Annotated in this window: 43 protein-coding genes, 4 tRNA genes, 3 rRNA genes and 1 other annotated feature (2 of these 51 running past the window's edge); of the genes, 6 read left to right on the top strand and 44 right to left on the bottom strand. The window is 33.2% G+C overall.

Annotated elements, in window-relative coordinates:
* Positions 1 to 235, bottom strand: partial view of a transcriptional regulator MntR gene (gene mntR, locus BEE63_RS12595; protein WP_066021716.1) — the 5' portion only. 239 nt of this gene lie to the left of the window's left edge; only the first 235 of its 474 coding nucleotides appear in the window; the start codon lies at positions 233 to 235; the stop codon falls past the left edge of the window.
* Positions 236 to 520: 285 nt separating this feature from the next.
* Here mntR and BEE63_RS12590 point away from each other — a divergent pair, with 285 nt between their 5' ends.
* The gene (locus BEE63_RS12590) at positions 521 to 1,753 is read left to right on the top strand and encodes an Nramp family divalent metal transporter (protein ID WP_066023229.1); all 1,233 of its coding nucleotides are present in this window, start codon (positions 521 to 523) and stop codon (positions 1,751 to 1,753) included.
* A 206-nt stretch (positions 1,754 to 1,959) separates the two neighbouring features.
* Here BEE63_RS12590 and larB read toward each other — a convergent pair whose 3' ends face one another.
* From larB to cbiM, 5 genes are read right to left on the bottom strand one after another with little or no spacing between them, the layout of a single operon-like run.
* Positions 1,960 to 2,706: a nickel pincer cofactor biosynthesis protein LarB gene (larB, locus tag BEE63_RS12585; protein ID WP_066021715.1), complete on the bottom strand. Its 747-nt coding sequence runs from the start codon at positions 2,704 to 2,706 to the stop codon at positions 1,960 to 1,962.
* Positions 2,707 to 2,739: 33 nt separating this feature from the next.
* On the bottom strand, positions 2,740 to 3,948 hold the full coding sequence (gene larC / locus BEE63_RS12580; RefSeq protein WP_066021714.1) for a nickel pincer cofactor biosynthesis protein LarC: 1,209 nt from the start codon (positions 3,946 to 3,948) through the stop codon (positions 2,740 to 2,742).
* A 24-nt stretch (positions 3,949 to 3,972) separates the two neighbouring features.
* A complete protein-coding gene (locus BEE63_RS12575; RefSeq protein WP_066021713.1) occupies positions 3,973 to 4,701 on the bottom strand; it encodes an energy-coupling factor ABC transporter ATP-binding protein in 729 nt (242 codons plus the stop codon).
* A gap of 4 nt (positions 4,702 to 4,705) precedes the next feature.
* Positions 4,706 to 5,509 (bottom strand): energy-coupling factor transporter transmembrane component T family protein, encoded by an 804-nt coding sequence (locus BEE63_RS12570; protein WP_242874925.1) that lies wholly within the window; start codon positions 5,507 to 5,509, stop codon positions 4,706 to 4,708.
* A complete protein-coding gene (gene cbiM, locus BEE63_RS12565; RefSeq protein ID WP_066021712.1) occupies positions 5,496 to 6,485 on the bottom strand; it encodes a cobalt transporter CbiM in 990 nt (329 codons plus the stop codon). Before cbiM ends, BEE63_RS12570 begins: the two co-directional genes overlap by 14 nt.
* A 409-nt stretch (positions 6,486 to 6,894) precedes the next feature.
* Here cbiM and larE point away from each other — a divergent pair, with 409 nt between their 5' ends.
* Complete coding sequence (gene larE / locus BEE63_RS12560) at positions 6,895 to 7,707, top strand: ATP-dependent sacrificial sulfur transferase LarE (protein WP_066021711.1); 813 nt, start codon at positions 6,895 to 6,897, stop codon at positions 7,705 to 7,707.
* 18 nt (positions 7,708 to 7,725) lie between these two features.
* Positions 7,726 to 8,145, top strand: coding sequence for a DUF3842 family protein (locus tag BEE63_RS12555; RefSeq protein WP_066021710.1), 420 nt, complete (start codon positions 7,726 to 7,728; stop codon positions 8,143 to 8,145).
* A gap of 107 nt (positions 8,146 to 8,252) precedes the next feature.
* Here the strand turns inward: BEE63_RS12555 and BEE63_RS12550 are convergent, their stop codons facing one another.
* Positions 8,253 to 8,909: a Crp/Fnr family transcriptional regulator gene (locus BEE63_RS12550; protein WP_066021709.1), complete on the bottom strand. Its 657-nt coding sequence runs from the start codon at positions 8,907 to 8,909 to the stop codon at positions 8,253 to 8,255.
* Between the two features lie 148 nt (positions 8,910 to 9,057).
* On the opposite strand from BEE63_RS12550, the gene larA reads away from it, so the two are divergent.
* Positions 9,058 to 10,332: a nickel-dependent lactate racemase gene (gene larA / locus BEE63_RS12545; RefSeq protein ID WP_066021708.1), complete on the top strand. Its 1,275-nt coding sequence runs from the start codon at positions 9,058 to 9,060 to the stop codon at positions 10,330 to 10,332.
* Positions 10,333 to 10,390: 58 nt separating this feature from the next.
* Positions 10,391 to 11,101, top strand: coding sequence for a D/L-lactic acid transporter LarD (gene larD / locus BEE63_RS12540; protein ID WP_066021707.1), 711 nt, complete (start codon positions 10,391 to 10,393; stop codon positions 11,099 to 11,101).
* Positions 11,102 to 11,193: 92 nt separating this feature from the next.
* On the opposite strand, the gene ilvB is transcribed toward larD, so the two are convergent.
* The 11 genes from ilvB to BEE63_RS12485 all read right to left on the bottom strand — a co-directional run bounded on the left by ilvB (position 11,194) and on the right by BEE63_RS12485 (position 26,219).
* Positions 11,194 to 12,858: a biosynthetic-type acetolactate synthase large subunit gene (gene ilvB / locus BEE63_RS12535; protein WP_066021706.1), complete on the bottom strand. Its 1,665-nt coding sequence runs from the start codon at positions 12,856 to 12,858 to the stop codon at positions 11,194 to 11,196.
* 5 nt (positions 12,859 to 12,863) lie between these two features.
* Positions 12,864 to 14,522, bottom strand: a complete 1,659-nt coding sequence (ilvD, locus tag BEE63_RS12530; RefSeq protein WP_066021705.1) for a dihydroxy-acid dehydratase — start codon at positions 14,520 to 14,522, stop codon at positions 12,864 to 12,866.
* A gap of 29 nt (positions 14,523 to 14,551) precedes the next feature.
* Entirely contained in the window at positions 14,552 to 15,625 is a 1,074-nt protein-coding gene (gene leuB / locus BEE63_RS12525; RefSeq protein WP_066021704.1) for a 3-isopropylmalate dehydrogenase, read from the bottom strand.
* A gap of 86 nt (positions 15,626 to 15,711) precedes the next feature.
* Positions 15,712 to 16,203 (bottom strand): 3-isopropylmalate dehydratase small subunit, encoded by a 492-nt coding sequence (gene leuD / locus BEE63_RS12520; protein WP_066021703.1) that lies wholly within the window; start codon positions 16,201 to 16,203, stop codon positions 15,712 to 15,714.
* Between the two features lies 1 nt (position 16,204).
* Positions 16,205 to 17,473, bottom strand: a complete 1,269-nt coding sequence (gene leuC, locus BEE63_RS12515; protein WP_100369884.1) for a 3-isopropylmalate dehydratase large subunit — start codon at positions 17,471 to 17,473, stop codon at positions 16,205 to 16,207.
* Positions 17,473 to 19,062 carry a citramalate synthase gene (cimA, locus tag BEE63_RS12510; RefSeq protein ID WP_066021702.1) on the bottom strand — a complete coding sequence of 530 codons (1,590 nt, stop codon included), beginning with the start codon at positions 19,060 to 19,062 and terminating at the stop codon, positions 17,473 to 17,475. Before cimA ends, leuC begins: the two co-directional genes overlap by 1 nt.
* Positions 19,063 to 19,625: 563 nt before the next feature.
* Positions 19,626 to 19,836 (top strand) — a binding site (T-box leader).
* Positions 19,837 to 19,996: 160 nt separating this feature from the next.
* Positions 19,997 to 20,494, bottom strand: coding sequence for an acetolactate synthase small subunit (gene ilvN / locus BEE63_RS12505; protein ID WP_066021701.1), 498 nt, complete (start codon positions 20,492 to 20,494; stop codon positions 19,997 to 19,999).
* Positions 20,495 to 20,788: 294 nt separating this feature from the next.
* Positions 20,789 to 22,180, bottom strand: a complete 1,392-nt coding sequence (gene cysS, locus BEE63_RS12500; RefSeq protein ID WP_066021700.1) for a cysteine--tRNA ligase — start codon at positions 22,178 to 22,180, stop codon at positions 20,789 to 20,791.
* Between the two features lie 34 nt (positions 22,181 to 22,214).
* Positions 22,215 to 23,927, bottom strand: coding sequence for a proline--tRNA ligase (locus BEE63_RS12495; RefSeq protein ID WP_066021699.1), 1,713 nt, complete (start codon positions 23,925 to 23,927; stop codon positions 22,215 to 22,217).
* Between the two features lie 480 nt (positions 23,928 to 24,407).
* Positions 24,408 to 25,091, bottom strand: a complete 684-nt coding sequence (ispD, locus tag BEE63_RS12490; protein WP_066021698.1) for a 2-C-methyl-D-erythritol 4-phosphate cytidylyltransferase — start codon at positions 25,089 to 25,091, stop codon at positions 24,408 to 24,410.
* A 24-nt stretch (positions 25,092 to 25,115) separates the two neighbouring features.
* Positions 25,116 to 26,219: a PIN/TRAM domain-containing protein gene (locus tag BEE63_RS12485; protein ID WP_066021697.1), complete on the bottom strand. Its 1,104-nt coding sequence runs from the start codon at positions 26,217 to 26,219 to the stop codon at positions 25,116 to 25,118.
* A gap of 385 nt (positions 26,220 to 26,604) precedes the next feature.
* Between BEE63_RS12485 and BEE63_RS12480 the strand changes: the two genes are divergently transcribed.
* Positions 26,605 to 27,000: a DUF1573 domain-containing protein gene (locus BEE63_RS12480; RefSeq protein WP_066021696.1), complete on the top strand. Its 396-nt coding sequence runs from the start codon at positions 26,605 to 26,607 to the stop codon at positions 26,998 to 27,000.
* Positions 27,001 to 27,211: 211 nt separating this feature from the next.
* Here BEE63_RS12480 and disA read toward each other — a convergent pair whose 3' ends face one another.
* From disA to spoIIE, 26 genes are all read right to left on the bottom strand, one after another.
* On the bottom strand, positions 27,212 to 28,285 hold the full coding sequence (disA, locus tag BEE63_RS12475; RefSeq protein ID WP_066021695.1) for a DNA integrity scanning diadenylate cyclase DisA: 1,074 nt from the start codon (positions 28,283 to 28,285) through the stop codon (positions 27,212 to 27,214).
* An 11-nt stretch (positions 28,286 to 28,296) separates the two neighbouring features.
* A complete protein-coding gene (gene radA, locus BEE63_RS12470) occupies positions 28,297 to 29,646 on the bottom strand; it encodes a DNA repair protein RadA (RefSeq protein ID WP_066021694.1) in 1,350 nt (449 codons plus the stop codon).
* Positions 29,647 to 29,888: 242 nt separating this feature from the next.
* Positions 29,889 to 32,333, bottom strand: coding sequence for an ATP-dependent Clp protease ATP-binding subunit (locus tag BEE63_RS12465; protein ID WP_066021693.1), 2,445 nt, complete (start codon positions 32,331 to 32,333; stop codon positions 29,889 to 29,891).
* Between the two features lie 10 nt (positions 32,334 to 32,343).
* A complete protein-coding gene (locus tag BEE63_RS12460) occupies positions 32,344 to 33,360 on the bottom strand; it encodes a protein arginine kinase (RefSeq protein ID WP_066021692.1) in 1,017 nt (338 codons plus the stop codon).
* 1 nt (position 33,361) lies between these two features.
* On the bottom strand, positions 33,362 to 33,889 hold the full coding sequence (locus tag BEE63_RS12455) for a UvrB/UvrC motif-containing protein (RefSeq protein ID WP_066021691.1): 528 nt from the start codon (positions 33,887 to 33,889) through the stop codon (positions 33,362 to 33,364).
* 24 nt (positions 33,890 to 33,913) lie between these two features.
* Positions 33,914 to 34,369 carry a CtsR family transcriptional regulator gene (locus BEE63_RS12450; RefSeq protein ID WP_066021690.1) on the bottom strand — a complete coding sequence of 152 codons (456 nt, stop codon included), beginning with the start codon at positions 34,367 to 34,369 and terminating at the stop codon, positions 33,914 to 33,916.
* A 165-nt stretch (positions 34,370 to 34,534) separates the two neighbouring features.
* Positions 34,535 to 35,485, bottom strand: a complete 951-nt coding sequence (locus BEE63_RS12445; protein ID WP_066021689.1) for an ROK family protein — start codon at positions 35,483 to 35,485, stop codon at positions 34,535 to 34,537.
* Positions 35,486 to 35,540: 55 nt separating this feature from the next.
* On the bottom strand, positions 35,541 to 35,780 hold the full coding sequence (locus tag BEE63_RS12440) for a hypothetical protein (protein ID WP_066021688.1): 240 nt from the start codon (positions 35,778 to 35,780) through the stop codon (positions 35,541 to 35,543).
* 251 nt (positions 35,781 to 36,031) lie between these two features.
* A tRNA-Asn gene (locus BEE63_RS12435) sits at positions 36,032 to 36,106 on the bottom strand.
* Positions 36,107 to 36,115: 9 nt separating this feature from the next.
* Positions 36,116 to 36,232, bottom strand: a 5S ribosomal RNA gene (gene rrf / locus BEE63_RS12430).
* A gap of 164 nt (positions 36,233 to 36,396) precedes the next feature.
* Positions 36,397 to 39,303, bottom strand: a 23S ribosomal RNA gene (locus tag BEE63_RS12425).
* A 176-nt stretch (positions 39,304 to 39,479) separates the two neighbouring features.
* Positions 39,480 to 40,984, bottom strand: a 16S ribosomal RNA gene (locus tag BEE63_RS12420).
* The 16S, 23S and 5S rRNA genes sit together here with 1 tRNA gene alongside, the layout of an rRNA operon.
* A 628-nt stretch (positions 40,985 to 41,612) precedes the next feature.
* Positions 41,613 to 41,688 (bottom strand) — tRNA-Ala (locus BEE63_RS12415).
* A gap of 3 nt (positions 41,689 to 41,691) precedes the next feature.
* Positions 41,692 to 41,768 (bottom strand) — tRNA-Ile (locus BEE63_RS12410).
* 136 nt (positions 41,769 to 41,904) lie between these two features.
* Complete coding sequence (murD, locus tag BEE63_RS12405) at positions 41,905 to 43,293, bottom strand: UDP-N-acetylmuramoyl-L-alanine--D-glutamate ligase (protein ID WP_066021687.1); 1,389 nt, start codon at positions 43,291 to 43,293, stop codon at positions 41,905 to 41,907.
* Between the two features lie 450 nt (positions 43,294 to 43,743).
* Positions 43,744 to 45,132, bottom strand: a complete 1,389-nt coding sequence (locus tag BEE63_RS12400; RefSeq protein ID WP_066021686.1) for a glycine--tRNA ligase — start codon at positions 45,130 to 45,132, stop codon at positions 43,744 to 43,746.
* 391 nt (positions 45,133 to 45,523) lie between these two features.
* A tRNA-Asn gene (locus BEE63_RS12395) sits at positions 45,524 to 45,598 on the bottom strand.
* 186 nt (positions 45,599 to 45,784) lie between these two features.
* Positions 45,785 to 47,332: a lysine--tRNA ligase gene (gene lysS, locus BEE63_RS12390; protein WP_066021685.1), complete on the bottom strand. Its 1,548-nt coding sequence runs from the start codon at positions 47,330 to 47,332 to the stop codon at positions 45,785 to 45,787.
* 15 nt (positions 47,333 to 47,347) lie between these two features.
* Positions 47,348 to 47,824: a transcription elongation factor GreA gene (gene greA / locus BEE63_RS12385; protein ID WP_066021684.1), complete on the bottom strand. Its 477-nt coding sequence runs from the start codon at positions 47,822 to 47,824 to the stop codon at positions 47,348 to 47,350.
* Positions 47,825 to 47,971: 147 nt separating this feature from the next.
* On the bottom strand, positions 47,972 to 48,937 hold the full coding sequence (gene dusB, locus BEE63_RS12380; protein WP_066021683.1) for a tRNA dihydrouridine synthase DusB: 966 nt from the start codon (positions 48,935 to 48,937) through the stop codon (positions 47,972 to 47,974).
* Complete coding sequence (locus BEE63_RS12375) at positions 48,937 to 49,725, bottom strand: type III pantothenate kinase (RefSeq protein ID WP_066021682.1); 789 nt, start codon at positions 49,723 to 49,725, stop codon at positions 48,937 to 48,939. Before BEE63_RS12375 ends, dusB begins: the two co-directional genes overlap by 1 nt.
* A gap of 201 nt (positions 49,726 to 49,926) precedes the next feature.
* Complete coding sequence (locus tag BEE63_RS12370; protein WP_066021681.1) at positions 49,927 to 51,597, bottom strand: formate--tetrahydrofolate ligase; 1,671 nt, start codon at positions 51,595 to 51,597, stop codon at positions 49,927 to 49,929.
* A 603-nt stretch (positions 51,598 to 52,200) separates the two neighbouring features.
* Positions 52,201 to 54,012, bottom strand: a complete 1,812-nt coding sequence (gene ftsH / locus BEE63_RS12365; RefSeq protein WP_066021680.1) for an ATP-dependent zinc metalloprotease FtsH — start codon at positions 54,010 to 54,012, stop codon at positions 52,201 to 52,203.
* An 86-nt stretch (positions 54,013 to 54,098) separates the two neighbouring features.
* Complete coding sequence (gene hpt / locus BEE63_RS12360; protein WP_066021679.1) at positions 54,099 to 54,635, bottom strand: hypoxanthine phosphoribosyltransferase; 537 nt, start codon at positions 54,633 to 54,635, stop codon at positions 54,099 to 54,101.
* Positions 54,636 to 54,637: 2 nt separating this feature from the next.
* A complete protein-coding gene (tilS, locus tag BEE63_RS12355) occupies positions 54,638 to 56,023 on the bottom strand; it encodes a tRNA lysidine(34) synthetase TilS (RefSeq protein ID WP_066021678.1) in 1,386 nt (461 codons plus the stop codon).
* Between the two features lie 76 nt (positions 56,024 to 56,099).
* Positions 56,100 to 57,671, bottom strand: partial view of a stage II sporulation protein E gene (spoIIE, locus tag BEE63_RS12350; RefSeq protein ID WP_066021677.1) — the 3' portion only. 816 nt of this gene lie beyond the right edge of the window; the window shows 1,572 of its 2,388 coding nt (coding positions 817-2,388); its start codon lies beyond the right edge, outside the window; it ends in the stop codon at positions 56,100 to 56,102.

Raw genomic sequence — 57,671 nt, 5'->3', positions numbered from 1 at the left:
TAACTACTCCATACTTTTCATATAATAAAAGACCCATCTCACCTAATCTTTGTACCATTCTAGTGGCAGAGGGTGGATGCACATTTAGCGCTTCAGCTAATTCATGAACCCTTGTAAAACCTTTATCTATTGACAGCCTATATATCATTTCAAGATAATCCTCCATAGATGCTGTTAAGGTATTATCTTCTTTTTTCATATATTCACTAAAAGTACGAAAATCGGTATTTTTCATATTTTTTCACCTTCTTTTAAGGTTTATAACCCTTTAGTAAATTATATGATTAATAAATTTTAAAATTACATATCGTAACATTTTTATAACGACATTCATATTTTATATTAGCTATAAAAATTAGTCTAACCTAAATATATTAATCTAAGATAATTTTTTAATTCACAGCCAACTATATATAATTCAATGTTAGAAATTTAATGCATTATATATAGATTAACAAAGAAGGTGAACTGTAAATTGGATAAAGGAAGTGTATTAACAAATACTCATGACATAAAGTCTATGAACACCAGCATAAATTCTATTTCAAAAAAATTTAAATATGTATTAAAGTTTTTAGGGCCAGCATTTATTATCAGTGTAGCATATGTTGATCCTGGTAACTTTGCCACCAATATTAGTGCTGGATCAATATTTAATTATAATCTTGTATGGGTTATTTTCTGGAGCAATTTAATGGCTATATTTCTTCAAATACTGTCGGCGAAATTAGGTATTGCAACGGACAAAAACCTAACCCAAGTATGCAGAGAAGTATTTTCAAAAAAAATGAATTGGTTCTTTTATATAACATGTACTCTTGCAGCTATGGCCACAACAATGGCAGAGTTTTTAGGAGGAGTACTTGGATTTTATTTACTATTTGGTATGCCATTATTATATTCAGCTGCTTTAACTGCAGTAGTTACATTCATAATCAGTTATCTTCAAAAATATGGTCAAAGAGTTGTTGAGCTTATTATAACTGTTTTCATTGCTATAATATGTGTTTCATATACCTTAGAATTGTTTCTTTCAAATCCTAAATGGGGAGAAGTTGCCACTCATACCTTAATACCATCTATCCCCAATAATGAAGCAATTTTAATTGCGGTAGGAATGCTTGGAGCTACAGTTATGCCTCATGTTATTTATCTTCATTCAGAACTTGTTCAAGCACGTAATACCGGTAAGACTATAGAGGAAAAGAAACGACATTTACACATGGAAAAAATAGATATATTCCTAGCAATGAATATTGCTTTTATTGTAAATGCTGCTATGGTAATAGTGTCCGCAGCAGTTTTTCATAGTAAAGGCATAAATATACAATCAATAGAAGGAGCACATAAATCATTGGAACCACTTTTAGGTGGTCTATCAAGCGGTGCATTTGGAATAGCTTTACTTGCCTCTGGTTTTTCGTCATCTTCTGTGGGTACAATGGCAGGTGAAACAATTATGGATGGTTTTGTGGATATAAAAATTCCTGCGAATCTTAGAAGAATAATCACCATGGCTCCAGGAATACTTATTATCATTGCAGGAATAAATACAACAAAAGCACTTTTAATGAGTCAAGTATGCTTAAGTTTTGTACTTCCTGTTGCTGTCATATCGCTGCTTACAGTAACCAATAGAAAAGATTTAATGGGTGCTTTTGTCAACAAACCCTTTACCAAATTTCTTGGTTTTGTAATTTCAACAGTGATAATAGTTATGAATGCAGCCTTACTATTCCTAACATTTAAATAAAACGAAGTAACAATGATTTGGAACATTAAAAAAGTTCTATAATAATATATTAGCATTTGAAAATTCTGTAGGTACGGAGGAATTTTTTTCTTAAACTCATGAATCATGTGAAATAATAATATTGCAGAACGATTTAAATAAATATCAATTAACTTCTTAGATTTATGATGTTTATTTAATGTTCTGCAATATTATTATTTCACAAATTATAGTTTGTTTATCATACTTGCAAGATAGCCTGCTCCAAAACCATTATCTATATTAACTACACTTACTCCACTGGCACAACTATTGAGCATTGAAAGAAGTGCTGAAAGTCCTCCAAAATTAGCTCCATATCCTACACTTGTCGGAACGGCAATAACAGGTTTATCAACAAGTCCACCTACTACACTTGCTAGGGCTCCTTCCATGCCTGCTATCACAATAACAACTTTAGCCTTCCTAATAACATCTATCTTGTTAAAAAGTCTATGTATTCCCGCAACTCCAACATCTACAACCCTCTCTACTCTATTTCCATACACCTCAGCCGTTTCAGCTGCTTCTTCAGCTACTGGCAAATCAGAAGTTCCCGCAGTAACTACTGCTATATAGCTGTCACTTATATCTTCTTTATTTCTCTTGACACTAATAACCCTAGCAAGTTCATTGTATTCAGCATCCTTGCAAATTTTCTTGACCTCTTCATACATTTCCTTTGATGCCCTCGTTGCAAGTATATTGCTATTACCTTTCATCATATACTGAACAATGCCCTTAACCTGCTCTATTGTCTTTCCTGCACAATATATAACTTCAGCATATCCAGTTCTATTTTCTCTACTGTTATCAATAGCAGCATATCCAAGATCTTTATATGAGAGTTCCTTTATTTTACTAACAGCTTCTTCAGTACTTATATTACCTTGTTTTATACCTTTAACCATACTTATAATTTCATCTTCACCCATGTGTACATTCCTCCATTAACAATAACTCCTATCTTATCTATCACCTTTCAGTGTTTCTTTTACAGCATCATATACTTCTTTTATACTCACATTATTTTTTTTAGCCAATCCTTTGCAATCATCATATTCAGGTTTTGATTTTATTATTTTTCCATTAAGATAAGCACTTTTTACAGCAACCTGTCCTAAAGTCGTATTTATTTTTCTAAACTCCCTTTTAAGCATGGTTTTAGTGACTGTATAGCTTCTGCATCCAAGACTTGTAGTTTCCTTAAAAATAATATATTTTATCTTTTGGATATTGCCTTTACTGCACAATACACTTAATTTATTTCCCGGTCTCCCTTTTTTCATTATTATTGGAGTTATGTATACATCCTTTGCTCCAGCTTCAAATAATTTATCCATTACATATTCATAAATTTCAGGATTCATATCATCTATATTGCTCTCTAAAACCGTTTCTTCAACATTTTCCATTTCGCTTTGGGTATTTTCATCACTCACTTCACCTATCATCACTCTCAAAACATTCGGTATATCTATATCTGCATGTCCTATTCCGTAAGAAACTTTATTTACCTTGAAACTTACTTTATCAGTATACTCTGAAACTTGAGATTTTAATATTGCCGCTCCTGTAGGTGTTGTAGTTTCAATATTAACTCTCCCTAAACTAACTTTAACATCTTTTAATATTTCACTTGTAGCAGGAGCAGGTATTGGAATAATTCCATGAGCACATTTAGCAAATCCTCCACCAAGCTCAATTGTAGAGCACATTATCTTATCTACTTTTAAATAATCAAAACATATTGCTGCCCCAACTATATCAACAATAGAATCAACAGCCCCAACCTCATGGAATTGAACTTCATCCATAGACTTACCGTGAACTTTTGCCTCCGCCCTTGCAACTTCATAAAAAATATCCAGACTTATTTTTTTTACATTATGATTTAGGCTACTTGAATTTATTATTTTCTCTACATCCTTCATTGTTCTGTGATGATGGTTGCGATGGTTATGTTGCTCACATACAGGTTCATCTAAAATAACATCAACCCGTGTACCGGTTATACCATTTTTTTGATCCTTTTTTACCTTAATACCATAACCATGAATCCCTAATTTACTTAATTCTCTTAAAATATAATCTTTATCAACACCTAGATCTATCATAGCCGCTAGATTCATATCTCCACTTATTCCCGAAAAACAATTATAGTATAAAATTTTCATCCACAGTACATCTCTTTTCTTATCTTAAATAATGTTATTTTTATATAAAAAATTTGTATCATTAATAATTTCATCATATGAGCCATCTCTAATAATCGTGTGATCTTCTGAAAAAACTATGGCCCTTTTAAAAACATCTTTTACATATTCAAAATCATGAACCGAGCACAATATAGTCTTGCCTGCGTTATTTAAGCTAATTATAAATTCTCTCAGGAATCTCTTAGTTTTAGGGTCAAGTCCGCTCATAGGTTCATCTAATACATAAACTTCAGGATTTAGAATAGCCGTGGCTGCAATTGCTACTCTTTTTTTCTCTCCTCCGCTTAAATGATATGGTTGTCTATCTTTTAAGTTCTCTATATTTAAAAATTTTAATGTATCCATTACTCTATGCTTAACTTCAGTTTCATTTATCCCCATCTGCCTCGGTCCAAACGCAATTTCATCATATACATTAGAACAAAAAAGCTGGACATCAGAATTTTGAAAAACAAAGCCTATTTTTTTGTGAAACATCTTCGCAAAAGCTTCATCTCTAAGTTTTTTTTCTGTTATTTCATTGCCTTCGAAAAAATATTGACCTTTTTGAGGGAAAATCAATCCGTTTATAATTTTCATTATGGTAGATTTCCCACTTCCATTAACTCCAATTAGAGCAACGGCTTCCCCTTTATCAATATGTAAATTTATATCTTTAACTGCAATTTCATCTTTATCATAATAATATGCTGCATTTTTAATATCGATCATCTAATCACAACCTATCAAAATAAAAGTATGTAAGTATAAATAATATATCAAGTATAAAACATATATAATCCATAATCTCGAAATCAATTTTTGATTTAGTTTTATATACTCCGGAAAATCCTCTACACTTCATGGCACTATACATCTCTTCGGAGCTCTCTTTTGACTTTATAAATACAGTACCAAGAATTCCACCTGCAACTTCATTTTTATTTCTACTTTTTCCTATAGATCTAAGTCTAATTGCATAAAGCATACTCAAGCATAAGTTTCCTAAAAGAATTATATATTTTATCATAATATCAAAAATAAAAATAAAAATGTCAGGCACATGAAATATTTTAAAAGTTCCTACAAGCTCATCTAAGTCACTTGCAACTGCAAACATATTAGCTATAGAAACTGAAAACAAAACCTTAAGGAAAATCATCAAAATATTATTTCCATATCCTAAAAAAAGAGCTGGCAACAGCATTATTGCTGTAAAAATTCCAATTCCTAAATCATTTTTTAAAACACGGCGCATTTGATTTGTCGAAAGAAGGTTTATTAGAACCGTTACGAGTACAATACATATTAAAATAAATGCAAATGATTTTGATAAAGATACAAATACAATCAAAACAAATGCAGATATAAGTTTAGTTAATTCATTTATTATGGCAGATTTTTCTTTATCTTTTCTGCAAAATTTAAGTATAATGCAGAGCATTGTTATTATATTTTTTTCTAAGAATCTCTCTCTACCCTTCTGCGGCCTGTAATCATCTTCTACTAAAAGCCATTCTGGCATCTTAACCTTTTGCATTATTTTCACCTTTTTTTGTACTGCTAATCAATCTAAATATTATTATGATTAGTGATACTCCCAGTACTGCTGACAAAATATATCCTACTATGTCAGAAATTCCCTTTATAGAATATCCATTCATGAAAGCATTATATTTAATTCCTTTTAACATTCCACTCGGTACATAACCAAGGGTCTTTCCGCCACTTACAACAGTTTTTATTTCGCTCGGAGACCATTCTCCCCAGGCTGAACCCGATGCAATAAGTCCAATCGGAGTAAGTATTATTAGAATTGCAATTAAAGCATAAATAGCTTTAAATTTTGCCTTTTTACCTTCATAAATAGTTCCTTTTGAAACTCTTTTAACAAATCCCAATACCCCAATTGTTATAATTACTTCTAAAATACCAACAACAGCGAGATGAGGAATAAGCATAGAAGGTATTGTTATTTTTAAGGGGTATGGACAGTATAGTGGCATCCCAAATTTATCTTTAAAAAGTAGTGGTTGTATTCCAAGCTCAATTGAAGCACAGAGCGCTGCTGCATTTATACCTACATACGAACCAAGAGCAGCTGCAATTTTTTCATTTTTTAATTTATCCTTAAAAAAACTATAAATACCATATCCCACAAACGGAATAACAAATGCCATATTAAAACAATTTGCTCCATAAGCTAAAATACCACCATCACCAAAAAGTAATGCCTGTACTAAAAGTGTGATTGAAATACACAATGTTGCAGCCTCTGGTCCAAGCCAAATAGCTAAAAGTGTTCCCCCTACAGCATGGGCTGTCGTACCTCCTGGAACAGGAACATTAAACATCATAGTCAAAAATGAAAGTGATGCACCTACCCCCATAAGAGGCATTTTTTTTATATCTATTCTCTCTTTTACTTTTTTAGATACTGTTACCCATATTGGCAGCATTACTGTTCCCATTGCAGCACAAGTTGCAGGGCTTAAATAATTGTCTGGTATATGCATTATATTAAACCTCCTTAAAAACAAAAAAAGTCATAAAAATTGATAGTTAAAACAATATCAACCTTCGTGGCTTACATTAATGACTTAAAATATTAAATTTGCAAATAATTATATGCTCTCGTAGCACACGCTTATACTAGCATACAATTTTTCTTTTGTAAATATGCATTTTTTTATTAATTTTAATTCACAATATATAAAAATTAAATTTGATAAAAATTTATAAATTATAAAATTGACATTATCACAATATTGATTTATATTAAATTGCAAATCAACTATAGAGTTTTTATATCAAGTTTTTAACTTATATTTATTTTAAAATATCGACTTAAAAGCATGTAATATGCCACATGTAAGTTAAGACTAGAGTTAAAAATCCTAAACCAATGAAAATGGAGGATTACATATGGAACTTCAAGAGAAATACGAAAATCTAAAAAATATTTTAAAAAATATGCAAAGTGCCTTAATCGCATATTCAGGAGGAGTAGACAGCACCTTTTTATTAAAAGTGGCACATGATGTTCTTAAAGATAATGTCATTGCAGTAACAGCTAAATCTTCAACATATCCTGAAAGGGAATTTAAAGAAGCTGTTAAATATGCACAAGAAATTGGTGCAAAACATAAAACGATCATATCCGAGGAACTTGATATAAAAGGATATGTAAGCAACCCTAAAAATAGATGTTACTACTGCAAAAAAGAGCTATTCACTAAATTAAAAAAAGAAGCTGATAATTTTGGAACTAAGTATGTACTTGACGGATCTAATTCTGATGATATGAATGATTATAGACCTGGTATGAAAGCAGCAGAAGAATTAGGAATTACAAGTCCTTTAAAAGAAGCCGGTTTAACAAAAGACGATATACGTACTCTATCTAAAAAGCTCGATCTTCCTACGTGGAACAAGCCTTCCTTTGCATGTTTATCATCAAGATTCCCTTACGGCAATAAAATTACAAAAGAAAAATTAAATATGATTGACAGAGCAGAAACTTTTCTTTTAGATCTTGGTTTTAAACAATTGAGGGTAAGATGTCATGATACAATAGCTAGAATAGAAATTTCTCCAGATGAGATGGAAAACTTTTTAAATTCAAAAATAATCATGGAAGTAAACAAAAAATTAAAAGAAATTGGCTTTCTTTATGTAACCCTTGACCTTGGTGGATATATATCTGGAAACATGAATAAAACTTTAGATAATAATTAATTTAGGAGGATGATTACCATGAATATTGTCGTAATAGATGCTCAAGGTGCAGGATTGGGACAAGCAATAATAAAAAAATTATTAAAGTCGATTGATAAAAGCTATATGCATATTATCGCACTAGGCACAAACTCTACAGCTGCTAGCAATATGCTAAAATGTGGTGCAAATATTGGAATAAGTGGCGAAAAACCAATTTGTTCATTTTGCAAAGAAAATAAAATTGACTGCCTGATAGGCCCTATAGGAGCTATTTGCTCTAATGGCATACATGGTGAAATAACTCCTCTTATTTCTAAAACCTTATTTTGTTTAGAATGCACCAAATATATAATTCCACTTAGAAAATGTGGTATATACATACCTGGTACAACCGATTTTAAAATAAAAGACATGATTGATGAAATAATATTAGATATAAAAAGAAGCATTTTATGATGCTTAACCCGTTAGACTATTAACTTCAACAATAAAATATAAAATAAATATCCACTAGCTGCATTAAAGTTATCAACATAATGTGAATAACTTTAATGCAACTAATATCAATTTAAAACAAAACCAAATAAATAATCCACATCCAATATACGTATTATATCATTGTCAATATCAATGATCTTTTCTTTTTTCAACTCATGAAGTATACGATTTACACTGCTTCTGGTTGAAATTCCACAAAATCCTCCTATATCTTCATTGGTTATTGGAAAATCTATTAGATACCCTTCTCCGTCTTTTTTCCCAAACATATCTATTAATTTATATAAAAAAGCACAAACCGCCCCCTTTTTACTATTCATAGTCGTGATTTGCCTTTTTTGTATACTGTTTGATAACTCATTTCTGTAATAATTATTTATATATTCCTGTAATTCTGTACTGTCATGCACATATTTCCAAAATGTAACTCTTGGAATTTTATAAAAAACTGCTTCTTTAGATTCAACTCGCACATTAAATGGTGAAGATGTGTACTCACTAACTTCATCTCTCAATAAAGAAATAATATTAGGTGTGTTGATATAAGAAATATTGAATTCACGTCCATCCTTTAAAATAATACTCGTTTTAATTATTCCCTCTTTTAACACATACGTATATTGCTGTTCCAGCCCATAATATGTAAGATACGTATGATGTTTTTTTGTAATGACCTGTGCATTATACATTTCTAAAAAATTTATTAAAAAATTTGAATCCACGTATAAATCCCCCCAGATAACTATATTAATCATTTATAAAAGAATTCAGAAATGTGTACTTGTTAGCATTTGTTAACAACATATGATATTTTACCATATTAAATTTTGATTTACACTAGCTAATATAAAAAAAAAGGAGATGTATATTATGCCAAATTTCAAATTACCTTATAATTCAAAAACCATTAATCTTGAATTAAATGAAAATAATTTTGCTGGTTTATTAGAATCAAAACAAGATAATTACAAATGTGATGAAGAAGAAAGAGAAGTTGTTGAAAAATCACTAGATAATGTACTTGGTGGACCACGTCTAGAAGAATTAGCAAAAGGCAAAAAAAATATAGTTATAATTAGCAGTGATCACACTAGACCAGTCCCTTCACACATTATTACGCCTATTTTATTAAGAAGAATCCGCAGTGCAGCACCTAATGCACGTATCCGCATTCTAGTTGCTACAGGCTTTCATAGACCAAGCACAAAGGAAGAATTGATAGGCAAATACGGAGAAGAAATTGTAAATAACGAAGAAATAGTAATGCATGATTCTAAAGATGATTCAGCTATGAAAAAAATAGGAACTCTGCCAAGCGGCGGAGAATGTATAATAAATAAAATTGCTGCTGAAGCTGATTTACTTTTAGCAGAGGGATTTATAGAAGCACATTTCTTTGCTGGATTTTCTGGCGGCAGAAAATCAGTATTACCTGGTATTGCTTCATATAAGACAATTATGGCAAACCACAGCGGAGAATTTATAAGTGATAAAGGCTCTCGAACCGGAAACTTATGCCATAATCTAGTTCATCAAGATATGCTTTACGCAGCAAAAACCGCCAAATTAGCTTTCATCATCAATGTCGTATTAAATGGTGAGCATAAAATCATTGGATCCTTTGCCGGTGATTTAGAAAAAGCTCATTCAGCAGGCTGCGAATTTGTAAATAGTTTAGCTTGTGTAAATAAAGTTGATTGCGATATAGCTATATCTACAAACGGTGGATATCCTCTTGATCAAAATATTTATCAAGCAGTTAAAGGCATGACAGCTGCCGAAGCAACATTAAATGATGGTGGAATTATTATTATGGTTGCTGGCTGCATAGACGGTCATGGTGGTCAAGATTTTTACGACAACTTAGCTAACGTAAAGGATCCAAAAGAATTTTTAGACTTAGCAGCAGAAACTCCCAGATTAAAAACTTTACCAGAACAATGGACATCACAAATTTTAGCTAGAATTTTAGTACATCATAAAGTTATTATGGTTTCCGATTTAATAGATCCCTCATTAGTAACTAATTTGCACATGGAAATTGCAAAAACTATTGATGAAGCGCTAAAACGTGCATTCGAGCTAAAAGGGAAGGATGCAAAGGTTGCAGTAATACCTGATGGTCTAAGCGTTATCGTTAAATAGTATAGCGTACTAAAACAAATGAAAAATTATATAGAACACAACAGGAGGAATAATACATATGTTTAATCATTTAATCGCCGAATTTTTAGGTACCGGATTTATGATTTTATTCGGTGTCGGTGTACACTGTGATGAAGTACTAAAAAATACTAAATACCGTGGAAGTGGTCATCTATTTGCCATTACAACGTGGGCCTTTGGAATTTCAGTTTCTTTATTTGTTTTTGGAGGTGTATGCATTAATCCTGCTATGGCTTTAGCTCAAAGTATACTTGGAATGATTCCCTGGTCTTATTTTGTACCTTATTGTATAGCAGAATTTTTAGGTGCCTTCACTGCTTCATTAATTATATACGTAATGTATGCTGATCACTTTAAAGCCAGTGAAAATGAAGTAGATCCAATTGCTATAAGAAATATCTTTTCAACCAATCCAGTTATCCGTAACTTGCCAAAAAACTTTTTTGTAGAAATGTTTGCAACCTTCATATTTATAACTAGTATTTTGGGTATAGCGACAAATGCTAAAAGCATGCTTCCAATAGGTGTTGGTCTTTTGGTCTGGGCAATTGGTATGGCATTAGGTGGACCTACAGGATTCGCAATGAACCAAGCTCGTGATTTAGGACCTAGACTTGCATTTCAAATACTACCGATAAAAAATAAAGCCAATAACGATTGGCAATATGGATTGCTAATACCTGGCATTGCACCTTTTGTTGGTGCTTCATTAGCTGCATTATTTGTACGTTGCTATTTTGGCATATAACATTACAAGCCCTTTCAACAAAATTAAAAATAAAAAACTCAGAGTTTTATTTTACCTACAGCTCTGAGTTTCTACATTAATGTATGTGTTTTTTAATCAAGTACAACCATATTCTCGATATTGGCACCAGGAGGAACTATAGGTGTTGCCATCTGATCCTCATCTACTGTAAAATCAACTACAACTGGTCCGTCATGATCAATAGCCTTTTTAAGAGCATCTTCAACTCCAGCATTTGTATCAACCTTTATAGCAAATGCACCATATCCTTCAGCTATTTTCACAAAATTAGTATCTCTTTCAAGTGTTGTACTGGAATATCTCTTACCATAAAATAAATTCTGCCACTGTCTTACCATTCCAAGAACACTATTATTAAGCAAAATTATCTTTACAGGCAAATTATATCTAACAGCTGTTGCAAGCTCATTTATATTCATTCTAAAGCTTCCATCCCCTGCAATATCAAAAGTCATTTTATCTTTTCCAACGCTAGCACCTATTGCTGCACCAAAGCCATATCCCATAGTTCCAAGACCGCCTGATGTTAGAAAAGTTCTAGGTTTAGTATAAACATAACCTTGAGTTGCCCATATTTGATTTTGTCCAACCTCTGTTGTTATAACTGCATCTCCATCCGTAAGCTCATATAACTTTTTAATTACATATACAGGATTTACAGCTGCATTGGCATCTATTTTCACAGTCTTTGAATTATCCTTCCCTATAAGAGACAAGGCATGATTTGTCCAATCACTATTTTGTCTTTCCTCTAATTTCGCATTTAATTTTAGAAGTACACTCTCTACATCTCCAATAATCCATTCATCAGCTTTAATGTTTTTGGAGATTTCCGCTTCATCAATATCTATATGAAGTATTTTGGCATTCTTAGCAAAAGTATTGGCATTACTTGTAACCCTATCACTAAATCTACAGCCAATTGCTATTAATAAATCGCTCTCACATATACTTTTATTAGATGCTGCTGTTCCATGCATTCCAACCATACCTGTGAACATCTCATCCTTACCACTAAAGCTGCCAAGTCCCATCATTGTTGAACAAACGGGACATTTAAGTCTTTCTTGAAACTTTTTAAGCTCTGCTTGACAATTTGATATATTACAGCCGCCGCCAACCATAATTACTGGCTTTTTGCTTTCATTAATAAGCTTAACTGCACTATCTATTTCTTTGTCATTTACCTGAGATTTTTTAATTTCTTCAGGTTTAATAGGTTCATATTCACATTCTGCAGCCGTTACATCCTTAGGCACATCAATTAAAACAGGACCCGGTCTTCCACTTTTAGCTATATAAAATGCCTTTCTTATAGTATCTGCCATATCTTCAACTTTTCTAACTATAAAGTTATGCTTAGTTATTGGCATTGTAATATCTGTTATATCAACCTCTTGAAATGAATCCTTTCCTATTAAAGAATTACCAACCTGACCTGTTATAGCTACCATAGGGACTGAATCCATATACGCAGTTGCAATTCCAGTAACAAGATTTGTAGCACCTGGGCCAGAGGTTGAAAGACATACTCCAACTTTTCCTGTTGCCCTTGCATAGCCATCTGCTGCATGTGATGCTCCCTGTTCATGAGATGTAAGTACACATTTTATATCTGAAAATGAGTATAGAGCATCAAAAATATTTAAAACTGCTCCTCCTGGATACCCAAAAATAGTATCCACACCTTGTTCTTTCAAACATTCAAGTATAATTCTGGAACCGTTATATTTCAATTTTATCACTCCTTTGTACTATGAAAAACAGCCCCCGTACAAGCTGATGATACGCCCTGTCTATAGGTATTTAAATATCCCTTTACAGGCTTTTCAACTTTTTCTGGCTTTCTATTTTTAAACTCGTCTTCTGGTACTAGTACATTGATAGTTTTCTTTTCTATATCTATTTCAATCATGTCTCCCTCTTGAACTAATCCAATTGGGCCACCTTCAGCTGCTTCTGGAGATACATGACCTATTGATGCTCCTCTTGTAGCTCCTGAAAATCTTCCGTCTGTTATAAGTGCAACACTCTTATCTAATCCCATACCTGCAAGAGATGCTGTTGGAGATAACATTTCCTTCATTCCAGGTCCACCTTTAGGTCCTTCGTATCTTATAACTACAACGTCACCCTTGTTTATCTTTCCTCCAAGGATAGCAGCTGATACTTCTTCTTCACTATTAAATACTCTAGCTGGGCCTTTATGATGCATCATTTCAGGTGCAACTGCTGCTTTCTTAACAACAGCACCATCTGGAGCTAAATTTCCTCTTAATATTGCAAGTCCCCCTGTAGTACTGTATGGATGATCCATTCTTATAACATCACTGTTTTTAATTTCAGCATCCTTTACATTTTCATATAATGTCTTTCCTGTGACAGTCATGCAATCCTTATGTAAAAGACCTTTCTTAAACAGTCCATTTACAACTGCAGGTATTCCCCCAGCCATATGTAATTCTTCTACATGATGGTGACCTGCCGGGCTTAATTTGCATACATCAGGAACTTTTTCGCTTATCTCATTTATCTCATCAAAGTTAAGATCTACATCACATTCATATGCTATTGCTGGCAAATGAAGAAGTGAGTTAGTAGAACCACCTAATGCCATATCTACTGCAACTGCATTCATAAATGCATCCTCTGTAAGTATATCGCTAGGTTTTATTCCATTTTTAACAAGATCAACTATTCTCATACCTGCTTTCTTAGCAAGTCTTATTCTTTCTGAGAATACAGCCGGAATTGTTCCGTTGTAAGGAAGTGCTAATCCTAAAACTTCAGATAAGCAGTTCATAGAATTTGCTGTAAACATTCCAGAACATGATCCGCAAGTTGGACAGGCCGTTCTTTCTAACTCCGCCAGTTCTTCCATTGACATTTTTCCTGATGAAACTGCTCCAACTGCTTCAAATACAGAACTTAAATCTGTAGTTTTGCCATTTGTCTTTCCAGCAAGCATTGGTCCTCCACTTATTACTATTGAAGGTATATTAACTCTTCCTGCTGCCATAAGCATTCCTGGAACTATTTTATCACAGTTTGGTACAAGTACTAATCCATCAAGTGCATGTGCTTTAGCCACAATTTCAACGCTGTCTGCTATAATTTGTCTTGATGGAAGGGAATAACTCATTCCTTTGTGGTTCATTGAAATTCCATCACAAACTCCAATAGTTCCAAACTCAACAGGAATTCCGCCTGCCATTCTTACTCCATCTTTTACTGCTTTAACTATTTTATCAAGATTCATATGCCCCGGTATAAGTTCGCTGTAAGAATTGGCTATTCCTATAAGAGGTCTATCCATTTCCTCATCTATAAAACCTAAAGCTTTAAAAAGAGATCTATGAGGAGCCTTTTCAACTCCTACTTTTGCCTTATCAGAATTCATCTAAACCGCTCCTTTTCATATTTTATTTATTATATCTCTGCTAAAACAAGTTTTCCCATTTCCTTAGTACCAACTTTTTTAGTACCCTCTGTGTATATATCTCCTGTTCTGTAGCCCTTATTTAACACTTTTTGTACAGCATTTTCTATATCTTTTGCTGCTTCAGTCATGTTAAAAGAATACTCAAGCATCATTGCTGCTGAAAGAATTTGAGCTAAAGGATTAGCTATATCTTTTCCAGCAATATCTGGTGCAGAACCATGTATTGGCTCATACATTCCAAAGCTGTCATTTCTAAGACTAGCAGATGGAAGCATTCCTATTGAACCTGTTACCATAGAGGCTTCATCTGTTAAAATATCTCCAAATAAATTACTTGTTACTATAACATCAAACTGTGATGGATCACGTACAAGCTGCATTGCTGCATTATCTACATAAAGATAATTTAATTCAACCTCTGGATATTCCTTTGCAACTTCTGTTACAGTTTCTCTCCAAAGTCTTGATGATTCTAGTATGTTTGCCTTATCTACAGATGTAACCTTTTTATTTCTCTTCATAGCTGCTTTAAATGCAGTATGTGCTATTCTCTTGATTTCTTCTACATTATATCTCTCAGTATCATAAGCTGAATTTATTCCATCTTGAACATCTCTACCTCTTTTTCCAAAATAAATTCCGCCTGTAAGTTCTCTGACAACAAGCAAGTCTACTCCTTTGTCTATGATGGACTGTTTTAATGGTGAAGCTGACTTTAAAACATCATAAACCTTAGCAGGCCTCAAATTTGCAAAAAGTCCAAGTCCTCCTCTTAAACCCATAAGTGCTTTTTCAGGTCTTTTATCTCCAGCAAGATTATCCCATTTAGGTCCTCCAACTGCACCTAAAAGTACTGCATCTGATTTTTTACATTCATCTAAAGTTTCCTTTGGAAGAGGCTCTCCACATGCATCAATTGCACATCCTCCAGCTTTAACCTTAGTGAAATTAAATTTTGTATCGTACTTTTCTCCGACCTTATCTAGTACCTTCATTGCCTCTTCTACTATATCAACGCCTATACCGTCTCCAGGTATAACTGCAACTTTATATTCTTTCATTTAATAACCCTCCAATTTAGATATATTTCTTTCAAATAAGCACTAGCCCCAGCACTTATCTGAAACTTTATTATAATATTATTTAATTAAAATAATCCTTTTTTAACACAGTTAGTAAGTCCCTCATTCTTCATGATTTTAAGCATGAATTCTGGGAAAGGTTGAGCTTTATATTCCTTATTTAAAGTTACATTTTTAATTTTTCCTTCTATAAAATCGACCTCAAGTTTATCCCCTGTACTTGCATCATTTACAGCTTCTTCACATTCAAGTATTGGAAAACCTATATTTATTGAATTTCTGTAAAATATTCTTGCAAAGCTCTTAGCAATAACGCATGAAACTCCTGCTGCTTTTATACAGATTGGTGCATGTTCTCTTGAAGAACCGCAGCCAAAGTTTTTTCCGCCTACTACGATATCTCCTTTTTTTAACTTTTTAAGAAAATCTACATCCAAATCTTCCATACAGTGTTTTGCAAGTTCTTCTGGTACTGAGGTATTCAAATATCTTGCTGGTATTATTACATCTGTATCAATATTATCTCCATATTTTAAAACATCGCCGTTAACTTTCATATTATAAAACCTCCTCTGGTGATACTATTTTCCCTGCTATAGCTGAAGCTGCTGCTACTGCTGGACTTGCTAAGTAAACTTCACTCTTAGGATGACCCATTCTACCTACAAAGTTTCTGTTTGTTGTAGATACAGCTCTCTCTCCTTCTGCAAGTATTCCCATATGACCTCCAAGACAAGGTCCACAAGTTGGTGTGCTTACAACGCCTCCAGCCTCTATAAAGGTTCTAACAATTCCCTCGTCCATAGCCTGTAAATATATATTTTGTGTTCCAGGGAATACTATAAGTCTTATTCCCTTTTTAACTTTTTTACCCTTAAGTATTGATGCCGCTACTCTAAGATCACTCATTCTTCCATTAGTACATGAACCTATTACTACCTGATCTACTGGAACCTCTCCAACCTCATCAATAGTCTTAGTGTTTTCAGGTAAATGTGGGAATGCAACTGTAGGTTTTAAAGTACTTAAATCTATTTCTATAACTTTGCTATAAACTGCATCTTCATCAGCTTCAAAGCTTAATAATTCTCTATTTGTTCTACCCTTCATGTATTCAGTAGTCTTCTCATCTACAGGGAAGATTCCATTTTTAGCTCCTGCTTCTATTGCCATGTTTGCAATTGTAAATCTATCATCTATAGATAAATTTGCTACGCCTTCACCTGTAAATTCCATTGATTTATAAAGTGCTCCATCAACACCTATCATTCCGATTATATGGAGTATTAAATCTTTTCCAGAAACCCATTTATTAAACTTACCCTTTAATACAAACTTTATTGCCTCTGGAACTTTAAACCAAGCTTTACCTGTTGCCATTCCAACTGCCATGTCAGTACTTCCAACACCTGTCGAAAAAGCTCCAAGTGCTCCATAAGTACAAGTATGTGAATCAGCACCTATAATTACATCTCCAGGAACAGCAAGACCTTTTTCAGGGATAAGTGCATGCTCAATTCCCATTTCACCTATTTCAAAGTAGTTTTCAATTTCTTTACATCTTGCAAACTGTCTTATCATTTTACAGTGTTCTGCTGATTTAATATCTTTATTTGGAGTAAAATGATCTGGTACTATAGCTACCTTTTTCTTATCAAACACCTTATCTATTCCCATAGTTTTAAATGCTTTAATAGCTACTGGAGTAGTTACATCATTTCCTAATACAAGATCAAGTTTAGCCGTTATAAGTTGTCCTGCCTCTACATAGTGGAGTCCTGCATGATGCGCAAGTATTTTTTGTGTCATAGTCATAGGTTTTTTCATTATTTTTCTTCCTCCTTATTGCATTGTATTAATTTATATTCTACTGAATCTACTAATGCCAACCAACTGGCTTCTATTATGTCATATGAAACACCAACAGTTGTCCATGTTGAAGCACCATCTGTAGACTCAATTAGTACTCTTATTTTTGCACTAGTTGCCTTTGTTCCAGTAATTACTCTTACTTTGTAATCAGTAAGATATACATTAGAAAGCTCTTTATAAAATACGCTAAGTGCCTTTCTCAATGCCTTATCGAGGGCATTTACAGGACCCTTACCATCTGCTGCTGTTATCTCAAGCTTTCCATTAACCATTATTTTAACTATTGCAGTAGCACTTATTTCATCATCATATGGTTTTTCTGCAATAACCTTATACTCTACAAGATGAAAAGATGGTTTAAAAACATTAAGTTCTTTTCTCATCAAAAGTTCAAAGCTGCCCTCAGCACCTTCAAATTGATATCCAATGTACTCTAAATCCTTTATTCTTTTAACTACTGCCTTAGTTTCTGGTGAATCCTTGCTTATATTAGGATTTATTTTCTTAAGTGCTGGAAGTATTGTACTCCTACCTGAAACTTCTGATACAAGTATTCTTCTAGAATTACCAACAGAAGTAGGCTCTATATGTTCAAAAGATTTAGGGTTCTTTCTAACAGCATCTATATGCATACCACCTTTATGAGAAAATGCACAGTTTCCAACATAAGCAGTTCTCTCATTAGGTGTCATGTTGCAAGCCTCACATATATATCTATAAGCGGACATTAGATATTCAATTTTACCTTCATTTATGGTTTTATATTGCATTTTTAAATTTAAATTTGCTATTATAGTTGACAAATTAGCATTGCCGCACCTCTCACCAACACCAGTAAATGTACCTTGAATATGTTTTATCCCCCTATTTACTGCTATAATTGAATTTGCAACTGCCATGCCAGCATCATCATGAAAATGTACACCAATATTATCAAAATCTAAATCATCAACCAAATATTTAAGTATATCACTTGTCTCTTCTGGCATAGTGCCACCATTAGTATCACAAAGTACTATCCAGTTTGCCCCTGCATCCTTTGCAGTATACAAAACTTTTAAAGCATATTCTCTATTATTTTTAAATCCATCAAAGAAATGTTCTGCATCAAATATAACTTCTTTTTTCAATGAAACTAAGTACCTTATACTGTCACCTATCATATTAAGATTGTCTTCAAGGGAAGTCCTTATTATATCCGTAACATGAAAATCCCATGCCTTCCCAAAAATGCACAATACCTCTGCACCACTATTTATAAGCCTCTTTAATCCCCCATCTTCCTCAGCTAAAACGCCTGATCTCCTAGTACTCCCAAAAGCACACAGCTTTGAATTTTTTAATTTCAAATCTTTTATTTCTTCAAAAAATTCTCTATCTTTTGGATTCGAACTTGGGTTTCCAGCTTCTATATAGTCAATTCCTAATTCATCCAGCTTTTTTACTATTTTTAATTTGTCAGCTACGCTAAAAGAAACCCCCTGTGCTTGTGAACCATCTCTGAGTGTACTATCAAAAATATATACTTTCTTATTTATTCCCATTTCCTAACCTCCTAACTTGTATGATTTAATAAAAGATTATGACTATTTCGACTATTGAAATTTTTTGATTATTCCATCATCTATTGGTTATAGTTAACAATTTTATGTATAAAAAAGCGACCAAATTCTCTGCTTGGGGCGAGAACTCTGGTCGCGCGGTACCACCCAATTTTTTTACTTTAAGCAATAACAAAGACACTATAATATATGCAATAAAAAAATTACTCAAATATAATAGTGACTATTTTCTCTATTAAAATCAATCATTTAAAAACTTCATCATCAATTAGACTATGATAATGATGATAGTACGTAATTCATAAAATGTCAATAGTATTTTCTTTTTTTTATTACTATTTTTCTTAAATTAATTTATAATTATTAATATTTATTTTAGTGTCTACTTTAATTGCCAAATTATCATTTTTGCTTAACTGCATTTTTAATTTATCAATAATACAATGCCTATTTTAAATAAGTATAATTATTACAATTTCATTATGCATAAAAATACAAAAACCACAGTTGACACGGTTTTTTTTTTATAGTATAGTAATCATAAGTTAAAAACGATGACGGAGAAGAGTAAACAAAAATATGCTTTCAGAGAGTGGGTGTTTTGGTGGGAGCCCATAAGCTACATTTGTTAAAAATCACTCCAGAGTTGCAAACTGAAATTTATATTATTATATAAAGAGTAGGTAATGCCGGTAAAACCGTTATATTGTAAAAGTAATAATTTGGGTGGTACAGCGACAGATATTCGCCCCATAGCGATCTGTGGTTGTTTTTTTGTACTCTATTTTACTTTATTTCATCAATTATTTAAAAAACTTTCATCATAATACATCATTAATCAGACTATTATTTATAAAAAATATTTTATTTTAAAAATAAAAGAAATCTATAATTTATTACAGATTCCTTTATATTCTTAATTTAATATGGAGTTTTCTCCTCTTTGAATGGCTATAGTGCCGCTACTTACAACCTCTATGATACTATAAGGCTGAAGCATTTTTTGAAATGCCTCTATTTTATTAGTATTACCAGTTATTTCTATAGTAAAAGTTTTTGTTGTAACATCAACTACTGATGCTCTAAAAATAGAAACCGTATTTAATATTTCCTGTCTCTGAATTCCTTCAGCATTTACCTTTATTAGCATTATTTCACGACATACAGAATCTTCTTTATTTAAAAGAACTACTTTATGAACAACCTCTATCTTTTTTATTTGTTTTATTATTTGTTCAATTTCATTTTCGTCATTAACGCTGGCTATTAATGTTAGCCTTGATACTTTTTCATTTTCAGTTACTCCCGCAGTTACACTTTCAAGATTATATCCTCTTCTATTAAAAAGTCCACAAACTCTGGTAAGTACTCCTGGCGCATTATCAACTAGAACTGATAAAACATACAAATGCAAAATTATCACATCCCCTAACTAAAATATATTGTTATTATAATTTTCTTTAAAATTAACACTGGACTTACTTAATGTCAACAATTCTACAGAAAAATTATAATATTATGAATTTTAAGTTTTTATGTATAACAATATATTAAATTTTTATATTGTAAAAAGTAAATTTTATAACAGATTATACATACCATCATACTAAATACATTTTAGACGTATTTAACATAAAAACAAATGACAAGTCATTGTATTTTTAAATACCTTAACCTGCCATTTATTTATAACTTTTTTAACTATAGTTTAGTCAATAAACTTCCACCTTATACCTTCTGGGGTATCCTCTAAAACTATACCTCTGTCTTTAAGATCATCTCTTATTTTATCTGCAAGTGCCCAATCCTTATTTTTTCTTGCTTCTTGCCTTTTCTCTATAAGACCTTGTATCTCTTCTTCAAGATTATGCTCTTCTGATTTTTGAAGAATACCTAATGGTTTTCCAAGCTCTCTCATAAGATTTATAGAATTTTCTACAACCTTTCTACTTGAGTCTCCACTTACATTTATATTAATATCCTTAGCAAGATCAAAGATAACAGAAATAGCATCTGCTGTATTAAAATCATCATCCATCTTTTCTATGAATTTTTGTCTATAACCATCTAAAGTATTTAAATATTCACTATCATTATCTTTATCTTTAGCATTTTTTAATAAACTTTCCAGATTATTTAATGTATTATAAAGTCTTTCAAGGGATACTTTAGCTGCATCAATAGACTCTTTACTAAAATTAAGAGGTGTTCTATAATGTGCTGAAAGTAAGAATAATCTTATAACTTCTACATCATACTTCTCAAGTATTTCTCTTGCTGTAAAAAAGTTATTCAATGATTTTGACATCTTTTGATTATTTATATTTAAATATGCTGCATGCATCCAGTAATTTGCAAAAGTCTTTCCAGTCCTAGCTTCACTTTGAGCTATTTCATTTTCATGATGCGGAAAAATAAGATCTATAGCTCCTGCATGAATATCTATAGTATCTCCTAATAAATCACGTGCCATGCATGAACATTCTATATGCCAGCCTGGTCTTCCCATTCCCCATGGACTTTTCCATGAAGGTTCACCCGGCTTTTCATTTTTCCATAATGCAAAATCCATAGGATTCTTTTTTCTATCATCAACAGCTATACTTGCTCCTGCCTGACGGTCTTCTAGATTTTGTCCTGATAACTTTCCATATTCTTTAAAATTATTAGTATCAAAATATACATCGCCGTCAACTTCATATGCATACCCTTCATCCTGAAGATCTTTAACAAAATCTATTATCTTATTTACATATTCAGTAGCCCTTGGATTGCAAGTTGCACGTTCTAAATTCAGTGCATCAGCATCTTTATAATATTCTTTTATATACCTGTCTCCAAGTTCTTTTACTGTAATTCCTTCCTGATTAGCTTTATTTATCATCTTATCATCTATATCAGTAAAATTTTGAATAAAATCCACCTTATATCCTCTATATTCAAAATATTTTCTTACAGTATCAAAAACTATGAAAGTTCTAGCATTACCTATATGAAAGAAATTATAAACGGTAGGTCCACAAACGTACATTCTAACCATTTTAGGTGTAACAGGAACAAATTCTTCTTTTGTGCGCGTCATGGTATTAAATATTTTCATGATTTTCCTCCTTATCTACAGGTATCTAATTACTTTAAAGCTCTATATTATTTTTCTTAAATTCCTCTTTTACCCTCTCAATAACTTTATCTAAAGGTAAATCTTCAATATCTTTGCTATTTCTACACTTAAACTCTACTTTATTATCAGCTATCTTCTTTCCAACAGTTATTCTCATAGGAATACCTATTAAATCAGCATCCTTGAACTTAACTCCTGCTCTTTCATTTCTATTATCAAGTAGTGCATCTACACCTATCTTTTTAAGTTCATTGTAGATATTTTCAGCGATTCTCATTTGATCTTCATTTTTAAATACTGCTGGAACAACAATAACCTCATATGGTGCAACAGCTAAAGGCCATATTATTCCATTTTCATCATGATGCTGCTCAATTACAGCTGACATAGTTCTATTAACTCCTATACCATAACATCCCATTACAAGAGGCTTGTTTTCTCCATCTTCATCTGCAAAATATGCTTTCATAGACTCTGAATATTTAGTTCCAAGTTTAAATATATGACCAACTTCTATTCCTCTTGCAATGGTAAGTGGCTTTCCACATTTAGGACATTTCTCGCCTTCAATTGCATTTCTAAAATCTCCTACTGTGCCTTTAAAATCTCTGTCATAATTTACATTTGAATAATGATATCCTGTTTCATTAGCTCCTACAATGAAATTATACATATATGTTACTTCATTATCTACAAATAAATGATCAACTTTAAGTCCGATAGGTCCAGCGAAACCAACTTCTGCACTTGTAGCAACCTTAACAGTTTTTTCATCTGCAAGATCGAATTCAACTGGAGATCCTACTGCATTTTTAACTTTTGTTTCATTTACGTCTCTATCTCCTCTTACCATTACAGCTACAACTTCATCATCAGCCTTGTATATTATAGTTTTGACAAACTTTTTAGAATCTACACCAAAGAATTCAACTAAATCTGCTATAGTTTTTGCATGAGGCGTTTCAACCTTTTTTAATTCCTTAGCTTCTTCTTTTTCAGCTTTTTCTGGAGATGCTGGAGCCTTCTCGATGTTTGCTGCATAATCGCATCCAGTACAAAATGCTACTTCATCTTCTCCTATTTCAGATTTAACCATAAATTCAGCTGAACCAGAACCACCCATTGCTCCTGAGTCTGCTGCTACAGCACTACAAGTAACACCGCACCTTTTAAATATCTTAGTATAAGCTTCATACATTTTGTCATATGCAACATCAAGCCCTGCATAATCCCTATCAAAACTATATGCATCCTTCATCACAAATTCTCTTGAACGTATCATACCAAACCTTGGTCTTCTCTCATCCCTGTATTTGGTCTGAATTTGATATAAATTAATAGGAAGCTGTTTATATGATTTTATTTCATTTCTCGCAAAATCAGTAAAAACTTCTTCGTGTGTAGGTCCAAGACAAAATTCTCTTTCATTCCTATCTTTAAGTTTAAACATCTCAGGTCCAAACTTTTCCCATCTTCCCGATTCTTTCCAAAGTTCAGATGGTAAAAGTGCTGATGCTAAAAATTCCTGTGCTCCTGCAGCATCCATTTCATCCCTTATTATATCTTCAACTTTTTTTAATGCTTTTAATCCTAAAGGCATATAATTATATACTCCTGAAGCCATTTTCCTTATCATTCCTGATCTTAACATGAGCTTATGGCTATCTATTTCTGCCTCTGCTGGTGTCTCTCTCAGCGTAAGCATAAGCATATTTGACATTTTCATATTAAATTTTCCTCCTCAAAAATAAAAATATATAAAAAAACTCGCCCCCTGATTAGGGCGAGTTTTCGCGGTACCACCTAAATTTGTACTCATTAAGATAACGGTCTTAACCGGTAATTTCCTACAGCTCAAAAGCAGGTTCAAAACTATTTGAAAATCTTTCAGCCGTGGATTTTCTCTCTTTAATGGCGTTTTTACTATTCTTTCTCATCGCAAAATTATTCAATTCAAATATTTATAATATATTATACCTAGCGAATTAAGTTGTGTCAACTATAGGAAACCAAGCGAAACTTAATTTATACATGTACCAAAATGTCAATCTTCAAGACATTTTGGTACATGTATAAATTTTTAGTTGAGCCGGTTTCCTACTCAAGCTTCTCGCCGCCCATCCTAAACTCAATCTATACATCTTCTCAAAATGTCAATCTTCAAGACATTATGGTACATGTATAAATTTTTAGTTGAGCTGGTTTCCTAAACAGATTTATTAAGTATTCTTTCCGCCGTATATATATCATCATACGTAGTTATTTTCATATTGTCATAACTTCCATCATATAGATATACTTTTCTTCCAGCCATCTCAAAAATCTTAGTATCATCTGTAGCTATAATTCCTTTAGCCTCAGCTTGCAGATGTGCATCCAATATTTCATCAAATTTAAAACACTGCGGTGTCTGAACACAAAATAGACTATTTCTATCAAGCGTTTTTGACGAAAATCCATTTTCATCTCTTAGTTTTATAGTATCCTTAGGAACCACTCCACATGCTGATCCACCATAAATAGAAGCATATTTGATACCTTCCTCTATAATTCTATCATCAACAAAAGGTCTTGCACCATCATGTATGAGAACAATATCTACATTTTTAAGTTTCCTAAGACCATTTAAAACAGACTCCTGTCTTTCATGACCTCCAGCCACAACGCTTCGTATCTTCTTAAAATTATACTTGTAAACTACTTCATTAAGACATTTTTCAATTTCATCCCTAGAAACAACTATTACAATTTCATCGATACTACTATTTTGCTCAAACTTACTTATAGTATGTGCTAGGATAGGCTTATCATTTAAGTTGATAAACTGCTTATTAATCTTTGCATGCATTCTTTTCCCTTTACCTGCAGCCATTATAACAGCACAATTCATTGATACAATTACTCCTTGTCTATTTTAATTCTTCTGTTTTGCAAATATCATTCTACCTGCTGCAGTCTGAAGAACAGACGTAACAGTAACTTCTCTAGTCTCTCCTATATGACTTCTGCCACCTTCTACAACTATCATAGTTCCATCATCAAGATATCCAACACCCTGTCCTGACTCTTTTCCATCTTTTACGATTTGTATTGTCATTTCTTCTCCAGGAAGAACTACAGGTTTAACTGCATTGGCAAGCTCATTTATATTTAGTACTGGAACGCCCTGAAATTCTGCTACCTTATTTAAATTAAAATCATTTGTTATTACTTTCCCCTTCATTACTTCCGCCAATTTTAAAAGCTTTACATCAACCTCTGGTATGTCAGGAAAATCCTTATCATATATCTTAACTTCAATATTCAATTCTTTTTGAATTTTGTTTAATATATCAAGTCCTCTTCGTCCACGATTTCTCTTAAGCCCATCTGAAGAATCTGCAATATGCCTTAACTCTTTAAGTACAAACCCTGGTATTACAAGAGTACCCTCGATAAAATCTGTTTGACATATATCAAATATTCTTCCATCAATTATAACAGAAGTATCTAATATCTTAGGTGCTGCCTTAGAAACATTCTTTCCCTTTTTCTCCTTTGAAACTCCTGTTTTTCTTAAATTATAAAATAAATTCATGAGCTCTTCTCTCTTTTTTATGGCTACATCAGCACCTATAACCGCCATTATCATATTTACAATAATATATATTATTGTTGTTATATATGATAGCGGACCTGTCACTCTGTTGAGTGAACTTAAAAGTAAAGAAGCAATTACTAGTCCTATTATGGCACCCCCTGCTCCAAATAGAACCTCAGAAACTGGAATTTTCTGAATTGTTCTTTCTAAATAATCCATAAATTTTAATATTAAAGAATTAATCCATGGGGATATTATAAAAAATATTATACCTAAAACTAAAACACAGAATACTATAAAAGTTATTCTCCCAATACTATTATGCTTTACAAAACTAATTTGCGAAAAATAACCACCTTTTAATATAACACTGGCTAGCAGGTATCCCAATACCAATCCTATAACAGTAAAAAGTCCTCTCAATATTTTTTTCAGCAATTAAAGCCACCTCCTTTATTAATTATTAACTAATTTTACAATTTTAAATCGAAAATTCAAAAATCTCTTTAAGTTTTTTGCACAAGCTTAATTAATATGCTATCACCAATAAAGTATACGTTAAAATTATGAATATATCAAGACTGTTTACAATTTTTTCAAATATTTATCCCCCTATTATTTAATCTTATATTGTTTTAATATATAAAGTGAACTTAATCAGAAACATTAAAACAACCAAGTTTTGTTGCTTACTATAAAAAACATAGTCCTTACCTCAGTACTAATATAGCAAAAATAAGCCTACAATCATTGACAATATTTTTCCAATTATTCTACAATTTATTATATTCATGTTATAAACGCACACAAGGAGCTGAATAAGATGCAAGATATAATTTTTGATGAATTCCAAAATTTAGTAGATGAGTCTTTAATACGACATTCAAGTATATTAGATATAATTACTAAACTTCAAGGATCACAAGCAAGAATTAATAGAGCACTAGTAAAATCCGTGACTAATTGTGGATGTATTGAAATAAATGCTGAAAAACAACACATACCAAGTGATTTAGATATTAATAATTTAAAGAAACATTTAAAAACTCATGTTCGTGGAAAACTATGTGAAAATTGCAGAGATATATTAGAAAATGAAATTGGAAATAACCTTTTTTACCTCGCAGCTCTCTGCAACACTCTTGACATAAACTTATATGACATATTTCTTAAAGAATACGATAAAATGAACACATTAGGAAAATATACTTTAAGATAGAACACATGAACCGTTATATTAAGACTAGAAGTTTTTTGTCATCTTTGTATACAAAAATAATTTGAGGTCGGCTCAAACAATGTTAGCTGTACTAACTTTTGAGCCACCTTTAATAAATAAGTTGTGTTGTGCAAAACCTTCCTATGTCATTAGGAAATGAATTTCAACTTTCTCATTATTTATATTTAGTACGATTATCCTTTATCTCTTCCTATAATTGCTTACTTATTATAACCTGTTCTTTTAATTTTTTAAGTCCACTTTTTATTGCTCTTGCTCTCGCCTCTCCAATTCCTTCAACACTATCAAGTTCTTCATGTGATGCTTCTAATATCTTTTTCAATTCCTTGAAATTCTTAACAAGATTTTCTATTACGCTAAAAGGTATTCTAGGTATTTTACTTGTCATTCTATATCCTCTAGGTGATATAAGTGTATCTATAAGTGGAACATCACCATATCCCATTATCTTTGAAATAACCTCAGCATTTAAAAATTCTTCAGATGACATACTCTGTATAGACTCATATATTTTATTAAAGTTAGGTTCATCTTGACAATAATCTCTTATTATAAATATTCCATCCTGTTCTACATTTTTTACCAGTTCATTAAGTTGCATTGAAATAAGTCTTCCTTCATTTCCAAGTTCACAGATATATCTTTCTATTTCAGTTACAACTCTCATTACCATTTCAGTTCTCTGAATTGCAATTACTACATCATGCAATGTACATAAATCTTGAAACTCAAGTAAATTTAAGTTACTCATAACTCTATCTAAAACAGAAACGTATTTTTCAAGAGTTTGAATAGCTTGATTTGCCCTTGCAAGTATTATGCTACTATCCCTAAGAATATATTTTATATCGTCTTTATAAACCGTTATAACATTTCTTCTCTGAGATATTGCAACAACGACATTTCCAGTTTGCTTAGCCACCCTATGTGCTGTTCTGTGCCTAGTTCCAGTCTCAAATGTGGGTATAGAAGAGTCTGGCACTAGCTGAACATTAGCTTTTACTATTTTCTTTAAATCAGTACTCAAAATTATAGCCCCATCCATTTTAGCAAGTTCGTATATATATGATGAACTATATTGAGAATTAATTTTAAAGCCACCATCGCTTAACTTCATAACATCATCATTATCACCTAAAACTATTAATCCTCCAGTTTTAGCTCTTAAAATATTTTCAAGTCCTTCTCTCAAATCCGTACCTGGAGCCATTGTCTTTAATATTTGTAGAAGCTTCTTATCCTTTTTTAACCTCAAATCATTCACTTTAATCACCCTTAAAAAACTTTATTTACAGCTTCCTTTAAATAAGATATACCTACTGTATTTATCGCAATATTTTTGTCAAATTTAATATTTTTTTGAGGAATTAATATATTTTCAAAGCCTAATTTATCAGCTTCGTTAATAATCCTATCAGAAAACGCTACTGGCCTAACCTCTCCTGTAAGACCAATTTCACCTACAACAATCATCTTATCTAACTTTGTACTTACTCCCTTAACACTGGAAATCAAAGCTAATGCCAATCCTAAATCGCCATAGGTACCTTCAATATTTAATCCACCTACAACATTTACATATACATCACAATTGTAAAATGGAATTTTAAGTTTCTTTTCAAGTACAGCCAAAATCAAATTTAATCTTGAGTTATCTACACCCAAAGAAGTTCTTCTAGGCATAACTGCATTTGTTTTAGAAACCAGTGCTTGAATTTCTACAAGTATAGGTCTTGTTCCTTCCATTGTTCCTATTACAACTGAACCCTCCTGATTGAAATTCGTTTCTTCAAGAAATAATCCAGACGGATTATATATCTGCCGAAGTCCCTCTGCCGTCATTTCAAAAACACCTATTTCACTGGTAGTTCCAAAACGGTTTTTTACAGTTCTAAGTATTCTGAACTCTTCTGTTCTTTGGCCTTCAAAGGTTAAAACCGTATCAACAATATGTTCAAGTATTCTCGGTCCAGCAAGTTCCCCCTGCTTTGTAACATGCGCTACAATAAAAAATGGTATATTATTTGTTTTAGCTATCCTCATAATAACATTAGCACACTCTCTAACTTGAGAAACACTTCCTGGAGCTGAAGTTATTTGTTCCTTATATAGTGTTTGTATTGAATCAATTATGACAAATGCAGGTTTTATATCATTAACATGTTGTTCTATAACTTCCATGTTTGTTTCAGATAATATAAATACATTTGGTGAGTCTACTTTTAGCCTATCGCCCCTCATTTTTATCTGTTCTTCAGATTCCTCTCCTGAGACATATAGAACTTTTCCATATTTTGATGCTATATCCTGACAAATCTGCAGAAGAAGTGTTGACTTACCTATGCCCGGGGCACCTGATATAAGTGTAATAGAACCTCTAACAAGTCCTCCTCCTAGTACTCTATTTAACTCAGCATTATTTGTATCATATCTTTCATATTCTCCGGATTTTATATTATTTATACACTTTGGCATGCTATTTATAGCTACTTTGTTATTCTTTTTATTTTCTACATTTTCTTCAACAAAACTATTCCAACTACTGCATGATGGACACTTACCTAACCATTTTACAGATTGGTATCCACATTCCTGACACACAAAAAAACTTTTCGTCTTGCTCACATAATCACATCCTATTTGTATATAAATAATTATACAATACTTTTTATACATTTGTCAGTAAATAAACCTTTAACATTCAAAATACTTATTTTATAGCAAGAAATGTAGAGGACATAAAGCCCCCTACATTTTATATAAACTTATTACAAAATTGCTTAAATAAATGACAGACCAAAAGTTAAAGCTTATTATTCTAAAAAAGTTTTATGCTCCCAATTAGCCTGTCATATAAAATTCTACAGTTATTCTCCTTTTGTAAACTTCAATTCTTTATTTTCATCTACATCTACAAAAATATTATCATTTTTACTTATAGTTCCCTTTAATATTTCTTCTGAAAGTTTGTCTTCTACAGTTTTTGTTATAGTTCTTCTTAAAGGTCTTGCTCCGTACGCCTCATCAAAGCCCTTTTCAGCAAGAAATTTTTCTGCATTTTCTGTGAAATTAATTTTTATATTTTGCTCCCTTAACCTTGCTTGAACGGATTTAAGCATAATTTTTACTATTTCTCTAAGATCCTTTTCTTGTAGCTTATGGAATACAACTATTTCATCGATTCTATTTAAAAACTCAGGTCTAAAAGAATTCTTAAGCTCTTCTATAATATTATCCTTCATTTTGTCATACTCTTGCTTTTTTTCATTCTTTTCAGTTTCAAATCCAAGAGTTTTTTGTTTTCTTATAGTTGATGCTCCAACATTAGATGTCATAATTATTATTGTATTTCTAAAGTTTACAGTTTTACCCTTACCATCAGTAAGTCTTCCGTCATCAAGTATTTGAAGTAATATATTGAATACGTCTGGATGAGCTTTCTCTATTTCATCAAATAATACCACAGAATATGGTTTTCTTCTTACCTGTTCAGTAAGTTGTCCGCCCTCATCATATCCAACATATCCTGGAGGTGATCCTACAAGACGTGATACTGTATGTTTTTCCATGTATTCTGACATATCAATTCTTATAATATTTCCTTCATTTCCAAACATAGCTTCAGCTAACGCCTTTGATAATTCTGTTTTTCCAACACCAGTTGGTCCTAAAAATATAAATGATCCAATTGGCCTTTTAGGATCTTTAAGTCCTACTCTGGCTCTCCTTACAGCTTTTGAAACATATTCAACTGCCTCATCTTGACCTATAACTCTTTTATGAAGAATATCCTCAAGATGTAAAAGTCTTTCTGATTCTTTTTCAGTAAGCTTTTCAACAGGTATATTAGTCCACTTAGCTACAACAGAGGCCACCTGTTTTTCTTTAACTATATGGTTTTCACTGTCATTTCTATTTTTCCAATTCTTTTTGAATTCCTCGATTGAAGTCCTTAAATTTTTCTCTTTGTCTCTTAACTTAGCTGCTTTTTCAAAATCTTGAAGTCTTATAGCATCTGATTTTTCCTTAGTCGTCTTTTCAAGGGTTTCTTCTTGACTCTTTAGGTCTGGTGGTGCTGTAAGATTTTCAATTCTAACTTTTGCAGCTGCTTCATCAATTAAATCTATTGCTTTATCTGGCAAAAATCTATCCGATATATACCTTACTGAAAGATTTACTGCAGCTTCTATTGCATCATCTGTAATTTTAACTCCATGATGAGCCTCATATTTATCTCTAAGTCCCTTAAGTATCTGAACGGCTTCTTCCTTACTAGGCTCTCCAACATCAACTGGCTGAAATCTTCTTTCAAGAGCTGCATCTTTCTCTATATATTTTCTGTACTCCTCTGTTGTAGTTGCGCCTATACACTGTATTTCTCCTCTTGCAAGGGAAGGCTTTAAAATATTAGATGCATCAATTGCACCCTCTGCTGCACCTGCTCCAATTATAGTATGAATTTCATCAATAAAAAGTATTACATTTTTAGCAGCTTTAATTTCATCCATTACCTTTTTAAGTCTTTCCTCAAACTCACCTCTATACTTTGAACCTGCAACTAAAGAAGATATATCTAAGGAAACAACTCTTTTATTTTTAAGTATCTCAGGAATATTGCCTTCTACTATTTTCTGTGCTAATCCCTCTGCAATAGCTGTTTTACCTACTCCAGGATCACCTATTAGACATGGATTATTTTTAGTTCTTCTGCAGAGTATCTCAAGTATTCTCTGCGTTTCATCATCTCTCCCTATAACAGGATCAAGCTTTCCTTCTGCCGCCATTTGTGTCAAATCAGTTCCAAATTGATTTAATGACGGTGTTGAAGAATTTGAGCTACTATAGTTTGATTTCACTCCTGTGGTTTCCTCCTGACCTGTTAAGCTATCTAATATTTCTTTTCTAAGTCTTTCAAAATCTACTCCAAGATTACCAATAATAGTAAAAGCTACTCCTTCGCCCTCTCTAATAAGAGCCAATAGAACATGCTCTGGATTTATATAATTATGATTTAAATTTCTTGCTTCAAGTAAACTTATTTCTAAAAGTCTTTTAGTTCTTGGTGTTAATGGTAATTCTTCATTATATGCATTAGAATCACCAACACCTTCGTATTCCTCTATAAGTGTTCTTACCTTATCAAGCGTAACTCCCATACTTGCGAGAATTGATTGCGCTTTGCCACCTTCATCTCTTAAAATTCCAAGAAGTATATGCTCAGTTCCAACATATCCATGCCTGAAATTTTGTGCCTCTTCTTGTGCATAATAAATCATCTTTTGAGCTCTTTCGGAAAATCTACCAAACATCATAAATATTCACCTACCTTAAATTTTCTCTAACATAAAGTGCTCTCTTTATGTTCTCCTCACTTTTGGATAATTTTTTGTTATAAATTTCTTGCAATGTTGCTTTTTGAACATTCACTAATAGATTATTTAGTTTATTAATATCTATATTCTTTATAATTCCCATCTCAACTCCTATTCTTACATTAGAAATAAGATTTAAACATTCGTTAATATCTAAAATCACCGAATTTTTCAGTATACCGAGCGATCTATACATTTTATCTTCCAATTCATATTTGTACTTCTTCATTATACGTTCTCTTGATAAATTTTCTTGATTCATTATCTGTTCAACAACAGTTTTCAGATTTGATATAATATCCATTTCGCTCATTCCTAAAGTTACCTGGTTTGATATTTGATACAATCCTCCAATAGCTTTAGAACCTTCACCCCATAGGCCTCTTATAGTAATTCCTATCTGAGATAAAGCATTTAGTACTCTACCCATTTCATTGTTCATGGATAGCGCTGGAAGATGAATCATTACAGAAGCTCTCATTCCAGTTCCTAAATTAGTTGGGCAAGCAGTTAAATATCCAAGTTTTTCATCAAACGCATAATCTATATTTTCCTCTAATTCATCATCTATTTTATCTATGCAATTATATGCTTCTTTCAAATTAAGTCCTGCAGTTATAGCCTGAAGTCTCAAATGATCTTCTTCATTTATCATTATACTTACAGTTTCATCGTTATTTAGTATGAATGCAGATTTTCTAGAATTATCTATAAGTTTTTTGCTTATAAGGTGTTTCTCAAGAAACTCTGCATTACAATTATTGTCGTTTTCCCATAAATCTATACATTTAAAATTCTGATTTTCTGATTTATTAAAAGCACTATTAACCTTCTCTACCACATTTCTTCCTTCATCATCAGATAATTTATCGGGAAATGGTATACCTTTTATATTTCTTGCAAGACGAATCCTTGTTGTAATTACCATTTGATTATTATTGTTTGTGTTATTAAGCCAATTCTCCATTTCAATTTTCACCTCCGTCTTTACCCTGAAGTTCCTTTATTTTATCTCTAAGTTCTGCTGCCTTTTCATATTCTTCTTGAAATACAGCCTTCTGCAATTCAGATTTAAGTCTAGCTATATTATTTTTATTTATTATTTCCTTACCTGATTTTTTAGGTATTTTACCATTATGTTCAACATTGCCTTGAACCCTATTTATAATTGGAGATAACATTGAATTGAAATATTTATAGCATTCGCTGCATCCAAATAAACCTTTTTCCTTAAATTCACTATAAGTAGTTCCGCAATTCTTACATACTATTTCTTGATTTTTGTCAATTTGTGCGTTTCCACCTATATAATCCATTATGCCACTCAAAATGTTCTGAAAAGAAAAAGGTGAAATAAAGTCAATATCCGAAGAAATATTTACACCCTGAATATTTTTAGCACATTCCTCACATACATTTAATTCTTTTTTATCTCCATTTATTATTTGTGTTATATGAACATTAGCCTCATTTTTATGACAAATTTCACATACCATAATTTTCACCAACCTTTTAATATATTATACAAACAAGATAATAAGCGCAGATTTTAATATTTCAGCTCTCACTTCATTTCGTTTATCGCCAGTATCTAATAAAGTCCTATCGTTTATACATGCCTTTATTATATTTCCTTCCCTATCAGTTAAAACATCCATATCCAAAAGAGCATCAACTATTTTGCAACCAGAATCATAAGTTATACTATCACCTATTCTATCAACAATAGAACTTACAAATGGTTTCTTTTCGTTATATTGAACCCTTCTAATTTTTATGCATCCACCTCCGCCACGTCTACTTTCTATATAGTATCCTTTATCTGTTGTAAATCGTGTGGTTAAAACATAATTTATCTGAGAGGGAGCACAACTAAAATGATTAGCTAATTCATTTCTCTGTATTTCAAGCTCGTTTTCACTATTTTCAGCAATCATCTCTTTTAAAAATTCCTCTATGATATCAGATAATCTCATTGTAAGCTCTCCTTTACTTTGACTTTCTTTGACTTTATTATATAACATAATTTCAACCTTTGCAATATTATTACTAAAAAAATATAGAAGAAACATTTAAACTATTAAAAATGTTTCTTCTATGTATATGGTTCCCAAAGTAAAAATTAATAAATAAAAAATATGTTATTTACTTTCAAGGATTGCAAGTGCTACTGCTCCAATTACTCCAGCATCTGTTCCAAGTCCTGCAGGAACAATCTTACATGAAGCTGCCATAGAGTCAAAACATCTTGTATTAACAACTTCTCTTACTTTTTCAAATACTATATTGCCACCTTTTGAAACTCCTCCACCTATTACTACCATTTCAGGATCAAGAGTTGCAACAATATTGGCTACACATATTCCAAGATAATTTAAACATTTGTCTAATATATCTGAAGCAACCTTATCGCCTTTCTTAGCCTCTTGAAAAACTTCATATGATGTAACATTCTCATAATTTCTAAGAGAAGTTTCCGCACCTGTCTCAAGTGCCTCTTTAGCTCTTTTAGCTATAGCTGTTCCTGAAGCAAGAGCCTCTGTGCAACCGTAATTTCCGCAATTACATCTTGGACCATCTTCTACCAATGTTGTATGTCCTATTTCCAATGCATTGTTAGTATTTCCTCTGTATATCTTTCCATTTATTATGGCTCCACCACCAACTCCAGTACTTACAGTGACAAAGACCATATTTTCAGTACCTTTACCTGCTCCAAACATAAATTCTCCTATAGCAGCGACATTGGCATCGTTATCAAGATATGTCTCAATACCAAACTTATTCTTAATAGGCTCAACCAACTTAAAATTTTTAAATGGTAGATTAGGTGTTGAAATTATCATCCCTTTTTTAGAATCTAAAGGTCCTGGTGATCCTATCCCTATTGCCTTTATTTCATCCTTATTAACTTTTGAATCCCCAATAACTTTACTTATTGATTCAATTATTCTAGTAAGTACAGCCGCTTCACCCTCTTGTGAAAGAGTTGGCAATGTATATTGATTTATAATTTTACCATCAAGATCTGATATAGCACAACTGATTTTAGTACCACCAAGATCTACTCCTACAACATACTTTTTGTCCATCTTTTATCCTCCCAACCTTAATTAATAACATAATTATTATATCATATAAATTTAATTATTTGTTTGTTTTTAGTGCTTTAATATTACATCTACCACCTTTATCTACATGCTTTTGAGTTATTTCAAATCTATTATTTTCAAGCATATTACATATTATATCTACATTTTTCTTATCACCGTTTTGCATAACTATTGTAAATTTATCATCCTTATTTATAAATTCCATATAATCATGAATATTACTATAATCACTTAAATTTATTTTATTCTTTATATTAAGCTGATACTCAGTCATATCTTTGCTCCCTTCTATAGTCAAACTTAATACACATATTTCAAAGCTATGTTATATGTATATGTTAATTGCTTAACTAGAAATCCTATATTGTTTATAATATTTTTTGCAATTATAGATTTAATATTCATTAATTAATAAATTGAACAAAAAATAAAAAATGAACAATTATATTATAAAAACACTTTGACTGGTTTTTAATAATTTAATCATTCATTACTTATTCTATCATATTTCATCAAAAAATAAAATGGCTCCGCGAAAAGGATTCGAACCTTCAACCTATCGGTTAACAGCCGAGTGCTCCACCGTTGAGCTATCGCGGAATACATTCTACCCGGCAATGACCTACTCTCCCACAGGGCAACCCCTGCAGTACCATCGGCGCTTTGGTTCTTAACCTTCGTGTTCGGTATGGGAACGGGTGTTGCAACCAAGCTATGATCACCGGATTTACATTTTGTTTTTGAAAGTCAAGCTTTCTACTCAACTACTAACTTCCACATGTACCATAATACTTTGAAGCTAGTATTTTGGAACAAGTACAAGTTAAGTTTCGTAAAGAAACTTGTATATACTTTCAAAATTGCATAGTAACTTATATATTTACTCTTTATTGGTCAAGCCCTCGACCTATTAGTATCAGTCAGCTTAAAATGTTACCACTCTTACACCTCTGACCTATCAACCTGTTGTTCTTTCAGGGGTCTTACTAACTTATGTTATGGGAAATCTTATCTTGAGGTGGGCTTCACGCTTAGATGCCTTCAGCGTTTATCCCGTCCCGACATAGCTACCCAGCCGTGCCTTTGGTAAGACAACTGGTACACCAGAGGTCAGTCCATCCCGGTCCTCTCGTACTAAGGACAGCTCCTCTCAAATTTCCTTCGCCCGCGACGGATAGGGACCGAACTGTCTCACGACGTTCTGAACCCAGCTCGCGTGCCGCTTTAATGGGCGAACAGCCCAACCCTTGGGACCTACTTCAGCCCCAGGATGCGACGAGCCGACATCGAGGTGCCAAACCTCCCCGTCGATGTGGACTCTTGGGGGAGATCAGCCTGTTATCCCCGAGGTAGCTTTTATCCGTTGAGCGATGACCCTCCCACGAGGAGTCACCGGATCACTAAGCCCGACTTTCGTCTCTGCTCCACTTGTTTGTGTCGCAGTCAGGCTCCCTTCTGCCTTTGCACTCTACGCGCGGTTTCCAACCGCGCTGAGGGAACCTTTGGGCGCCTCCGTTACATTTTAGGAGGCGACCGCCCCAGTCAAACTGCCCACCTAGCTATGTCCCGTGACCAGTTTCATGGCCTCCGGTTAGAACCTCAGTACTGTCAGGGTGGTATCCCAAAGGTGACTCCACAATCCCTGACGGAACTGCTTCCAAGTCTCCCACCTATTCTGTACAGACAATACCGAAATTCAATGCTAAGCTACAGTAAAGCTCTACGGGGTCTTTCCGTCCAATCGCGGGTAGCAAGCATCTTCACTTGCACTACAATTTCGCCGGATTTGCTGTTGAGACAGTGCCCAAATCATTACGCCATTCGTGCGGGTCGGAACTTACCCGACAAGGAATTTCGCTACCTTAGGACCGTTATAGTTACGGCCGCCGTTTACTGGGGCTTAAGTTCATGCCTTCGCTTGCGCTAAGCATTCCCCTTAACCTTCCAGCACCGGGCAGGCGTCAGCTCCTATACTTCAGCTTTCGCTTTAGCAGAAACCTGTGTTTTTGATAAACAGTTGCTTGGGCCTATTCTCTGCGACCTGCTCTCGCAGGCACCCCTTCTCCCGAAGTTACGGGGTCAATTTGCCGAGTTCCTTAACAGCAATTCTTCCGATGGTCTTAGGATTCTCTCCTCACCTACCTGTGTCGGTTTGCGGTACGGGCACAAAACTCCTGGATAGAGACTTTTCTTGGCAGCATGAAATCAGATATTTCGGTAGTAAACTACCTCATCATTACATCCCAGACTTACGAAAAGCGGATTTTCCTGCTTTCCATCCTCAATGCTTAAGCGCACTTCCAATAACATACGCATATCCTATCCTTCTGCGTCATCCCATTTCTCATAACGTTGTTTTGCGGTATCGGAATATCAACCGATTGTCCATCACCTACGCCATTCGGCCTCGGCTTAGGTCCCGACTTACCCTGGGCGGACGAACCTTCCCCAGGAAACCTTAGGTTTTCGACCACTAAGATTCTCACTTAGTTCTCGCTACTTATGCCAGCATACTCTCTCCTGCACAGTCCACCGCTCCTTACGGTACGACTTCAACCCATGCAGGATGCTCCTCTACCACTTGTACATAGTACAAGTCCACAGCTTCGGTGTTAGATTTTAGCCCCGGACATTTTCGGCGCAGGATCTCTTGACTAGTGAGCTATTACGCACTCTTTTAATGTATGGCTGCTTCTGAGCCAACATCCTAGTTGTCTTAGAAATCCCACATCCTTTACCACTTAATCTATACTTTGGGACCTTAGCTGGTGATCTGGGCTGTTTCCCTTTTGACTACGGATCTTATCACTCGCAGTCTGACTACTGTGATTCAAGTATCCAGCATTCGGAGTTTGATAAAGTTCAGTAACTGTTGTCAGCCCCTACCTCATTCAGTGCTCTACCTCCGGTACTCATTCACAGCGCTAGCCCTAAAGCTATTTCGAGGAGAACCAGCTATATCCGAGTTCGATTGGAATTTCTCCCCTATCCACAGTTCATCCCATGGTTTTTCAACACCATTGTGGTTCGGACCTCCACGGAATTTTACTTCCGCTTCACCCTGACCATGGATAGGTCACCCGGTTTCGGGTCTACAGCATGCAACTATGCGCCCTATTAAGACTTGGTTTCCCTTCGGCTGCGCACCTTAAGTGCTTAACCTTGCTGCATACCGTAACTCGCTGGCTCGTTCTACAAAAAGCACATCATCACACGTTAATGTGTTCTGATCGGTTGTGGACACACGGTTTCAGGTTCTATTTCACTCCCCTTCCGGGGTTCTTTTCACCTTTCCCTCACGGTACTGCTTCACTATCGGTCACTAGGTAGTATTTAGCCTTGGGAGGTGGTCCTCCCAGCTTCCCACAAGGTTTCACGTGTCTCGTGGTACTCTGGAACAGATCGGGCTTTTTTCTCTTTTTACCTACAGGACTTTTACCTTCTACGGTTTAACTTTCCAGAAATCTTCGGTTAAGATATAAAGCTTTAATGATCTGCCCGCAACCCCGGAAACAAGTTTCCGGTTTGGGCTCTTTCCCTTTCGCTCGCCGCTACTAAGGAAATCGATTTTTCTTTCTCTTCCTCCGGGTACTTAGATGTTTCAGTTCCCCGGGTTTACCTCTATATACCTATGAATTCAGTATACAGTCCATGGATACAATCCATGGGGGTTTCCCCATTCGGAAATCTTTGGTTCACAGGCTATTTGCGCCTACCCAAAGCTTATCGCAGCTTATCACGTCCTTCTTCGGCTCCTAGTGCCAAGGCATTCACCATGCGCCCTTTGTAGCTTGACCTTAAGTAAATATATTTAAATTCAAACAACAAAGAATTAACTTTGCCTTGCTTTAGAGTATTACTCTTATTCATTACTATGCAATTTTCAAAGTACATTAGAGAGAATTAAGCTCTCAAAATTAAACAGAGAATTAAAAACCTTCGTGGAAATTACATTTCCACGTCGACTCCTTAGAAAGGAGGTGATCCAGCCGCAGGTTCTCCTACGGCTACCTTGTTACGACTTCACCCCAATTATCAACCCCACCTTCGACCGCTGGTTCCAAAAGGTTACCTCACGGGCTTCGGGTGTTGCCGACTCTCATGGTGTGACGGGCGGTGTGTACAAGACCCGGGAACGTATTCACCGCGACATTCTGATTCGCGATTACTAGCAACTCCGGCTTCATGTAGGCGAGTTTCAGCCTACAATCCGAACTGGGATGGGGTTTTGAGTTTGGCTCAACCTTGCGGTTTCGCATCTTTCTGTCCCCACCATTGTAGCACGTGTGTGGCCCTAGACATAAGGGGCATGATGATTTGACGTCATCCCCACCTTCCTCCTGGTTAACCCAGGCAGTCTCACTAGAGTGCTCAACTGAATGTTAGCAACTAATGATAAGGGTTGCGCTCGTTGCGGGACTTAACCCAACATCTCACGACACGAGCTGACGACAACCATGCACCACCTGTCTTCCTGTCCCCGAAGGGATTTCCTCAGTTACGAGTAATTCAGGAGATGTCAAGTCTAGGTAAGGTTCTTCGCGTTGCTTCGAATTAAACCACATGCTCCGCTGCTTGTGCGGGTCCCCGTCAATTCCTTTGAGTTTTAATCTTGCGACCGTACTTCCCAGGCGGAATACTTATTGTGTTAACTGCGGCACAGAAGGAGTCGATACCTCCTACACCTAGTATTCATCGTTTACGGCGTGGACTACCAGGGTATCTAATCCTGTTTGCTCCCCACGCTTTCATGCCTCAGCGTCAGTTACAGTCCAGAAAGCCGCCTTCGCCACCGGTATTCTTCCTAATCTCTACGCATTTCACCGCTACACTAGGAATTCTGCTTTCCTCTCCTGCACTCTAGACATCCAGTTTGAAATGCAGCCCCCAAGTTAAGCCCGGGGATTTCACATCTCACTTAAATATCCGCCTACACATCCTTTACGCCCAGTAAATCCGGACAACGCTTGCCACCTACGTATTACCGCGGCTGCTGGCACGTAGTTAGCCGTGGCTTCCTCCTATGGTACCGTCATTATCGTCCCATAAGACAGAGTTTTACGATCCGAAGACCTTCATCACTCACGCGGCGTTGCTGCATCAGAGTTTCCTCCATTGTGCAATATTCCCCACTGCTGCCTCCCGTAGGAGTCTGGACCGTGTCTCAGTTCCAATGTGGCCGATCACCCTCTCAGGTCGGCTACGCATCGCAGCCTTGGTGAGCCGTTACCTCACCAACAAGCTAATGCGCCGCGGGTCCATCTTACAGCGAATAAATCCTTTGGCTCAAAGATCATGTGATCTCTGAGTATTATGCGGTATTAATCTTCCTTTCGGAAGGCTATTCCCCACTGTAAGGCAGGTTACCCACGTGTTACTCACCCGTCCGCCGCTGGGAACCGAAGTTCCCCGCTCGACTTGCATGTGTTAAGCACGCCGCCAGCGTTCGTCCTGAGCCAGGATCAAACTCTCAATTTAAAAGTTTGACTTAAGCTCATCGCTTATATATTAAATAGAATAAATTCTATTCAAAAGAATTGCTGGTTTATAATTCTCTGTTTAATTTTCAAAGTTCAATTCCTTGCTGCACGAGACAGCTTTTATATAATATCATCTTCATTTAATTCTGTCAACTACTTTTTTTCGTTTTTGGAATTAAATTTTGTCGTTCATTGTGACGACAGGTAATATCATATCACATATTGGATTCTATACTTATATTATTTCACCTAATTACAATAAATATACTTATATTGCGCACTTTTTTTTCATTATTCTCAGTTTTTCACATATTGATACTCTTGGATTAGTTTATGCAGTGTTTTTTGATTTTTTCACTATGCTCCTTAAGCAAATATATAAAAGTAGAGTATATATGTTCAAATATATATATCAATGTACTATATATTATATAAAAATAAAAGAAGAAAATAGTTAAGGACTTTTCGTAATCAAAATCATTTTATAGGAATTTATCATTATTCTTTTCTTACATTATATAAATGAGTATTAATTTCTACATATATAGATTTCACATTAGCAATCTTAAACTTTATAAATCTATAAATGAATAAAAAAAATAACAGCTATAAATAGCTGTTATTTTTGGTGGAGAATAAGAGATTCGAACTCTTGACCCCCTGCGTGCAAGGCAGGTGCTCTCCCAGCTGAGCTAATCCCCCATATGGTGGACCTTCAGGGACTCGAACCCCAGACCGACCGGTTATGAGCCGGTTGCTCTAACCAACTGAGCTAAAGATCCATTATTAGTTAAAATAAATCATTACAATTTAACTTCCACTAACTCAACTCATCAAATACTTACAGTAAAATATTATAAAAGATTTAAATATGTTTGTCAATAATCTTTTTATAATATTTTACTACAATTATCATTTTTACTTTAATTTTTTTACTATGTCTTTAAATTTGTTTCCTCTGACTTCAAAGTTAGGAAACTTATCAAAACTTGCACATGCAGGTGAAAGTGTAACAATATCTCCACTTACAGCCGCTTTTTTAGCTTCTTGTACTGCATCCTCCATTGTATCAACCATTACCATAGGTAATTTAACTTTTTTCTCTTTAAGTACTTTATCAAAAGCTTCTTTTATTTTATATTTTGTATTTCCCATCAAAATCAAAACTTTTATTTTGTCATAGCCCTTCTCTGCAAGCGGTTCAAAAGGTATATGCTTATCATAGCCACCAGCTATAAGTATGACAGGTTTACCATATGCGTTTAAGCCTGAAAGTGTTCTTGTTGGGCTTGAAGCTATTGAATCATTATAATATTTTACTCCTTCTAGTTCCCTAACAAATTCACGTCTGTGCTCAACTCCAGAAAATTCCTCAGCTACTTTCTTCATATTTTCCTTTGATACATCATTTTTTACAGCACAAAATGCAGCAAGAAAGTTTTCTACGTTGTCCATTCCCTTTAACCTTATTTCATCTTTCATGCAAACTTTCTCACCCATTAAATATAAAGTTTCATCTTCTTTATTATAAAATGCGCCTTCTGCAATTTTATCTTGCCTGCTGAATTTAAGTACCTTACCTTTTGCTTCATTTTCCATCTTATTTGTTATTTCATTATCTCTATTTATAACTAAGGTATTTTCCTTTCTCTGATGAATAAATATGTTTTTCTTGGCATTTATATATTCATTCATATCTTTATGTATGTCTAAATGATTTGGGCTCAAATTAGTAACGACTGATACTTCAGGTGAAACATCTATTGTCATAAGTTGAAAACTAGAAAGTTCAAGCACAACCTTATTTTCAGAAGAAATTTGCTCTATCTTTGAAAATAGAGGAGCACCTATATTCCCTCCAACCCAAGTTTTATATCCTTGTTCTTTTAACATATTATATATTAAAGTTGTTGTTGTTGTTTTACCATCGCTACCCGTTACTCCAAAAATCTTTGCTGGGCAATACTTTATGAATTCTTCCATCTCTGATGTTATATATGCACCCTCTGCCTTAGCATTAACTAATGCCTCACTATCTATTCTCATAGAAGGAGTTTTAAATATAACATCAAAACCTTTTAAGAAAGATAAATAATTCTCTCCAAGTTTAAAATTCACACCTTCCCCCGCAAATTCATCTATAACTTCATTTCCCAATTCTTTCTCAGTCTTTTTATCAAAGGCAGTTACATTGGCTCCTAATTTAATTAAGAAATGTATAAGAGGTCTATTGCTTATACCCATCCCAACAACTGCTGTTTTCTTATTCTTTATAAAATTTTTAAACTCATCAAAATTTCTTTTCATAGCATTCAATCCTCCTATTTCAGATTTAATTATATCACTTTATAGAGCTTCAACAAATAAATTTTTTTCTTTATAAAAAACATTAATTATTATATAATTTTTCTTAATAAACAAACGTTTACTTTTTGCTAATTTCCATTTGTAAACGTCAATTTTCTTTCAATTATATATATTTAATAATTTTTTTTGTAAAGTATTGAAAAATATTAAAGTATTGTGCTATAATGTAGACGTGCCGTAAGGAAAACATTAATATAATTCCCCAAGTTTTAATTGAACATATAACATATCCCCATGATTAAACCCTATTTAGCCGGATTTTAGTATCCGGCTTTTTTCTATTCTTTTTTACAATTTCCTATAATTAGATACGTTTCTCATAAAATTGCTCAAATAAAAATTATCCTTCAATGAAAATCTTATAATTCTCACTGAAGGACATTCTTTAAGTTATCTTATTTTGTCTTCCAAATATTTTTCTAATTCACTTATTTTTATTCTTACCTGTGTCATAGTATCTCTATCCCTAACTGTAACAGCTTCATCATTTAAAGTATCAAAATCAACAGTTATACAGAAAGGTGTACCTATTTCATCTTCTCTTCTATATCTCTTACCTATACTTCCTGTCTCATCATATTCTACATTGAATTTTGAACTTATAGTAGAATAAACTTCCATAGCTTTATCTGATAATTTTTTGCTCAAAGGAAGTACAGCAGCTTTAACAGGCGCAATTTGTGGATTAAAGTGCATTACAACTCTCTTATCACCATTTTCAAGTTCTTCTTCATCATAAGCATCAACTAAAAATGCAAGTGTGACTCTATCCGCACCTAAAGAAGGTTCTATTACATATGGTATATATTTTTCATGACTTACAGGATCTAAATAGTTCATATCTTCTCCTGAATGCTCCATATGTTTCTTAAGGTCATAATCTGTTCTATCAGCTACGCCCCAAAGCTCTCCCCAACCAAATGGGAAACGGTATTCAATATCTGAAGTTGCTTTACTATAGAATACAAGTTCTTCTGGAGAATGATCTCTAAATCTCAAATTTTCCTTATTAACGCCTAAATCCATAAGGAACTTCCAGCAGTAATCTTTCCAATATTTAAACCAATCTAAATCAGTTCCTGGTTTACAGAAGAATTCCATTTCCATTTGTTCAAATTCTCTTATTCTAAAAATAAAGTTTCCAGGAGTTATTTCATTTCTAAATGCTTTTCCTATCTGTCCTATTCCAAAAGGAACCTTTTTTCTTGAAGATCTCTGAACGTTTTTAAAGTTTACAAATATACCTTGAGCTGTTTCCGGTCTTAAATAAAGTTCAGATGAAGCATCTTCAGTTACACCCTGAAAAGTTTTATACATAAGATTAAATTGTCTAATTGAAGTAAAATTCTCTTTTCCACATTTAGGGCATTTAATATGATGTTCTTTTATGAAACCTTCTAATTTTTCATTTGACCAACCATCAGCACTAGCTACTTCTTCTCCCTGCTCTGTTAAATATTCTTCAACGAGCTTATCTGCTCTAAATCTTGATTTACATTCTTTACAATCCATAAGAGGATCTGAAAAACCTCCAAGATGTCCTGATGCTACCCAAACCTCTTTATTCATTAATATAGCACAATCAAGTCCAACATTATAAGGATTATCTTGCACAAACTTTTTCCACCACAATTTTTTTATATTGTTCTTTAATTCTACTCCTAATGGACCATAATCCCAGGCATTTGCAAGACCACCATATATTTCAGAACCTGGGAAAACAAATCCTCTGTTTTTTGCAAGCGACACTATTTTATCCATAGTTTTTTCAGTACTCATTTATTTTTACCTCCTCATATAATTTATATATTCTCTTAATAATTAAATTTAGCTTATACATAATTCAATCATAATTCAATACACTGTTTGGTCAAAATACACTATTCTTTTTAAATCAAAGTACTAACTTTAAAGTACTATTGTATAGACGTTAATTGTTTAACTAGAAAATCTTAATAAATACAAAAAAGACTATCACCTCAAAGGGACGAAATTAATTCCGCGGTTCCACCCTTATTGGCAATAGCCCTGCTTTTCTACTAATATACTCGAAAGACTCCTGTAACCGAATTTTCTTAACTGTTCTCACCAACCACAGTTTCTCTTTAAAGAAAAGACAATTTCTATCTTTGTCATGGTATTATAATTATTAAGTTTTCAAAAAATAAAATGGCTCCGCGAAAAGGATTCGAACCTTCAACCTATCGGTTAACAGCCGAGTGCTCCACCGTTGAGCTATCGCGGAATATGTCTTGTAATTGACTACATGTATTATTATATCATGTAATTTAAAAAAATCAATACTTTTTTTAATTTTTATGCATGTTCTCTTATATTTTAGTATAAATGTTAAAATATAATACAAAAGGATTTGGGCCTACAACCCAAATCCCATATATAATAAAATTTATTTAATATCCATCAAGTATTGTTACTTAACTTTATTACTTGGTTTCATTGTAGGGAATAATATTACATCTCTTATAGATGGTGAATCTGTTAATAGCATTATTAATCTATCCATTCCCATTCCCATTCCACCTGTAGGCGGCATACCTATTTCAAGAGCATTTATGAAGTCATCATCCATCATGTAAGCTTCATCATCACCTAATTCTCTTTCCTTAGCCTGCTGCACAAATCTGTCCTTCTGAACAATAGGATCATTTAGCTCAGAGTAAGCATTGCATAATTCTCTACCATATACAAAGCCTTCAAATCTTTCAGTGAATGCTGGATTTCCCCTCTTTTTCTTAGTAAGTGGTGAAATTTCTACTGGATAATCGCAAACAAAAGTAGGTTGTATAAGTTTCTTTTCACCATACTCTTCAAACATAGCATTTAGAATATCACCCTTTGTACAATCTTTAAGTTCTTTCTTTAATTCAAGTTTCTTTTCCTTTGCAATTTCCCTTGCTTCATCATCAGTCTTTACATCATTAAAATCTACACCTGAATGTTCTTTAACTATATCTACCATAGTTACTCTTCTCCATGGTGGTGTTAAATCTAATTCTGTTCCTTCATAAGTTATCTTTGTAGTTCCATTTACTTTCTTACATGCATAAGCAACCATGTTTTCAACAATTTCCATCATGTCATTATAATCAGCATATGCTTCATATAATTCAATCATAGTAAATTCAGGATTATGTCTTACATCTATTCCTTCATTTCTAAAATCCTTACCTATTTCATATACCTTTTCAAAGCCACCTACTATTAATCTTTTTAGATATAGTTCAGTTGCAATTCTAAGATACATATCTAAATCAAGAGCATTATGATGAGTCGTAAATGGTCTAGCTGATGCTCCACTAGCTATAGTTGCAAGTACTGGAGTTTCAACTTCTAAGTAGTCTTTGTTATCAAGGAACTCCCTTACGGCCTTTATAATTGCTGTTCTTTTCATAAATGTTTCTCTTACATCCTGGTTTATTATTAAATCTACATATCTCTCTCTATACTTTAAATCAGGATCTTTAAGTCCATGAAACTTTTCTGGAAGAGGTTTTAAAGATTTTGAAATAAGCTTAAAATCTTTTACATGGATAGTAATTTCTCCTGTTTTAGTCTTAAATACTCTTCCTGTTACTACGACAAAATCACCTATATCGAAAGTTTTAAACTCTTTTAATCTTACTTCACCTACATCGTCTATTTTAAGATATAATTGTATTTTCCCATATCTATCAAATACATCAGAAAATCCTGCTTTTCCATGAACTCTTTTTGACATAAGCCTTCCAGCTATAGTTACATCTTTCCCTTCAAGTTCATCATAATTCTCATCAATTTGTTTAGATGTATGAGTTCTTTCAACCTTGTATACATCAAAAGGATCTTCCCCCTTTGCTTGAAGGTCTGAAAGTTTTTGTCTTCTTTCCTTTAAAAGATCATTCATTGCAGCTGCAGCTTTTGCTTCAAGCTTTCTTGCCTTTATTTCTGCTTTTGTCAATTGCTTTTCATCATTTGACATTATGTTATCCCACCTCTACTTAATAGCTAATATTTTATATTTATCAACACCATCAGGCACATTTACCTCTATTTCATCTCCTACTTTTTTACCAATAAGAGTACTGCCAACTGGTGATTCATTCGATATTTTATTTTCTACAGGATCAGCCTCTGCAGATCCTACTATTGAGAATTCAATTTCCTCATCAAACTGATAATCTTTAACCGTAACCTTTGAACCAACACCTACAATGCCACTTTTAAGATCGCTCTCATCAATAACGTTGGCATTTTTAAGCATATTTTCTATTTGAACTATTCTTCCCTCGACGAATGCTTGATCATTCTTAGCTTCATCATACTCAGAGTTCTCACTTAAATCACCAAAAGAAAGCGCTAGCTTAATTTTTTCACGTATTTCCTTTCTTTTAGTAGTCTTTAAATATTCTAATTCTTCCTCTAATTTTCTTACCCCTTCATAGGTAATAACATACTTCTTCCCTTGATCCATTAAAATTCTCCCCTTTTAAAAAAATTAATTGCACCCTAAGACGATTATTATAATATATTGAAGTAATTATAAAACAGCATCTTTATGTTGTCAATATATATTGTTTTATATATATTTATTCTCTTATGCAATTTTAATTACCATATTTTATACAAAATTTCTTTTATATTCTTCAAGTATATTTATAACCTTGTCACCGCTATTTTCAGTATTTACGAGACATTTCACTTCAGTACAGTCTTTCAAGCCTTTTATATACCATGCTATGTTCTTCCTCATTTCACGTACTGCTTTTTTTTCACCATGATATTTTATTTCCTCTTTATACTGAAATATACACATATTAATTTTTTCTTCAGGGGTAGGTTTTACAATTTTCCTTGAATTTATAGCATCTTTGATTTCCCTAAATATCCACGGATTTCCCATAGCTCCTCTGGCTACCATTACACCATCACAATTAGTATAATTAAGCATCTTTACTGCATCTTCGCCTGAAAATATATCTCCGTTTCCAACTACAGGTATATTTACAGCTTTCTTTACATCTTTTATTATATCCCAATCTGCCTTGCCTTCGTACATTTGCTCTCTTGTTCTGCCATGAATAGTTATTATATCAGCACCTGCTTCCTCTAATACTTTAGCAAATTCAACCGCATTAATGTTATCTTTATCAAAGCCTTTTCTAAATTTTACAGTTACAGGTTTAAAAGTTGCGCTTTTAACTGCTTTTACTATATCGTACGCTAATTTAGGACTTTTCATAAGAGCTGATCCATCACCGTTTTTAACTATTTTAGGTGCAGGACATCCCATATTTATATCTATTATGCAAATTTTATCGTCCTTATTAAAAATGTCACATGCCTTAGCCATTATGTCAGGCTCACTACCAAACATTTGTACAGCTGCATATTTTTCTTCATCCGATATGGTCATAAGTTCCTCGGTATTTTCACTGCCATAATAAAGAGCCTTCGCACTTACCATTTCTGTATAAGCGAGATCTGCTCCCATGTTTCTGCATATCTTTCTGTATACCACATCTGTAACCCCTGCCATAGGTGCCAAGAATACATTCCCATTAAGCGTAAAATCGCATATTTTCATTAGATCACCTTAACCCTGTTCTTTTCGTATATTATCCTAAGTCCCTCCAATGTTAAGAACGGATTTACGATATTTACATTTTCTGTCTCATCACTTATAAGTTTTGCAAGTCCACCAGTTGCAATTACAAGAGGTTCTTTTTCTCCCATACTTTCTAATTCTGATTTCATCTTCTCAACAATATATTTTACTTGACCTATGTATCCATAAACAATGCCTGCCTGCATACTTGATATAGTATTTTTGCAGATTAAATGCTTAGTCTTTATAAGTTCGACTCTAGGAAGCTTTGCTGCTTTTTCAAAAAGAGCTTCTGAAGATACCTTTATTCCAGGACATATAGCCCCTCCTAAATAATCTCCATTTTCCCTAACTGCACAAAAAGTAGTTGCTGTACCAAAATCTATTATAATAAGAGATCTCTTGTAAATTTCATGTGCTGCCACTGCATTTACTATTCTATCTGCTCCAACTTCTCTTGGATTATCATATTTTATATTAATTCCAGTTTTAATTCCAGGTCCTACAATTACTGGACTTATCTTAAAATATTTTCTTATCATATGCTCTAGAGAATACATGGCATTAGGAACAACTGATGAAATAATTACTCCTTCTACCATTTGGGGATCAAGTTTATCATGATTGAATAAACTCATAACTTGAATTCCATACTCATCTGCAGATCTCAAGACATCCGTAGACAGTCTCCATTCAGCTATAAGATTTTTATCATCATAAATTCCTAATACTATATTAGTATTTCCAACATCTAAAACTAAAATCACTTTTACTACACTCCTTAAAAATATTGATAAGTAACAGCCTCTTTTACTGAAAAAATTGTAGAAGGTATCAAAACCATCTACAATTTAAAATTTAGATGCATTCCTCACAAAATCATTTAAACCAAAACATTTATAATTAAAGATTTTAATATATAGCAATAAGCCTATTTTATCAATTAATAAATTTTCGGTCAAGTAAATTTAGAATAATCCTACTATAGAACCATCATCAAATATATCCATTTTATTTGCAGCTGGAGCTTTAGGGAGTCCTGGCATAGTCATAATGTTTCCAGTTTGAACTACGACAAATCCTGCTCCATTTGATACTCTTACTTCTTTAACATTTATATTAAAATTCTTTGGTGCTCCTAAAAGAGCCGGATTATCTGATAGTGAATACTGTGTCTTTGCGACGCATATTGGAAGTTTATCAAGATTGAATTTCTCAAGTTCTTTTATTTGTTTATTTGCTTGAGTTGAATATTCAACTCCATCAGCACCATATATCTCTTTAGATATAACATTCATTTTTTCTTTTATGCTTAATTTTTCATCATACAAATATTTGAAGTTACTCTTTTCAGTATTTAAGGTATCAAGAACTTTATTAGCAAGATCAATTCCACCTTTTCCGCCCTTTTCCCAAACTTCTGTAAGAGCTACTTTTACTCCTTTTTCTGCACAGTAATTTTCAATGCATTTTACTTCTTCATCACTATCTGTTATAAACTTATTTATAGCTACAACTACTGGTACTCCATATTTTTTAAGATTTTCTATTTGTTTCCCAAGATTTGAAAGACCCTTTTTAAGAACTTCTACACTTGGTTTATTTAAATCTTCTTTTGCAGCACCACCGTGATGTTTAAGTGCCCTTATTGTTGCAACTAATATTACACAATCCGGGCTTAATTTTCCATATCTACATTTTATGTCAAGGAATTTTTCAGCTCCTAAGTCTGCACCGAAACCTGCCTCTGTAACAACATAGTCTCCAAGTTTTAATGCCATTTTAGTAGCCAAAATACTGTTACATCCATGGGCTATGTTTGCAAATGGTCCACCGTGAATTATTGCTGGAGTATTCTCAAGAGTTTGAACAAGATTTGGTTTTATTGCATCCTTCATTAATAATGCCATAGCACCTTGAACATTTAAGTCTTTAGCATATACTGGATTGCCATCAAGATCATAAGCTACTAATATTTTTCCCATTCTTTCTTTTAAATCCATGAGATTAGTTGCTAAACAAAGTATAGCCATTATTTCAGAAGCAACAGTTATCATAAATCCATCTTCCCTTGGAAAGCCATTAACTTTTCCGCCAAGACCAACAACTATACTTCTAAGAGCTCTATCATTCATATCCATAACTCTCTTAAATACTATTCTTCTTTGATCTATTCTAAGCTTATTCCCCTGATGAATATGATTATCTATAGCGGCACAAAGCAAATTGTTAGCAGATGTAATTGCATGCATGTCTCCTGTAAAATGAAGATTTATGTCTTCCATAGGAACTACTTGAGCATATCCTCCTCCAGCTGCTCCTCCTTTAATACCAAAAACTGGTCCAAGTGAAGGTTCTCTAAGTGCAATTACAGCATTTTTTTTCATTTGGCATAAAGCCTCTCCAAGTCCTACTGTAACTGTTGATTTTCCTTCTCCTGCTGGTGTAGGATTTATTGCTGTAACTAGTATCAATTTTCCATCTTTTTTACTTGCATTTTTCTTTAATACATCCAATGATATTTTACATTTATATTTACCATATAAATCAATATCATCTTCCCCCAAACCAATTTTCTCCGCAATTTTAGAGATAGGTTTCATTTCAGCTTCTTGAGCTATTTCAATATCAGTTTTCATATGTTTACTGCACCCCTTTTTATATGTAATGATAAATAATAAACAATTTTGCTTAACCTTTATTATTATATCATAAATTTATATTCTAAAAGAATTTTAATGAAAATTTGCTTAAATTCGTAATATAAAAAATTGCCAAGCAAGTTTGGGGTTTTTCGTCATCTAACGAGACGAAAAAAGTTGTAATCGGCACAGCCGAAGTACGGGGTATTAACTTTGCTTGCGCTCGTTAATAGGTGAGGGGTTTGCCTGTGGCAAAGGTTATGGATGATTTTCTTACGCTAACGCTCCCGAAAATCTAAAATTCAAATTAAAAGCTTTCCATAGTGAAACGGAGGAAAGGTATCCATAACCTTTTGCCGAAGGTGAAACCCCGTACCTGCTGACGGGCGAAGCGATGTCAAGCACCCCACACCTCAGCGCCAGCTGACCCCAAACTTTTTAGCGGTGTATTTTTCCGCTAAAACCCCCAACTTAGTTCGCAATATTTATATATTATAACTTATTTAAAACAAAAGTGATAAGAACCAAACTGTAAATAGTTTTATTAAAAACTAAATTTCAGTTTGATACTTATCACTTTATTTGTATTGAACCTTATACTTAACTGTTCTCAAATATTTCCTTAAATTCATCAGCTTCAAGTTTTTCTTTTTCAAGTAAAGCTTGAGCTACAGCATCAAGTTTAGGCATATTTCCTTTTAACAGTGTCTCAGCTCTATCATAAGCCTCATCAATTAATCTCTTAACTTCGTTATCAATCTTAGCTGCGATTTCCTCACTGAAGTTTCTGTTAGTACCAAGATCTCTGCCAAGAAATACTTCATCTTGATCTTTTCCAAAAGTTATGGTTCCAAGCTCTTCACTCATTCCATATTCCATAACCATTTTTCTAGCTATACTAGTAGCTCTATCTATATCATTTTTAGCACCAGTACTTATATCGCCAATAACCAATTTTTCAGCTATTCTTCCACCAAGAAGACCAACCATTTCATCTTTAAGCTTATTTTTGGACATATACGAACTATCCTTTTCAGGAAGATGCATTGTATATCCACCTGCCATACCTCTAGGAACTATACTTATTTGATGAACTGGATCTGAATTAGGCAAAAGTTCCATTAATACAGCATGACCTGCCTCATGGTATGCAGTGATTTTTCTATCCTCTTCACTTATTACTCTACTCTTCTTTTCAGGTCCTGCAATAACTCTAGTAGTTGCTTCCTCGAGTTCTTCCATTCCTATTAAAGGTTTTTTATTTCTTACTGCCAAAAGAGCAGCTTCATTCATCAAGTTTTCAAGATCTGCTCCTGTAAAACCAGGTGTTCTTTTAGCAAGTACATCAAGTTTTATAGAATCATCTAAGCGCTTATTTTTAGAATGGACTTTAAGTATTTCTTCTCTACCCTTAACATCAGGCGCTCCAACTAAAATCTGTCTGTCAAATCTTCCTGGTCTTAATAATGCATGGTCTAATATGTCAGGTCTATTGGTAGCTGCAAGTATTATTATACCTTCATTTACACCAAAGCCATCCATTTCAACAAGAAGCTGATTAAGAGTTTGCTCTCTTTCATCATGACCTCCACCAAGGCCTGCACCTCTTTGTCTTCCAACCGCATCTATTTCATCTATAAATATTATACACGGAGAATTCTTTTTAGCCTGCTCAAATAAGTCTCTTACTCTAGAAGCTCCTACACCTACAAACATCTCAACGAAATCAGAACCTGATATGCTGAAAAATGGCACTCCTGCCTCACCTGAAACTGCTTTTGCTAAAAGGGTCTTACCAGTTCCAGGAGGACCAACAAGAAGAACGCCTTTTGGTATTCTTGCTCCCATTTCAATATATTTTTTTGGTTGCTTAAGGAAATCAACTATTTCTTCAAGTTCTCCCTTTTCTTCATCTGCTCCAGCAACATCAGCAAATGTAACTTTCTGTTTCAAATCATCAGGAGAAGACATTTTTGCTCTACTTTTTCCAAAGCCCATTACACCTTTACCACCGGCGCCACCTTGTGTCTGCTGCATAAACATCACAAGTATTACAACCATGGCTAAAATCATTATTATAGTGGGCATCCAACTTACCCATGCAGGTATATTGGCTGGTGCTGCATATGACTCACCAATCTCACCATTATTAGGATGATCGGCTAAAAATTGATTAAGTCTTTCTAAAGGCACGATAGTTTCAAAAGATGAACCATCTTTATATTTACCATCAACTGTCATTTTATCGTCTTTCATTTCAAAACTTTTTACATTATTCTCAATATACTGTTTTTGAAATTGATCAAAACCTATGGTATTAGTAGCTTTACCACCTTGAACTAACATTAAAATGGTAAAAACGACCACTACAAACACTACAATCCAGACCGTAGCACTAGAAAATTTTTTCACTCTAGGCCCCCCTCTCTATGTATATAATTGTGTTATTTAAAGATTGTATCACAACAAAAAATTGATTACAACTAATATTATACTAATTATTCGTATATTTCATCCTTTAATATTCCCACATAAGGAAGATTTCTATATTTTTCTGCGTAGTCAAGTCCATAACCAACCAAAAAATAGTCAGGTACTATAAATCCTGTATATTTTACATCCATCTCCACTTTTCTTCTTTCTGGTTTATTAAGCATCGTAATAATTTCCACACTATTCGGTTCTCTCTCTTTAATATGTCCCATTAAATATTTAAGCGTTACACCCGAATCAATTATGTCTTCAACTATTAAAATGTCTTTTCCTTTTACGTCACTATCTAAGTCCTTACGTACTTTAACAACTCCAGATGTGGATGTATTATTTCCATAACTTGAAACTGACATGAAATCTATAGAACAAGGAATGTCAATATATTTTAAAAGGTTCCCCATAAAAACAACAGAACCCTTTAAAATACCGACAAGTAAAAGATCCTTACCTTTGTAATCTTCACTTATCTTCTTGCCAAGTTCCTTTACTTTCTCATTTATTTTTTCTTCATCCAGTAGTACTTCCTTAATGTCTTCTCTCATTATTATTCCTCTCTTTCAATTTTTATTTCTAATATTTTTTTAGTGTTTTTATTTATCTTAAATTTTTCACTTATTTTAAACCCTGTTATCCAAGCTATTTCACCACCAAAACATATAAGAGGAATTTTTTTTCTTTCTTCTCTAGGTATTTTTAAATCTATAAATATATCTTTTAGTTTTTTATTGTTCTTCATACCAAGGGGCATAAATTTATCACCATTAGCTCTATATCTAACGATTATATTATCTCCCGCTTTATCAGCATCAAAGTATTTTATATATTTATTTTCCTTTAAATTTATATCTTTTGTGTCATGAATTAATTTAATCATAATACTAAGGTTTTCTTGAGGTATAAAATTTTCGTGACCTATATTAAGTTCATATTCATTTTGATTCTTATGCGTTTCATCACATTTTAGTTTTAGACATATATTACCATAATCATTATAAGCTCTAATGTTTAAAGGAAGATCTATTTTCTTTCCCGTTTCATTTTTCTGGCACTCCACAATGCTATCAATGTGCTTTTTTTCAAGATTATATGTACTTTTAGCCAAATGAAGTACAGCCATTCTAATTATTCTAGATAATATTGCCATATCATTTAAAAATGCCTCTTTTGTTATTATAACCTTTTTTTCACATTCATTACAATACAACTTATATTTTGATTCTGCAACCTTTTCTAAATAATTATCATCGATAGTAACAAGTTCACCCAACCTATCCAATGAACCTACCACATCTTCATTAAAATTTTTAACAATGTATGGTATTAAATCTAAGCGAATCTTATTTCTGCTGTAGTCTCTTTGAAGATTTGTACAATCTATTCTAGGCATAAGTCTCTCATCTTTGCAATACTTTTCTATTAATGATCTTTTGGTTTCAATAAGAGGTCTTATATAATAACCATCTCTAACAGGTCTTATTCCTTTAATGCCCTCCGTGCCTGTTCCCCTTATTATTCTCATGAGTATTGTCTCTGCTTGATCGTTAGCATTGTGTGCAATAGCTATTTTATTAGCCTTAAACTTTTTGCGCACTTCTTCAAAAAAATTATACCGTGCTTCCCTACCTGCTAATTCTGATGATATCTTCTTTTCGTGAGCAATCTTATTTACATCTACTCTTTTAACGTAAAATTGTATGCCCGATTTTTCACAAAATTTTCTCACAAATTCTTCATCTTCATCAGCAGCTTTTCCTCTAAGACAATGATTTACATGTGCTGCACAAATAGATATATCAAATTTTTCTCTTAATCTATATAATAGGTGCAAAAGGCACATAGAATCTGGTCCTCCTGAAACTGCAACCACTATTCTATCTTTTTTTTGAATCATTGAATTTTTTTTTATAGTATTGATAACTTCCTTTATCAACAAAAACACTCCTATAATATATTTATGCCATATCATTATATCATATTTTTGTGGTATCTTTACCTCAAATTGAAAATTAATATAAACTATATACTTTTGAAATTATTATAGTCATATCATCTTTTGCCTTACCACCACATAAATCTATAGCCTTTTTCATCATAAGTTCTCCTAATTCCTTAGGCTTATTGTTATTATTTTTTTTAAGAAAATTAACTACCCAATTTATTTTTCCTGCATTTTCATTATCGTAATTTACTATGCCATCACTTATCATTACTATTATATCTCCATTCTCAACTTTCTTATGGGTAACTTCAATATCTGCTTTATCAAGAACTCCTATAGGAAGTGTTTTAGCATTTACTATTTCAACTTTATTTTTCTTTTTTATAAAACTAGTTACTCCTCCAACTTTTATAAATTCTGCATCCCCAGAGTATAAATCCACACTACATAAATCCACTGTAGAATATTTCTCATCTTCTTCAAATTTAAGTGTCATTATTGAATTAACCGTATTTATAGCCATAATCTTGTCAATATTTGAATCATTAAACTTTTCTATAAGCTCTATCACAGCTTTACTTTCCTTCTCTGCCTGTGCCCCATGCCCCATACCATCACTTATCATTATATTATAGTTACCATCTTTACTTTTTCCAAAACTATAGCTATCCCCGCTTACTTCTTCTCCTTCTTTACACTTTCTCATAATATATGAAGCTACATAGTATTTAGGTGTCTCCTCGAATGTAACAGTGCATAAATTATTCTCTGGAGATATACTGCATCCATCATCTCCAACACACATAAGCTTTTCTGCCGCTTCATTAATAACAGGTAATATTTGCTTTACACATAACTGCCTGCCGCCGCATGCAGTCATAGTAAGCTTTATTATATTTCTATTTTTATCATCATTTATACACATAACATCCTGATATGGTATGCCGATTCTATTCATTAATCTTATGACTTTTTCTTCAACTTCTAGATTAAACTTTAATGAATTGCTGAGTCCATTAATTACATTTTCTACTGATACACTCATATTTTTAATCTGTGAAGACATAAACTCTCTGCCTGTACATACCTGGATCCTCCACATTTCATTCATAACATAATCATTTATTATACTTTCTGTATATTTTATAAGCTCCGCCTTTTTAACACATTTTCTCTCAATTTCCTCTGGAATAGTATTTATATTCTCCTGAAAATTTTGTATAAGTTCTTCAAAAGAAGCATACGTATAATAGATTTCTCTTTTCCAGCATATAGAATTCATATTGCAATTCGAACATACTCTGTCAGCTAAGTTTTCTACCAATCTACAACTTTTATTTTTCAGCATAAGCTTATCATTATCAGCAAGATTATTTAAAGTAGCTGCCATTGCAGATAGTACCCCAGAAAAATTCCTAAGTCTCTTTAAAAAAATCCCCTTCATTTTTTCAATATATCCATTGGTCTCTTCACATTGTTTTTTATCCCAATTGAATTCATTTTCCATTTTTTCATAGAACACATTAGGAATAAGTAAAAAACCGGCACATGTTATAAGTGCCTCAATTAATTTAAAATCAGCATGATTCTTGCAATAAATAATTGTTATTAAAAATATAATTAAATATACTCCTGCCGA

This window comes from Clostridium pasteurianum, assembly GCF_001705235.1.
Taxonomy (GTDB): Bacteria; Bacillota; Clostridia; order Clostridiales; family Clostridiaceae; genus Clostridium_S; species Clostridium_S pasteurianum_A.
This window is presented reverse-complemented; position numbering and strand designations above follow the sequence as displayed.

What these genes read in the sequence shown, in the direction of transcription:
- lysS (WP_066021685.1), bottom strand. Translation starts at nt 47,332, where the DNA reads ATGTCAAATGATGAAAAGCAATTGACAAAAGCAGAAATAAAGGCAAGA.
- BEE63_RS12440 (WP_066021688.1), bottom strand. Translation starts at nt 35,780, where the DNA reads ATGACTGAGTATCAGCTTAATATAAAGAATAAAATAAATTTAAGTGAT.
- leuD (WP_066021703.1), bottom strand. Translation starts at nt 16,203, where the DNA reads ATGAAAGTTAACGGCGATGTTTTAAAATATGGAGATAATATTGATACA.
- leuB (WP_066021704.1), bottom strand. Translation starts at nt 15,625, where the DNA reads ATGAAAGAATATAAAGTTGCAGTTATACCTGGAGACGGTATAGGCGTT.
- greA (WP_066021684.1), bottom strand. Translation starts at nt 47,824, where the DNA reads ATGGATCAAGGGAAGAAGTATGTTATTACCTATGAAGGGGTAAGAAAA.
- cbiM (WP_066021712.1), bottom strand. Translation starts at nt 6,485, where the DNA reads ATGCATATACCAGACAATTATTTAAGCCCTGCAACTTGTGCTGCAATG.
- cysS (WP_066021700.1), bottom strand. Translation starts at nt 22,180, where the DNA reads ATGAAAATATTTAATACCATGACGCGCACAAAAGAAGAATTTGTTCCT.
- BEE63_RS12495 (WP_066021699.1), bottom strand. Translation starts at nt 23,927, where the DNA reads ATGAAAATGTCAAATATGCTTATGCTTACGCTGAGAGAGACACCAGCA.
- BEE63_RS12570 (WP_242874925.1), bottom strand. Translation starts at nt 5,509, where the DNA reads ATGCAAAAGGTTAAGATGCCAGAATGGCTTTTAGTAGAAGATGATTAC.
- BEE63_RS12460 (WP_066021692.1), bottom strand. Translation starts at nt 33,360, where the DNA reads ATGGAGAATTGGCTTAATAACACAAACAATAATAATCAAATGGTAATT.
- dusB (WP_066021683.1), bottom strand. Translation starts at nt 48,937, where the DNA reads ATGAAAATATGCGATTTTACGCTTAATGGGAATGTATTCTTGGCACCT.
- BEE63_RS12465 (WP_066021693.1), bottom strand. Translation starts at nt 32,333, where the DNA reads ATGATGTTTGGTAGATTTTCCGAAAGAGCTCAAAAGATGATTTATTAT.
- ilvD (WP_066021705.1), bottom strand. Translation starts at nt 14,522, where the DNA reads ATGAATTCTGATAAGGCAAAAGTAGGAGTTGAAAAGGCTCCTCATAGA.
- BEE63_RS12445 (WP_066021689.1), bottom strand. Translation starts at nt 35,485, where the DNA reads ATGGACAAAAAGTATGTTGTAGGAGTAGATCTTGGTGGTACTAAAATC.
- leuC (WP_100369884.1), bottom strand. Translation starts at nt 17,473, where the DNA reads ATGAAAAAACCTATGACTATGACACAAAAAATACTTGCGCATCATGCA.
- larB (WP_066021715.1), bottom strand. Translation starts at nt 2,706, where the DNA reads ATGGGTGAAGATGAAATTATAAGTATGGTTAAAGGTATAAAACAAGGT.
- larA (WP_066021708.1), top strand. Translation starts at nt 9,058, where the DNA reads ATGCCAAATTTCAAATTACCTTATAATTCAAAAACCATTAATCTTGAA.
- larD (WP_066021707.1), top strand. Translation starts at nt 10,391, where the DNA reads ATGTTTAATCATTTAATCGCCGAATTTTTAGGTACCGGATTTATGATT.
- BEE63_RS12555 (WP_066021710.1), top strand. Translation starts at nt 7,726, where the DNA reads ATGAATATTGTCGTAATAGATGCTCAAGGTGCAGGATTGGGACAAGCA.
- BEE63_RS12450 (WP_066021690.1), bottom strand. Translation starts at nt 34,369, where the DNA reads ATGAGATTATCTGATATCATAGAGGAATTTTTAAAAGAGATGATTGCT.
- BEE63_RS12455 (WP_066021691.1), bottom strand. Translation starts at nt 33,889, where the DNA reads ATGGTATGTGAAATTTGTCATAAAAATGAGGCTAATGTTCATATAACA.
- larE (WP_066021711.1), top strand. Translation starts at nt 6,895, where the DNA reads ATGGAACTTCAAGAGAAATACGAAAATCTAAAAAATATTTTAAAAAAT.
- ispD (WP_066021698.1), bottom strand. Translation starts at nt 25,091, where the DNA reads ATGAATTGTGCTGTTATAATGGCTGCAGGTAAAGGGAAAAGAATGCAT.
- hpt (WP_066021679.1), bottom strand. Translation starts at nt 54,635, where the DNA reads ATGAGAGAAGACATTAAGGAAGTACTACTGGATGAAGAAAAAATAAAT.
- larC (WP_066021714.1), bottom strand. Translation starts at nt 3,948, where the DNA reads ATGAAAATTTTATACTATAATTGTTTTTCGGGAATAAGTGGAGATATG.
- BEE63_RS12370 (WP_066021681.1), bottom strand. Translation starts at nt 51,597, where the DNA reads ATGAAAACTGATATTGAAATAGCTCAAGAAGCTGAAATGAAACCTATC.
- BEE63_RS12400 (WP_066021686.1), bottom strand. Translation starts at nt 45,132, where the DNA reads ATGAGTACTGAAAAAACTATGGATAAAATAGTGTCGCTTGCAAAAAAC.
- BEE63_RS12480 (WP_066021696.1), top strand. Translation starts at nt 26,605, where the DNA reads ATGCAAGATATAATTTTTGATGAATTCCAAAATTTAGTAGATGAGTCT.
- murD (WP_066021687.1), bottom strand. Translation starts at nt 43,293, where the DNA reads ATGAAAAGAAATTTTGATGAGTTTAAAAATTTTATAAAGAATAAGAAA.
- cimA (WP_066021702.1), bottom strand. Translation starts at nt 19,062, where the DNA reads ATGGGAATAAATAAGAAAGTATATATTTTTGATAGTACACTCAGAGAT.
- BEE63_RS12575 (WP_066021713.1), bottom strand. Translation starts at nt 4,701, where the DNA reads ATGATCGATATTAAAAATGCAGCATATTATTATGATAAAGATGAAATT.
- BEE63_RS12590 (WP_066023229.1), top strand. Translation starts at nt 521, where the DNA reads ATGAACACCAGCATAAATTCTATTTCAAAAAAATTTAAATATGTATTA.